Annotated in this window: 46 protein-coding genes (1 of these 46 cut by a window edge); 22 read left to right on the top strand and 24 right to left on the bottom strand. The window is 71.2% G+C overall.

Annotated features, from left to right (window positions below; translation table 11 throughout):
* The 4 genes from Dsi01nite_RS21125 to Dsi01nite_RS21140 all read left to right on the top strand — a co-directional run.
* A protein-coding gene (locus Dsi01nite_RS21125) for a multifunctional oxoglutarate decarboxylase/oxoglutarate dehydrogenase thiamine pyrophosphate-binding subunit/dihydrolipoyllysine-residue succinyltransferase subunit (protein WP_203847936.1) crosses the window boundary here: on the top strand, positions 1-1,256 show its end. It extends 2,530 nt beyond the left edge of the window; only the last 1,256 of its 3,786 coding nucleotides appear in the window; its start codon lies beyond the left edge, outside the window; its stop codon occupies positions 1,254-1,256.
* Between the two features lie 63 nt (positions 1,257-1,319).
* Positions 1,320-1,496 (top strand): DUF6104 family protein, encoded by a 177-nt coding sequence (locus Dsi01nite_RS21130; protein WP_203847937.1) that lies wholly within the window; start codon positions 1,320-1,322, stop codon positions 1,494-1,496.
* 178 nt (positions 1,497-1,674) lie between these two features.
* Positions 1,675-2,679: an alpha/beta hydrolase family protein gene (locus tag Dsi01nite_RS21135; protein WP_203847938.1), complete on the top strand. Its 1,005-nt coding sequence runs from the start codon at positions 1,675-1,677 to the stop codon at positions 2,677-2,679.
* 154 nt (positions 2,680-2,833) lie between these two features.
* Positions 2,834-4,396, top strand: a complete 1,563-nt coding sequence (locus tag Dsi01nite_RS21140; protein ID WP_203847939.1) for an FAD-binding oxidoreductase — start codon at positions 2,834-2,836, stop codon at positions 4,394-4,396.
* Here Dsi01nite_RS21140 and Dsi01nite_RS21145 read toward each other — a convergent pair.
* Entirely contained in the window at positions 4,355-4,981 is a 627-nt protein-coding gene (locus tag Dsi01nite_RS21145; RefSeq protein ID WP_203847940.1) for a Pr6Pr family membrane protein, read from the bottom strand. The two genes, Dsi01nite_RS21140 and Dsi01nite_RS21145, sit on opposite strands and share 42 nt — an antisense overlap.
* Positions 4,982-5,077: 96 nt before the next feature.
* Between Dsi01nite_RS21145 and Dsi01nite_RS21150 the strand changes: the two genes are divergently transcribed.
* Positions 5,078-5,995 carry an alpha/beta hydrolase family protein gene (locus Dsi01nite_RS21150; protein ID WP_203847941.1) on the top strand — a complete coding sequence of 306 codons (918 nt, stop codon included), beginning with the start codon at positions 5,078-5,080 and terminating at the stop codon, positions 5,993-5,995.
* Between the two features lie 10 nt (positions 5,996-6,005).
* On the opposite strand, the gene Dsi01nite_RS21155 is transcribed toward Dsi01nite_RS21150, so the two are convergent.
* The 3 genes from Dsi01nite_RS21155 to Dsi01nite_RS21165 all read right to left on the bottom strand — a co-directional run bounded on the left by Dsi01nite_RS21155 (position 6,006) and on the right by Dsi01nite_RS21165 (position 8,561).
* Positions 6,006-6,950, bottom strand: a complete 945-nt coding sequence (locus Dsi01nite_RS21155; RefSeq protein WP_203847942.1) for a zinc-binding dehydrogenase — start codon at positions 6,948-6,950, stop codon at positions 6,006-6,008.
* A 4-nt stretch (positions 6,951-6,954) separates the two neighbouring features.
* Positions 6,955-8,073, bottom strand: a complete 1,119-nt coding sequence (locus tag Dsi01nite_RS21160; protein WP_203847975.1) for an NAD(P)-dependent malic enzyme — start codon at positions 8,071-8,073, stop codon at positions 6,955-6,957.
* A gap of 173 nt (positions 8,074-8,246) precedes the next feature.
* Positions 8,247-8,561 (bottom strand): S24/S26 family peptidase, encoded by a 315-nt coding sequence (locus Dsi01nite_RS21165; RefSeq protein WP_203847976.1) that lies wholly within the window; start codon positions 8,559-8,561, stop codon positions 8,247-8,249.
* 70 nt (positions 8,562-8,631) lie between these two features.
* Here Dsi01nite_RS21165 and sodN point away from each other — a divergent pair, with 70 nt between their 5' ends.
* The 3 genes from sodN (at position 8,632) to Dsi01nite_RS21180 (ending at position 10,233) form a co-directional block, all read left to right on the top strand.
* The gene (gene sodN, locus Dsi01nite_RS21170; RefSeq protein ID WP_203847943.1) at positions 8,632-9,036 is read left to right on the top strand and encodes a superoxide dismutase, Ni; all 405 of its coding nucleotides are present in this window, start codon (positions 8,632-8,634) and stop codon (positions 9,034-9,036) included.
* Positions 9,037-9,110: 74 nt separating this feature from the next.
* Entirely contained in the window at positions 9,111-9,590 is a 480-nt protein-coding gene (locus Dsi01nite_RS21175) for a GNAT family N-acetyltransferase (protein ID WP_203847944.1), read from the top strand.
* A 223-nt stretch (positions 9,591-9,813) separates the two neighbouring features.
* The gene (locus Dsi01nite_RS21180; RefSeq protein ID WP_203847977.1) at positions 9,814-10,233 is read left to right on the top strand and encodes an ATP-binding protein; all 420 of its coding nucleotides are present in this window, start codon (positions 9,814-9,816) and stop codon (positions 10,231-10,233) included.
* Positions 10,234-10,466: 233 nt separating this feature from the next.
* Here the strand turns inward: Dsi01nite_RS21180 and Dsi01nite_RS21185 are convergent, their stop codons facing one another.
* Both Dsi01nite_RS21185 and Dsi01nite_RS21190 read right to left on the bottom strand, forming a co-directional pair.
* Complete coding sequence (locus tag Dsi01nite_RS21185) at positions 10,467-11,207, bottom strand: FadR/GntR family transcriptional regulator (RefSeq protein ID WP_239136053.1); 741 nt, start codon at positions 11,205-11,207, stop codon at positions 10,467-10,469.
* 177 nt (positions 11,208-11,384) lie between these two features.
* Positions 11,385-11,780 (bottom strand): hypothetical protein, encoded by a 396-nt coding sequence (locus Dsi01nite_RS21190; protein WP_203847945.1) that lies wholly within the window; start codon positions 11,778-11,780, stop codon positions 11,385-11,387.
* 75 nt (positions 11,781-11,855) lie between these two features.
* Here Dsi01nite_RS21190 and Dsi01nite_RS21195 point away from each other — a divergent pair, with 75 nt between their 5' ends.
* Complete coding sequence (locus tag Dsi01nite_RS21195; RefSeq protein WP_203847946.1) at positions 11,856-12,791, top strand: diacylglycerol/lipid kinase family protein; 936 nt, start codon at positions 11,856-11,858, stop codon at positions 12,789-12,791.
* 381 nt (positions 12,792-13,172) lie between these two features.
* Positions 13,173-13,430 (top strand): WhiB family transcriptional regulator, encoded by a 258-nt coding sequence (locus tag Dsi01nite_RS21200; protein WP_033358446.1) that lies wholly within the window; start codon positions 13,173-13,175, stop codon positions 13,428-13,430.
* Positions 13,431-13,574: 144 nt separating this feature from the next.
* Here the strand turns inward: Dsi01nite_RS21200 and Dsi01nite_RS21205 are convergent, their stop codons facing one another.
* The 6 genes from Dsi01nite_RS21205 to Dsi01nite_RS21230 form a co-directional block, all read right to left on the bottom strand.
* The gene (locus Dsi01nite_RS21205; protein WP_203847947.1) at positions 13,575-13,925 is read right to left on the bottom strand and encodes a TFIIB-type zinc ribbon-containing protein; all 351 of its coding nucleotides are present in this window, start codon (positions 13,923-13,925) and stop codon (positions 13,575-13,577) included.
* A gap of 69 nt (positions 13,926-13,994) precedes the next feature.
* A complete protein-coding gene (locus Dsi01nite_RS21210; RefSeq protein WP_203847948.1) occupies positions 13,995-14,462 on the bottom strand; it encodes a TFIIB-type zinc ribbon-containing protein in 468 nt (155 codons plus the stop codon).
* A gap of 35 nt (positions 14,463-14,497) precedes the next feature.
* Entirely contained in the window at positions 14,498-15,220 is a 723-nt protein-coding gene (locus tag Dsi01nite_RS21215) for a sirohydrochlorin chelatase (protein ID WP_239136054.1), read from the bottom strand.
* Positions 15,221-15,315: 95 nt separating this feature from the next.
* Positions 15,316-16,026, bottom strand: a complete 711-nt coding sequence (locus tag Dsi01nite_RS21220) for a phosphoadenylyl-sulfate reductase (protein ID WP_203847950.1) — start codon at positions 16,024-16,026, stop codon at positions 15,316-15,318.
* A gap of 154 nt (positions 16,027-16,180) precedes the next feature.
* Complete coding sequence (locus tag Dsi01nite_RS21225; RefSeq protein ID WP_203847951.1) at positions 16,181-17,914, bottom strand: nitrite/sulfite reductase; 1,734 nt, start codon at positions 17,912-17,914, stop codon at positions 16,181-16,183.
* Positions 17,915-18,308: 394 nt separating this feature from the next.
* Positions 18,309-19,808: a sensor histidine kinase gene (locus tag Dsi01nite_RS21230; RefSeq protein WP_203847952.1), complete on the bottom strand. Its 1,500-nt coding sequence runs from the start codon at positions 19,806-19,808 to the stop codon at positions 18,309-18,311.
* Positions 19,809-19,831: 23 nt separating this feature from the next.
* On the opposite strand from Dsi01nite_RS21230, the gene Dsi01nite_RS21235 reads away from it, so the two are divergent.
* Complete coding sequence (locus Dsi01nite_RS21235) at positions 19,832-20,266, top strand: hypothetical protein (RefSeq protein ID WP_203847953.1); 435 nt, start codon at positions 19,832-19,834, stop codon at positions 20,264-20,266.
* Here the strand turns inward: Dsi01nite_RS21235 and Dsi01nite_RS21240 are convergent.
* Complete coding sequence (locus Dsi01nite_RS21240; RefSeq protein ID WP_203847979.1) at positions 20,241-21,269, bottom strand: SIS domain-containing protein; 1,029 nt, start codon at positions 21,267-21,269, stop codon at positions 20,241-20,243. The genes Dsi01nite_RS21235 and Dsi01nite_RS21240 overlap by 26 nt on opposite strands.
* 130 nt (positions 21,270-21,399) lie before the next feature.
* Complete coding sequence (locus Dsi01nite_RS21245) at positions 21,400-22,932, bottom strand: MDR family MFS transporter (RefSeq protein ID WP_203847954.1); 1,533 nt, start codon at positions 22,930-22,932, stop codon at positions 21,400-21,402.
* A 99-nt stretch (positions 22,933-23,031) separates the two neighbouring features.
* On the opposite strand from Dsi01nite_RS21245, the gene Dsi01nite_RS21250 reads away from it, so the two are divergent.
* Positions 23,032-23,667, top strand: a complete 636-nt coding sequence (locus Dsi01nite_RS21250) for a TetR/AcrR family transcriptional regulator (RefSeq protein ID WP_203847955.1) — start codon at positions 23,032-23,034, stop codon at positions 23,665-23,667.
* Positions 23,668-23,677: 10 nt separating this feature from the next.
* On the opposite strand, the gene Dsi01nite_RS21255 is transcribed toward Dsi01nite_RS21250, so the two are convergent.
* Together Dsi01nite_RS21255 and Dsi01nite_RS21260 are read right to left on the bottom strand one after the other, a co-directional pair.
* Positions 23,678-24,196: a GNAT family N-acetyltransferase gene (locus Dsi01nite_RS21255; RefSeq protein ID WP_203847956.1), complete on the bottom strand. Its 519-nt coding sequence runs from the start codon at positions 24,194-24,196 to the stop codon at positions 23,678-23,680.
* Positions 24,193-24,408, bottom strand: a complete 216-nt coding sequence (locus Dsi01nite_RS21260) for a biotin/lipoyl-binding carrier protein (RefSeq protein WP_203847957.1) — start codon at positions 24,406-24,408, stop codon at positions 24,193-24,195. The genes Dsi01nite_RS21255 and Dsi01nite_RS21260 overlap by 4 nt, the downstream gene beginning before the upstream one ends.
* A 109-nt stretch (positions 24,409-24,517) precedes the next feature.
* Between Dsi01nite_RS21260 and Dsi01nite_RS21265 the strand changes: the two genes are divergently transcribed.
* Together Dsi01nite_RS21265 and Dsi01nite_RS21270 are read left to right on the top strand one after the other, a co-directional pair.
* Positions 24,518-25,561 carry an AAA family ATPase gene (locus Dsi01nite_RS21265; protein WP_203847980.1) on the top strand — a complete coding sequence of 348 codons (1,044 nt, stop codon included), beginning with the start codon at positions 24,518-24,520 and terminating at the stop codon, positions 25,559-25,561.
* A gap of 5 nt (positions 25,562-25,566) precedes the next feature.
* Complete coding sequence (locus Dsi01nite_RS21270) at positions 25,567-27,396, top strand: vWA domain-containing protein (RefSeq protein WP_203847958.1); 1,830 nt, start codon at positions 25,567-25,569, stop codon at positions 27,394-27,396.
* Between the two features lie 486 nt (positions 27,397-27,882).
* On the opposite strand, the gene rsrA is transcribed toward Dsi01nite_RS21270, so the two are convergent.
* The 5 genes from rsrA to Dsi01nite_RS21295 form a co-directional block, all read right to left on the bottom strand.
* Positions 27,883-28,167 carry a mycothiol system anti-sigma-R factor gene (gene rsrA / locus Dsi01nite_RS21275; RefSeq protein WP_203847959.1) on the bottom strand — a complete coding sequence of 95 codons (285 nt, stop codon included), beginning with the start codon at positions 28,165-28,167 and terminating at the stop codon, positions 27,883-27,885.
* Between the two features lie 5 nt (positions 28,168-28,172).
* Positions 28,173-28,973, bottom strand: a complete 801-nt coding sequence (locus tag Dsi01nite_RS21280) for a sigma-70 family RNA polymerase sigma factor (protein WP_373318802.1) — start codon at positions 28,971-28,973, stop codon at positions 28,173-28,175.
* 216 nt (positions 28,974-29,189) lie between these two features.
* Positions 29,190-29,801 (bottom strand): alpha/beta hydrolase family protein, encoded by a 612-nt coding sequence (locus tag Dsi01nite_RS21285; protein ID WP_203847981.1) that lies wholly within the window; start codon positions 29,799-29,801, stop codon positions 29,190-29,192.
* Positions 29,802-29,872: 71 nt separating this feature from the next.
* A complete protein-coding gene (locus Dsi01nite_RS21290) occupies positions 29,873-30,313 on the bottom strand; it encodes a WhiB family transcriptional regulator (protein ID WP_203847961.1) in 441 nt (146 codons plus the stop codon).
* A 167-nt stretch (positions 30,314-30,480) separates the two neighbouring features.
* Positions 30,481-31,200 (bottom strand): SOS response-associated peptidase, encoded by a 720-nt coding sequence (locus Dsi01nite_RS21295; RefSeq protein ID WP_203847962.1) that lies wholly within the window; start codon positions 31,198-31,200, stop codon positions 30,481-30,483.
* A gap of 90 nt (positions 31,201-31,290) precedes the next feature.
* Here Dsi01nite_RS21295 and aroA point away from each other — a divergent pair, with 90 nt between their 5' ends.
* Positions 31,291-32,604 carry a 3-phosphoshikimate 1-carboxyvinyltransferase gene (aroA, locus tag Dsi01nite_RS21300; RefSeq protein WP_203847963.1) on the top strand — a complete coding sequence of 438 codons (1,314 nt, stop codon included), beginning with the start codon at positions 31,291-31,293 and terminating at the stop codon, positions 32,602-32,604.
* Positions 32,556-33,641: a ribosome small subunit-dependent GTPase A gene (gene rsgA, locus Dsi01nite_RS21305; protein WP_203847964.1), complete on the top strand. Its 1,086-nt coding sequence runs from the start codon at positions 32,556-32,558 to the stop codon at positions 33,639-33,641. Before aroA ends, rsgA begins: the two co-directional genes overlap by 49 nt.
* A gap of 12 nt (positions 33,642-33,653) precedes the next feature.
* On the opposite strand, the gene Dsi01nite_RS21310 is transcribed toward rsgA, so the two are convergent.
* A complete protein-coding gene (locus Dsi01nite_RS21310) occupies positions 33,654-34,286 on the bottom strand; it encodes a DUF2087 domain-containing protein (protein WP_239136057.1) in 633 nt (210 codons plus the stop codon).
* A gap of 52 nt (positions 34,287-34,338) precedes the next feature.
* On the opposite strand from Dsi01nite_RS21310, the gene hisN reads away from it, so the two are divergent.
* Together hisN and Dsi01nite_RS21320 are read left to right on the top strand one after the other, a co-directional pair.
* On the top strand, positions 34,339-35,157 hold the full coding sequence (hisN, locus tag Dsi01nite_RS21315; RefSeq protein ID WP_203847966.1) for a histidinol-phosphatase: 819 nt from the start codon (positions 34,339-34,341) through the stop codon (positions 35,155-35,157).
* A gap of 82 nt (positions 35,158-35,239) precedes the next feature.
* Positions 35,240-36,148: a hypothetical protein gene (locus Dsi01nite_RS21320; protein WP_239136060.1), complete on the top strand. Its 909-nt coding sequence runs from the start codon at positions 35,240-35,242 to the stop codon at positions 36,146-36,148.
* Here Dsi01nite_RS21320 and Dsi01nite_RS21325 read toward each other — a convergent pair.
* Positions 36,072-38,204 (bottom strand): LamG domain-containing protein, encoded by a 2,133-nt coding sequence (locus tag Dsi01nite_RS21325; RefSeq protein WP_203847967.1) that lies wholly within the window; start codon positions 38,202-38,204, stop codon positions 36,072-36,074. The genes Dsi01nite_RS21320 and Dsi01nite_RS21325 overlap by 77 nt on opposite strands.
* The gene (locus Dsi01nite_RS21330) at positions 38,204-38,794 is read right to left on the bottom strand and encodes a hypothetical protein (RefSeq protein WP_203847968.1); all 591 of its coding nucleotides are present in this window, start codon (positions 38,792-38,794) and stop codon (positions 38,204-38,206) included. The genes Dsi01nite_RS21325 and Dsi01nite_RS21330 overlap by 1 nt, the downstream gene beginning before the upstream one ends.
* Positions 38,795-38,879: 85 nt before the next feature.
* On the opposite strand from Dsi01nite_RS21330, the gene Dsi01nite_RS21335 reads away from it, so the two are divergent.
* The 4 genes from Dsi01nite_RS21335 to Dsi01nite_RS21350 all read left to right on the top strand — a co-directional run bounded on the left by Dsi01nite_RS21335 (position 38,880) and on the right by Dsi01nite_RS21350 (position 45,227).
* Entirely contained in the window at positions 38,880-39,512 is a 633-nt protein-coding gene (locus tag Dsi01nite_RS21335; RefSeq protein WP_203847969.1) for a signal peptidase I, read from the top strand.
* Positions 39,513-39,538: 26 nt separating this feature from the next.
* A complete protein-coding gene (locus tag Dsi01nite_RS21340; RefSeq protein ID WP_239136058.1) occupies positions 39,539-42,544 on the top strand; it encodes a putative bifunctional diguanylate cyclase/phosphodiesterase in 3,006 nt (1,001 codons plus the stop codon).
* A 176-nt stretch (positions 42,545-42,720) separates the two neighbouring features.
* Positions 42,721-43,965 (top strand): aminotransferase class I/II-fold pyridoxal phosphate-dependent enzyme, encoded by a 1,245-nt coding sequence (locus Dsi01nite_RS21345; RefSeq protein ID WP_239136059.1) that lies wholly within the window; start codon positions 42,721-42,723, stop codon positions 43,963-43,965.
* A complete protein-coding gene (locus Dsi01nite_RS21350) occupies positions 43,965-45,227 on the top strand; it encodes an MFS transporter (RefSeq protein WP_203847972.1) in 1,263 nt (420 codons plus the stop codon). The genes Dsi01nite_RS21345 and Dsi01nite_RS21350 overlap by 1 nt, the downstream gene beginning before the upstream one ends.
* The last annotated feature ends 1 nt before the right edge of the window (position 45,228 follow it).

Here is a 45,228-nt window from a genome sequence, read left to right on the forward strand (position 1 = left end):
TGTTCAAGGCGACCCGCGACGCGTCGTCCAACCCGGCGTCGCGGCTGACCCGCCTCCGCGAGCCGGAGCCGGAGCCGGTGGTCGAGACCGCGATCGACGCCAGCGTCATGCACGCGATCGGCGAGGCGAACGTCAAGCTCCCCGAGGGCTTCACCCCGCACAAGCGCGTGCAGCAGCTGCTGGACCGCCGGGCGAAGATGGCCGCCGAGGGCGACATCGACTGGGGCTTCGCCGAGATCATCACGTTCGGCTCGCTGGTCAACCAGGGCGTCACCGTCCGGCTCTCCGGCCAGGACTCCCGCCGCGGCACGTTCGTGCAGCGCCACGCCGGCATCGTCGACGCGGAGACCGGCAGCGACTACATGCCGATGTCCGCGCTGATCAAGGACAACGCGAAGCTCTTCATCTACGACTCGCTGCTGTCGGAGTTCGCCGCGATGGGCTTCGAGTACGGGTACTCGGTGGAGAACCCCGACGCGCTCGTCATGTGGGAGGCGCAGTTCGGCGACTTCGTCAACGGCGCGCAGTCCATCGTCGACGAGTTCATCTCCTCCGGCGAGGTCAAGTGGGGCCAGCGCACCGCGGTGACGCTGCTCCTGCCGCACTCGCACGAGGGCCAGGGTCCCGACCACACGTCGGGCCGGCTCGAGCGCTACCTGCAGCTGTGCGCCGAGGACAACATGCGGGTCGCGGTGCCGACCACCCCGGCGAACCACTTCCACCTGCTGCGCCGCCAGGCGCTGTCGCCGAAGAAGAAGCCGCTCGTCGTGTTCACGCCCAAGTCGCTGCTGCGGCACCGGCTGTGCGTGTCCCCGGTCGAGGACTTCACCACGGGCACCTTCGCCACCGTGCTGGGCGACCCCGGCATCAAGGGCACCGCCCTGGACACCGCCGGCGTCAAGCGCGTCCTGCTGTGCTCCGGCAAGGTCTTCTACGACCTGCTGCAGGCCCGCACCGAGCGCGACATCACCGACACCGCCATCATCCGGGTCGAGCAGCTCTACCCGATGCCGGTCGAGGAGCTGCGCGAGGCCCTGGCCCAGTTCCCCAACGCGGAGGACTTCGCCTGGGTGCAGGAGGAGCCGGCCAACCAGGGCGCCTGGTCGTTCATCGCCCTCAACCTGCTGGAGCACCTGCAGGGCGTCGGGCTGCGCCGCATCTCCCGCCCCGCCGCGGCCGCCCCGGCGGTCGGCTCGACCAAGCTGCACGACGCCGAGCAGCAGGCCCTGATCGAGGCGGCGCTGCCGAAGCGCTGACCGTCCGTTCGTCGTTTCGCGGGGAGGGCCCACGCCCTCCCCGCAACCTTGCTGGGGGTGCCCATGTACTTCACCGACCGCGGCATCGAGGAACTCGCCCAACGCCGTGGCGAGGAAGAGGTCACGTTCGAGTGGTTGGCCGAGCGTCTCCGCGACTTCGTCGACCAGAATCCCGAGTTCGAAATCCCGGTCGAACGCCTCGCCGTCTACCTGGCCCGCCTGGACGACGACGAAGACTGATGCTTTTGCCCGCTTTTGGGGACATTCACGTCCGATCGCATCCACCAAATGGGTCGTTCAAGGACAACCTGGTGTAGTCCGGCAAGCCAATCGATTGTCCCCAGTCGGGTGATAACGGCGTAGCGCATCTCGCACCTACATTCTGTACGTGCCCCGAAGTCGCAACCGTTCTGCAACCGTGTCGCTCCTGGCCGCCGCCCTGCTCCTCCTGGGCGGCGCTTTTTCGGCCTCAGGCGCCGAGACGACCAGCGAGCCGATCGCGGCCGCGGCGGGTGCCAGCACCGTCGGCCCGATCGACCACGCGGTCGGCGTGCAGCACTTCCAGTTCGCCCGGGGCAAGGACCGCCCGCTGCCCACCACCGTGTGGTACCCGACCCGCGGATCGGCCCGCAGGATCAAGGGCCGCGTCCAGGGCGACGCCGAGCCCCTGCCGGGCCGGCACCCGCTGATCGTGTGGAGCCACGGCTTCTACAGCAACCCGCAGATGCAGGAGGGCATGACCAAGTTCCTGGCCGAGGCCGGTTACGTGGTCGTCGCCGCGGCGTACCCCTTCACGAAGAAGGACACGCCGAAGTTCAACAAGTACGACGTGCCGAACCAGTCGCTGGACGCGTCGTTCGTCATCACGCAGATGCTGCGGCCCGGCAACCCGCTCGCCGACAGCATCGACACCGACCGGATGGCGGCCGTCGGGCACTCCGGCGGCGGCACCACCACCGACGGGCTGTTCACCGTGCACCGCGACCCGCGCCTCAAGGCCGGCATCATCTTCGCGGGCCGGCCGGCCGGGGCCTACCAGGGCAGCCCCGTGCCGCTGCTGTTCATCCACGGTGACAAGGACCCGGTGGTCGCCTACGAGCAGGGCCGCACGTCCTACGGCGCGGCGCCGTGGCCGAAGGCGTTCCTCACCATCATCGGCGGCGAGCACGGCGCCGGCACGAACGACCCGGAACGCGGCCACCACCAGGCGATGGCGACGCTGCTCGACTTCCTCACCTGGGCGCTCGACGGTGACGACACTGCCCGGCTCCGGCTGAGCGGCGACGCCACGCTCGACGGTGTGACCCGGTTCGAATCGGTCGGGATCTACAGCACCAGCAGCACCACGACAACGACGAGCACGACCGCCACCACAGCGCCGGCCACGATGAAGCCGAGCTTGGAACCGGTCGCGGCGGGCTGAGCCGCCTGGTTGTTGTTGTTGTTGTCCACCCACGCCTGGAATGCCTGAGTGTTCTGACTTGGGTCAATGCGCTCATCGGGCATGGCCGACAGAATACCCATGACCTGACCTGCGGACAGTGGCCGAACGTGTCGGATTGTGGCACTCTCCGTCAATGGCCGCTTGGCACTCCCCGTCGGCCGCCTGGCGGGAACGCTCCTGGTGGGGCTGGGGATGGGCCGGCGAGGCCCTCGACGACGACGCGTGCCGCCGGCTCGCGGAGACCGCGCTGCGCCCCTGGATGCCGATCGACGGGTCGGTCCTGCCGGTGCCCTACGACCCGGTCCTCGACCCGCCGCGGCTGATCCCCCCGTCGATCATGGAGGAGGCGTTCACCGCCGACTCGGTGACGCGGGCCGCCCACACCTACGGCAAGGCGTTCCGCGACGTCGTCCGGGCCCTGCACGGCCGCCTCGAGAACCCGCCCGACCTGGTCTGCCACCCGCGCACCGCACACGACGTCGTCGCCACCCTCGACTGGGCCGAGGCGGTCGGCGCGGCGGTCGTGCCGTACGGCGGCGGCACCTCCGTCGTCGGCGGCGTCGAATACCGCGGCGACGCCCCGTGGATCTCCCTCGACCTGAGCCGGCTCAACCGCATCGGCGAGGTCGACGAGGTCAACCACGCGGTCCGGGTCCAGGCCGGCGTGTTCGGCCCCGCCCTCGAACAGGCCCTGGCACCGCACGGGCTGACCCTGCGGCACTACCCGCAGAGCTTCGAGTTCTCCACCGTCGGCGGCTGGCTCGCGACCCGCTCCGCCGGACACTACGCGACCGGCCCGACCCGCATCGACGACTTCGTCGAGGCACTGCGGGTGATCACGCCGCAGGGGCCGGTGGAGTCGTTGCGGGTGCCCGGCAGCGGCGCCGGCCCGTCCACCGACGCGCTGTTCCTGGGCTCGGAGGGCACCCTCGGCGTGATCGTGGAGGCGTGGCTGCGGGTCAGCGCCCGCCCGTCGTCCTCGGAAAGGGCTTCGACGTCGGTGGCGTTCCCGGTGTACGCCGAAGCCGTCGCCGCCGTCCGCGCGATCCTGCAGGCCGGCCTGCGGCCGAGCAACTGCCGCCTGCTCGACCCGGTCGAGGCGATGCTGAACGCCGGGGCGACCGACGGCCAGGCGCGGCTGCTCCTGGGCTTCGAGGGACCGACCACGCCCCTGCTCGCCGACGCCCTCACCATCTGCGCGGACCACGGCGGCACCGCCACGTCGAAGGGTGACCAGGGCACCTGGCGGGACGCGTTCCTGCGCGCGCCGTACACCAGGGACGCCCTGATCAGGCTCGGGCTCGTCGTCGAAACGGTCGAGACCGCCTGCACGTGGAGCAGGTTCGACGCGCTGCACGCGGCCGTGATCGCCGCCGCGCAGGCCGCCGCCCCGGCCCGGGTCGCCGTGGTCACCTGCCGCTTCACCCACGCCTACCCGGACGGCCCCGCGCCCTACTTCACGATCATCACCCCCGCGCGGCGCGGCGCCGAGGTAGCCATCTGGGACGAGATCAAGGCCGCGGTCAGCGAGGCCATCGCCGCCAACGGCGGCACGATCACCCACCATCACGCCGTCGGCCGCGACCACCTGCCGTGGCTGGCCGAGCAGCGCGACCCGCTGTTCACCGACGTGCTGCGGGCCGCGAAACGCACCCTAGACCCCCGCGGCATCCTCAACCCGGGAGCGCTGTTCTGAGGCTTCCGGCCTGACCATCCGCACCAACGCCCCCAGGCCGATCAGGAGCAGGCCGAGCAGGAAGAACGCCACCGTGAACCCCAGCGCCGAGATCGCCACACCGCCGTAGCCGAGCTCGCCCGCGTCCACGAACGGATACGGGTACCTGTGCACGATCGCGCCGCGTACCAGCGCGAACGCCAGGTAGGCGAGCGGGTAGCCCAGCCAGACGGCCGCGTACCACCACCGCACCGGCTCCCGATCGACGATCAGCCAGGTGACCGCCGCCAGGATCGGCGTCACCGTGTGCAGCAGCAGGTTGTGCGGCGCGTGCGCCCCCGAGTCGACCACGTGGAACGGGCTGGACGGGTTGGCCAGCAGCGCGTGATACACCGTGCCGGTGATGCAGCTGTACAACGTGGCCGCGCCCCGCACCCACCCCGGCACCGGCCGCAGCGCCGCCACGGCCGACACGACCGCGATGATCACGCTGCTCTGCACGGTGAAGTAGACGAACACACCCCCGTCACCGTGCGTGTAGTCGAGCAGCAGCACGATCCCGGCCAGCGCAGTCACGGCCGTGAGCACCCGGAAGACGACGGACATGGCGGCAACGTAACCGGAAATCGCCCGCCGGGCCAGCCTTGATCGCGGCGCCGTCCTCGTACGGTTGGTGCCATGCGCCGTCGTCCGGTTGATGCCATGCGCCGCCGTTCTGCCGCCCTGCCGACCCTCCTCCTGGCCCTGGCCCTGGCGCTCGTGTCCGGCGTGTCCGGCTGCACGGGTCAGCCGTCGCCGGCCCGCTGGGTCACGCCGTCGCCCTCCCTGCCCGGGGGCGCCGCGCCCCGGCTCGCCCAGGTCACGCCGCTGTCACCGCTGCCGGTGCCGACGGCGGCCCTCGACGTGTCGCGTCAGGAGATCACGTACCAACGCGAAGGCCGCGTCCTGCGCACCGTCATCTGGATGCCGTCCACGTCCGCGAAGGTCCCCGCGGTCGTGTTCAGCCACGGCCTCAACGGCACCCCGGAGTCCTTCGCGCCGCTGCTCACCGCGTGGGCGGCGGCCGGGTTCGCGGTGATCGCCCCCGCATACCCCAACACCACCCGCAGCGCACCCCGGCTCGACGTTTACGACGTGCTCAACCAGCCGGCCGACGCGAGCTTCGTGCTGAGCCAGGTCCTCGCCGGCCCGCTCGGCAAGCACATCGACAGCGACCGCCTCGCCGCCGCCGGCCACTCCGCCGGCGCGATCACCACCGTCGGCCTGTTCACCGCCGGCCGCGACGCCCGCCTGCACGCGGGCATCATCCTGGCCGGCAGCGGCCTCGGCGTCGGCACCGCGTTCTCCGGCACCCCGGCGTCGCTGCTCTTCGTCCACGGCGACGCCGACCCGCTGGTCTCCTACGCCTCCGGCAAGGCCACCTACGACGTGGTCCCCTGGTCGAAGGCGATGCTCACCGTCCCGGGCGGCAACCACAACGACCCATACCTGCGCCCCGGTGTCAGCTCCTTCACCGAGGTCCAGTCGCTGACCATCGCGTTCCTGCGCCTGGAGCTCTACGGCGACGCGTCCGCGCGGCGGAAACTGCCGCGCGGACCGTCGTTCGACGACCAGCTCTGACCACCGGACCTTAGGCGGTGTGGTCGAGCACCACCTTGCCGAACACGTCGCCGGAGTGGAGCTTCTCGAAGGCGGAACGGACGTCGGAGAACGGGATCACCGAGTCGATGATCGGCCGTACGCCGGTCTTGGCGAGCAGCGCCATCAGGTCGGCGAGCTCGTCCGGGGTGCCCATGCTGGTGCCGAGAATCTCCAGCTGCAGGGCGAACAGGCGCCGCAGGTTGACCTTCGGCAGGTGCCCGCTGGTGGCGCCGGAGACGACGATGCGGGCGCCGGGTTTCGCGCACTTCGTCGAGTGTTCGAAGGTGGCCTCGCCGACGGTCTCGATCACGACGTCGACGCGTTCGGGCAGGCGGGCACCCGAGTCGAGCGCGGTGGCGCCCAGGGCCGCGATGCGGTCGCGTTTCTCGGCGTCGCGGCTCGTGGCGTAGACCCGCGCGCCGAGGGCCCTGGCGAGCAGCACCGCGGCCGTGGCCACCCCTCCCCCGGCCCCCTGCACCAGCACCGCCCCGTCGGCCTCCAGACGCCCCTTGGTGGTCAGCATCCGATACGCGGTCAGCCACGCCGTGGGCAGGCAGGCCGCCTCGGCGAACGTGAGCTCGGCGGGCTTCGGCACCAGGTTGTACGCCGGGACGGTCACCCGCTCGGCCACGGTGCCCTGGTAGTGCTCGGACAGGATCGAGAAGTCACCCTTCTCGGTGAAGACGACCGGGTAGACGACCACCTCGGCGCCGTCGGGGCCGATACCCGCGGCGTCGCAGCCGAGGATCATCGGCAGCTGGTCCTCCCGGAGGCCGACGCCCCGCAGCGACCACAGGTCGTGGTGGTTGAGCGCGCTGGCGCGCACGTCCACCACGGCCCAGCCGTCGAGGGGCGCCGGCTCCGGCGCGTCGCCGACCGTGAGGCCGGCGAGCGGATCGGCATCGTTGAAGCTGGACGCGAAAGCGGCACGCATACGGCTATCTCAACACACTGTCGCGGTGGGCGGCTGCGGCGACCGCGGCCGCGACCGCCGGTGCGACGCGGGGGTCCAGGGCGCTGGGCACGATCGCGCCGATGGACAGCTCCCCTTCGGCCAGGACCTCGGCGATGGCCGTCGCGGCGGCGACCTTCATGCCGTCGGTGATCCGGGTCGCGCCGGCGTCGAGGGCGCCGCGGAAGATGCCGGGGAAGGCGAGCACGTTGTTGATCTGGTTGGGGAAGTCGCTGCGCCCGGTGGCGACCACGGTGGCGTACCGGGACGCGATGTCCGGGTGCACCTCCGGCGTCGGGTTGGCCAGGGCGAAGATCGCCCCGCCGGGTGACATGCCGGCGAGCGCGGACTCGCCGATGGTGCCGCCGGAGACGCCGATGAGGACGTCGGCGCCGCGCAGGGCGTTGGCGATGTCGCCGGTGATGCCGCCGGCGTTGGTGAGGGCGGCGAGCGCGGCCTTCTCCGGGTTGAGGTCGCTGCGGCCGCCGTGCAGGCAGCCACGCGAGTCCAGGACCACGATCTCGCCGGCGTCGGCACCGCCGCTGATCAGCATCTTGGTGACCGCGACGCCCGCCGCGCCGGCGCCGCTGACGACGATGCGCAGGTCGCCCAGCCGGCGTCCGAGCACGCGGGCGGCGTTGCGCAGCGCGGCGAGCACGACGATCGCGGTGCCGTGCTGGTCGTCGTGGAAGACCGGGATCGGCAGGGTCGCCTCCAGCCGGCGCTCGATGTCGAAGCAGCGCGGCGCGGAGATGTCCTCGAGGTTGATCCCGCCGAACGACGGGGCGAGCGCGGTGACGATCGCGACGATCTCGTCCGGGTCCTGGGTGTCGAGGCAGATCGGCACCGCGTCCACCCCGCCGAACTGTTTGAAGAGCACGGCCTTGCCCTCCATCACCGGCATCGCGGCGCGCGGGCCGATGTTGCCCAGGCCGAGGACCGCCGATCCGTCGGTGACCACGGCGACCGCCCGGCCGACCCAGGTCAGCTCGTGCACGAGCGACTCGTCGGCGGCGATGGCCTCGCACACCTGGGCCACGCCCGGGGTGTAGGCGAGGGCGAGGTCTTCCCGGGTGGCGAGCGGGACACTGGACTGGACGGACATCTTGCCGCCCTGATGCAGGTCGAAGACTGGCCCTTCAAGGGCATGATTGGTCACGGGTGCAGACACGGGGGCTCCTTTGCCACGTCTGACAATGCTGGTGTTTCCGCGGAGCGCATAGTGGTGAAAGCGCTCAAGATGCGATTCAGCGGGGGTGACCCGGTATCCGCATCACCTTACGCCCGGGCACGGCGCAACCGCACCGGTTGTGGCCACCAGCGAAATGTCACACGTCCGATGACGTCAGCCGTCCCGTAGTCCGCGGAATCGGACGACGCGAAGGGGTTGTCGCCGGTCAACCACCATCCGTCGCCGTCGGCCCGGGCTACCCGCTTGACCATGAGTTGCCCTGGTCGGCTGCGGAAACACCCGACGACGACGTCCCCCGGCCGAGCGGTGCTCGTGCGGCGCACGAGAATCCGGTCGCCGCGCCTGAGCGTAGGCACCATCGACGGGCCGTCCACGAGTGCCACGAACCACGGTAGCCGCATGAAATCCCCGGGCTTGGATAGGAGTAGGGTCAGGAACTGAGGATCATCGCAAATCACCCTGGAGGGTTCGATGCGACTGTCGCGGCTTTTCACCCCGCGCACCGTGGTGAGCGCCCACTGCGACCTGCCGTGTGGTGTCTACGACCCGGCGCAGGCCCGTATTGAGGCCGAGTCCGTCAAAGCAATCGCCGAGAAATATCAGGCCAGCAGTGACGCCGAGTTTCGCACCCGGGCACTGCTGATCAAGGAACAGCGGGCCGAGCTGGTCAAGCACCACCTGTGGGTGCTGTGGACCGACTACTTCAAGCCGCCGCACTTCGAGAAGTACCCGGAGCTGCACAACCTCTTCAACGAGGCGACGAAGCTCGCGGGCGCGTCCGGCGCCAAGGGTTCGGTCGACCCGGCCGTGGCCGAGAAGCTGCTCGCGAAGATCGACGAGATCGCGAAGATCTTCTGGGAGACGAAGCAGGCCTGACCTGCCAGCTGACAAGTTCGCCCCCCACCTCGCAGACGCGGGTTGGGGGGCGTTTCTTTATCGGAAGGACATAGATGAGCATTGAGATCCGTCCGGCGGCGGACGAGGACGTGCCGGCGATCGTCGAGATGGTGTTCGAGCTGGCCGAGTTCGAGAAGGCGGTCGAGGAGTGCCACCTGACGCCGGAGCAGCTGCGGGTCGCGCTGTTCAACCCTTCCCCGGCGGTGTTCTGCCATGTCGCCCGGGTCGACGGGCGGACGGTCGGGATGGCGCTGTGGTTCCGGACGTTCTCCACCTGGGAGGGCGTGCACGGCGTGTACCTGGAGGATCTGTACGTGCGTCCGGCGGCCCGCGGCACCGGCGCCGGAAAGGCCCTGGTCGCGGCGCTCGCGCGGATCTGCGTGGAGTCCGGCTACCCGCGCCTGGAGTGGTCGGTGCTGGACTGGAACCCGGCGCGGTCGTTCTACGAGGCGTTGGGTGCGCGGCACAAGTCGGACTGGCTGCCGTACCGGCTGTCCGGCGACGCGCTGTCCACGCTCGCCGCGACGGCATGACGTCGTCCGCGATTCCTTCCGCGGCGCTTGCCGTGGCCCCGGTCGTGGCGCTTGCCGTGGCCCCGGTCGTGGCGCTTGCCACGGGCCCCTGTCGTGGCGCTGGTCGTGGCACTCGCCGAGGCGCTTGCCGTGACCTCGGTCGTGGCGGCTTGAGCGTCCGCCGCACCGGTGCGTGCGGGGACGTCGTAGAGTCGCGGGCAAGGGGGTTCATCGCGTGACTCAGGTGGTTCCGAAGAGGTCGGGCTCCGACGGCGACGACGTCGTCCTGCTGGCCGTGCCCGCGTCGCCCGCCTATCTGGGGGTGCTGCGCACCGCGACGGCGGGTCTGGCCGCGCGCCTGCAGTTCACCCTCGACGAGATCGAAGACCTGCGCATCGCTGTCGACGAGGCCTGCGCGATGCTGCTCGCGGTCGCGAGCGAGACGCCGCAGCTCGGCGACACGGTCGAGCTCGCCTGCCGGTTCACCGTCACCGCCGACGCGCTGACGGTCGAGACGACGGTGCCGCTGGGCTCGCCGACGGAGCGGCTGCCCGGTGGCGAGTCGTTCGCGTGGCAGGTGCTCAGCGCCCTGGCCGACGAGGTGTCGGCATCGGTCGACGGTCTGCAGGCCAGCATCCGTCTGACGAAGCGCCGCCCGAAGTAGCGTAGTCAGTCGGTTACCGCTTTGGAGATCGATTAGGTGGTGTGGGGTAGGTTGCAGGAGAAGCGGCGGCCCGGCACCAAGCAGCGCCACGACCCGGCGGACCGCCTGAGGCCGGACGCCTCATCGGCTCACCGGGTGTGACGAGACAGGTCTACGCCGGGCGTTTACCGGTCCACGCCGGGCGCTATCGGTCCACGCCGGGTGTCTACAGGTCTACGCCGGGCGTTGCAGGTCTACGCCGGGCGTTCCTTGAGAGCCGCGACGCCGGGCACCGGTTCACGGGCGTGTTGGGGCGGGACCTCGGACGGCCGGACGTTGTCGATGTGCCCGCGGGCGATCTCCATGGCGAGATCGATGTCCTGGTCGCGGATCGCCGCGAGCAGGTTACGGTGGTCCCGGTCGATGATCCGCCACATCGGCAGTGGCGCGTTGTGGGCCGCGGCTTTGCGGTCGGTGACGGTGTAGAGCGGGCGGACGACCAGGCAGAGCAGGGTGTTTCCGGAGGCGGCCGCGACCGCGAGGTGAAACGCGGCGTGCGCGGCGATGCGTTCGTCGAGGCTCGCCGTCTCGGGGTCGAACATGGCCGCCTCGAGTTCGCGCAGGTGGTGCGCCTCGCGGCGGGCGGCGGCCAGGCCGGCGGCGGGGACCTCGAGCATGCGGCGGACCTCGAGGAAGTCGTCGCCCTTGACCACGCCGTTGGCGAGCAGGAGGCCGACGCCGTCGGTGAGGGATTCACCGAGGGTGCGGGCGTCGGGTTCGGCGACGAAGCTGCCGCCGTTGACGCCCCGGGTGGTGATGATCAGGTGCTGGCTGCTGAGGAGGCGGAGCGCCTCGCGGACGGTGGAGCGGCTCAGGCCGGACTGTTCGCACAACTGCGGCTCGGTCGGCAGCCGGGCACCAGGCAGGAGCTGGCCGGACATGATCTCGACGCGGAGCCGGTCGGCGAGGACCTGGTAAGCGGGTGCGACCGTCACGACAAACGAGCGTAAGCGACACCGGCCACCTGCGGGACCTGCAATGCCGCCGTCTCCTACATTTGGCCGGAGATCGGCGGAAGTCGAGCCGAGATCAGCGGAAGCCGAGCCGGCGACGAGCCGATCAGCGAAAGCCGAGCCGAGATCAGCGGATACCGAGCCGACGACGAGCCGGGATCAGCGGATACCGAGCGCTATGCGGGTGGACGGGGCGAACAGCAGCACCGCGCCGATGAGGCCGAGCGCGAACAGGGGCGCCCCGATCAGGGGCTGGCCGTGGGTGAGCATCGTCCAGCCGATCGGCATCTGCAGCATCTGGGCGACGATGCCGGGGCCGCGGGCCCACCGGCGGCGGCGGTGCAGCGCGACGGCGACGCCGAGGAACAGCGCGGTCATGAGCGCCAGGTAGCCGGTCGAGGAGAGCGCGACCTCGGCGGCGGTCCACTCGGCGGTGACGTCGAAATAGACGAAGAGCAGCGTGAGCAGGGCGAGCCCCACACCTTCCAGGAACAGCAGCCGCACCGCCCACCGCAGGGTCGCCGGCACCTGTTCGGGCGCTGTCGTGCCGCTCACCTGGCATTCCCTTCCAGAAGCGCCGTATCGCGCGCACCAACCTTATCGCGCTGGAGAGCGGGTACAGTGCCGCCCATGCGAGCCCTCCTGGTCGTCAACCCGAACGCGACGACCACCACCGAACGCGGTCGGGACATCCTGGTGCGGGCGCTGCGCAGCCAGGTCGACCTGGAGGTGGCGTATACGCAGCGCAAGGGCCATGGGGTGGAGCTGGCGCGGGACGCCGCCCGGGACGGGTTCGACCTGGTCGTGACGCTCGGCGGGGACGGCACCGTCAATGAGGCGGTCAACGGGCTGATGACGTTCGACGCGGGCACGGCGGAGGGACGGGCGCAGGAGCGGCCGGCGCTGGCGGTGGTGCCGGGTGGCTCCACGAACGTGTTCGCGCGGGCGTTGGGGTTGCCGAGCGACTGGGCCGAGGGCACCGGCGCGATCCTGGAGGCGCTGCGGGACCGGCGGGAGCGGATCGTCGGCCTCGGCCGCGCCGACGACCGCTATTTCACGTTCTGCGCTGGTATGGGGTTGGACGCGGAGGTCGTGCGCCGGGTCGACCAGGCCAGGCACAAGGGTTCGACGTCCACGCCGTGGCTCTATTTCAGGGCGATCGCGCAGCAGTACGCGACGACGAACCGCCGGGTGCCGCTCCTCACGCTCGAGCTTCCGGGCGAACCGGCCCGGTCCGGGCTAACGTGGATGTTGGTGCAGAACACCGCACCGTGGACATACATCGGCGAGCGGCCGGTGGATCCGAATCCGCGGGCCTCGTTCGACACGGGGCTCGACGTGCTGGGCCTGTTGCAGATGCAGGTCGGTAGCACGGCCCGGACGATGGCCCAGCTGGCGCGGGGCAGTGATCCGAAGGGCAAGCAGGTGCTGCGGATGCACGATCTTGCCGGGTTCACGCTCACCGCCGCCAAACCGATCGCTTTCCAGGTTGACGGGGAGTACCTCGGAGAGTGCGACAAGTTGGATTTCGCGTCCGTGCCGGGGGCGTTACGCGTAGTGTGTTGAGTCACCCCCGGCGATCATCCACCGAAGGGGGAGAAAGTTGCAGAGAGTCGCGAGAGAGACACCGCGACCGCATCTCCGAAACCCCTCCGGTCGTTGACCGAACCGTACTACATTGGTAACTGGCTGTTGCGATTCAGGGTCCCTAACCACATTAAAATCGGACAAACAGTGCGTGAGCTTGCTCACCGACTTGGATTTTCTTGGTTTGGACCCCTTGACATCGCGGTAGTTCGTGAAAGCATTCACAAGCGAAACGAACACTGAGCGTTGCCCGCAGGCGCGTTACGGATCTTCAGGCTCCGCCTAGCCGAGACGTTACGCGAGATGCATATAGGGAATCATTAACAACGATCCGCGAAAACAACAAGGAGTGTTGCCGCCATGTCGGACTGGCGCCACCATGCCCTCTGCCGCGACGAGGACCCGGAGCTGTTCTTCCCCATCGGAACATCGGGCCCGGCGTTGCTGCAGGTCGAGCAGGCGAAGGCAGTCTGCCAGCGCTGCTCCGTGACCAGTGACTGCCTGCAATGGGCACTCGATTCCGGTCAGGACGCAGGTGTCTGGGGCGGAATGAGCGAAGACGAGCGTCGCTTGATGAAGCGTCGCGGTGGCCTCCGGGTCCGCGCTCACTCCGCATAGCCTTCCCATAAGCGCACCAAAAACACCTCGGCTCAGGCCCGAAGCGCAGCGAAGACGAAACGCGCCGAAGACCAGAGCCACACCGAAGACGAAAACGCCCCGGCCGATGCGCCGGGGCGTTTCACGTGTGGGCCAACAATGCGGTCACCCACGATACGGGGGGTCGTTGGGGCCGGGCGGCGGGAAGTTCGGCCCGTCGTAGTAGGGCGGTTGCCCGTAACCGGGCTGACCATAGCCGGGCTGACCATAGCCGGGCGGCGGGTAACCGGGCGGCGGATAGCCGGGCTGCCCGTAGCCACCGCCGTAAGGCGCCTGGCCGTAGCCGGGCGGCGGGTACTGGTGACCGCGCATGGCCGCCGACTCGACATCGATCAGTCGCTCCAGCTCACCACGGTCCAGAAACGTCCCCCGGCACTCGTTGCACTGCTCAATGGTGACGCCGCTGCGTTCGTAGGACTGCATCGTGCCGCGGCACTTCGGGCATGTCATCTGCATACCCCTAAGGTAGCCCTCCGCCACCAAGCGCGAGATCAGCCGTTTCCCCAGGCAGCCCGGCCGGTGTGGCTAGTCGAACAATTCCTCGAAGAAGCTGTCCCGGTGGTGCTTCTTCCGCTTCTTGTGATGCCCGTAATGACCGTAGTGGCCGTGCTGGCCGTGCGGCTGCGGGTAGTGCGGCTGGCCGTGCTGCGGCTGGCCGTATGCCGGCTGACCGTACGCCGGCTGACCGTAGGCGGGCTGACCGTGGCCCGGCTGGCCGTGCACCGGCTGGCCGTAGGGCTGCTGACCGTAGGCGGGCTGCTGCGGGTATGCCTGCTGGGCGCCGGGCGGCGGGAAACCCGGGGTGCCGGGCGGGACACCGGGGGCGCCCGGCTGCTGCTGACGCCCACGCCAGGCGTTTTCCGCGTCGGTGAGCTTCTCCAGCTCACCGCGGTCGAGGAAGATGCCCCGGCACTCGAGACACTGATCGATGGTGACGCCGCTGCGCTCGTACTGCCGCATCTCGCCGCGGCACTTCGGGCATGTCATCTGCATGCATCCAAGGTAGCCGCAGCCACCTAGGCGAGCGCTCAGGCCGCGAGATCAGCCGGCGGAGCGGCCACCCGCCCGATCCTGGCGATGACCAGTCGAGCCAGGTCAAGGGACCGGCCCAGCGGTGGCGCGGCCGGAGCGAGCGCCCCCGCCGACACCGCGGACGCGACGGCCGCCTCGTGCAGCCGCCCGGTGGCCAGGAAGTACGAGGAGATCGCCACAACGGCGCATCCCTGGGAACGCAGCGCCGACACCGCGACCGCCCCGGTGATCGGCGACCCGGAGGCGAACGCCGCCCGGCACGGCAACCCGAGCTGCTGGCCGAGCGCGGTGGCCGCCAGATCGACCGTGTGCCGCGCCAGGTCGTCCCTGGTGCCGGCGGCGACCATGACGACCCCGTCCGCGTCGAGCGCGGGCAGCTGGCGGCGCAGCGCGGCAACGAGCAACGGATCGGCCACTCCGCCGACCGGCCCGAGCACGTCCGTGGTGCGCACCCGCATCGACAGCCCGCTGTCATGGGCCCGGTCGATGACCGCCGGCAGGTCGACGCGCCCGTGGAAGGCGGACGTCAGCAGCAGCGGCACCACAACCGCCGACCGGTGCCCGAGCCGCTGCATGTCCAACAGCACCCGGTCCGGCCGCGGCCCCGCGTGATCCAGATAGGACGTCCGCACGTCCAGCCCTGGACGCTGGGCCGCGACCGCGCGGGCGAGGGCCCTCGTCGAGGCCGCCGCCCGCGGGTCGGAGGACCCGTGCGCCACCAGTAGGACAGCTGTTTCCAGCTCCCTCGGCTTCGCCGGCGGTTCCGTGGGGGGCTGCGCCGCCCCACACCCCCCATGCTGCGCACTACGAACGATCACCCGGCGTGCAGCCCGCATTCGGTCTTGTCGAACATCGGCCAGCGCCCGCCGCGCGGGTCACCGCCGGGAGGGGTCCGCCGGGTGCACGGCCAGCAGCCGACCGAGGCGTACCCCTGCCGCATGAGCGCGTTGACCGGCACGTTGTAGCGGGAGATGTACGCGTCGACGTCGGCCTGCGACCACTGGGCGAGCGGCGACACCTTGAACTTGTCGCGGGCCTGCTCGAAGCCGACGATCGGCGTGTTGGCGCGGCTCGGCGACTCGTCGCGGCGCAGGCCGGCGGCCCACGCGTCGTAGTCCGAGAGGGCCCGCTCCAGCGGCTCGATCTTGCGCAGGAAGCAGCACTCGTCGGGGTCGCGGGCGTAGAGGCGCGGCCCGAACTCGGCGTCCTGCTCGGCGACGGTCTGGCGCGGGCGGATCGAGCGGACCGTCACGGGCAGGGTCCGCTGGACGACCTCACGGACCCGCAGCGTCTCGGCGAAGTGCAGGCCGGTGTCGAGGAAGATGACCGGCACGCCCGGCACCACCTTCGACACGACGTGGGCGAGGACGGCGTCGGCGAACGAGCTGGTCACACAGAACCGGTCGCCGAACTCGCCGGCGGCCCACTCCACGATCTTGTCGGCGGTCTTGCCCTCCAGTTGGGCCGACGCCTCCTTGGCCAGGGCGATGGACTCTTCTCGGGTACGTGCAACGGCTGTGCTCATCGCTTCGCCTCCAACATTCGTGCCGCAAGTCCCAGGAATTTCAGTGAGAAGACCCGTGCGCAGCTGCGGCACTCCCATGCGCCGTGGGTCTCTTCGTGTGGCCGTAGGTCCTCGTCCCCGCAGTACGGGCAGTACAGCGGCGCCATGCGTTCGCTCATCGCAGCTCGTCCTCCGGGGCTCGCAGCACCCAGTGCGCGAAGGACTCGCCGGACGACCGGCCGGCCAGGTAGTGGTTGGTGACCCGCTCGACGTAGGCGGGCAGCTCCGCGGCGGTGGTCTTCAGGCCGCGCAGCTTCCGGCCGAAGCCGGCGTTCTGCCCGGCCGCCATGCCGAGGCCGCCGCCGAGGTGGATCTGGAAGCCCTCGACCATGTCGCCGCTGGCGTCGTCGCGCACGAGCATGCCCTTGAGGCCGATGTCGGCGACCTGGGTGCGGGCGCAGGCGTTGGGGCAGCCGTTGAGGTGGATGGAGATGTCGGCGTCGAGCTCGGCGACCTTCGCCTCCAGGTGCTCGACGAGCTCGGCGGCGCGGGCCTTGGTCTCCACGATCGCCAGCTTGCAGAACTCGATGCCGGTGCAGGCCATCGTGCTGCGCCGCCAGCTGGACGGGCGGGCCTCCAGGCCGACGTCGCGCAGGCCCCGGACGACGGCCTCGGTGTCGGCCTCGGCGATGTCGAGCACGATGAGCTTCTGGTACGGGGTGAGCCGCACCCGGTCGCTGCCGTGCCGTTCGGCCAGGTCGGCGACCGCCGTCAGCTGGGTGCCGGAGCTGCGGCCGGCGAGGGGCGCCGCGCCGACGAAGTACTTGCCGTCCCACTGCTTGTGCACGCCGATGTGGTCGATCGGCTTCTCCGGCAGGTCCGGCGACGGGCCGTCGATGAGGGCGCGCTTGAGATACTCGGTCTCGAGGATCTCGCGGAACTTCGCCACGCCCCAGTCGGCGACGAGGAACTTCAGCCGGGCGCGGGTGCGCAGCCGGCGGTACCCGTAGTCGCGGAAGATCTGGATGACGCCGTGCCACACGTCGACGACCTCGTGCAGCGGCACCCACACGCCGAGCCGCTGGGCGAGCATCGGGTTGGTCGACAGCCCGCCGCCGACCCAGAGGTCGAAGCCGGGGCCGTGCTCGGGGTGGATGACGCCGACGAAGGAGACGTCGTTCGCCTCGTACGGGGTGTCCGGCAGCCACGAGATCGAGGTCTTGAACTTCCGCGGCAGGTTGGACAGCGTCGGGTCGCCCACGAACTTGGCGGTGATCTCGGTGATCGCCTCGGTCGGGTCGAGCACCTCGCTCTCCGCGACGCCGGCGATCGGGCTGCCCAGCACGACCCGCGGGGTGTCGCCGCAGGCCTCGGTGGTGGACAGGCCGACGGCCTCGAGCTCCTGCCAGATCTGCGGGACGTCCTCGACGCGGATCCAGTGCAGCTGGATGTTCTGCCGGTCGGTGATGTCGGCGGTGTCCCGGCCGAACCGGGTGGAGATCGACGCGATGGTGCGCAGCTGCGCCAGGTTCAGCTGGCCGCCGTCGCTGCGGATGCGCAGCATGAAGTACTTGTCGTCGAGCTCCTCGGGTTCGAGGATCGCGGTCCGGCCGCCGTCGATGCCGGGGCGGCGCTGGGTGTACAGGCCGAACCAGCGGAACCGGCCGCGCAGGTCGGCGGGGTCGATCGAGTCGAAACCGCGGTGCGCGTAGATCGTCTCGATGCGGGCCCGGACGTTGAGCGGGTTGTCGTCCTTCTTGCTGCGCTCGTTGGGGTTGAGCGGCTCCCGGTGACCGAGCGCCCACTGCCCCTCGCCGCGAGGGCGCCCGCCGGCACCGGCCCGTCCACCGCGGGACGCGGGACGGGGAGCTGGTGCGGCGTTGCCTGCCGGGACGGTGTTCACCGTCATGTCGGCGTCCTCTCAAGGTTGAGAGCACGCGAGCCAGCGCCGGCCTATCGCGGAAGATGCGCGATGGATGACGTCAATGTCATGGAGAATCCGGCGCGAGTCGCGCGCCCGGGAAAAGAAAATTCTGCGGGCGGCGTTTCAGCAAGCCGGACACATGGCGCTGCGCACGCGACCGTAGTCGACGTGTCGGCGGCTGACGAGCCGCAGAGAGGCAGCGTGCATAGGGTGCAGTCTTCCACGTCGACCGGTCCTTACGCCACGTCGGCGTGAGGGTTGTCTCAAACCCACGTCACCCAGACGTAACATAAATAAGACTCAGCCGATAGGAAATGCGGGCGGGAATCACCTGCTGCGGAGCGGCGCGCCGGCGAAAGGTCCCACAGTGCGGTAGGTTTCAGCGTTTCGCCAGGGGGACGACCATCACGGCCTCCGTGCCGCCCTCGGCCCGGGTGCGCAGCTCGATCGTGCCGCGCAGCTCCCCCGTGGCCAGGGTCCGCACGATCTGCAGCCCGAGGCGTTCGCTGCTGTCCAGGTCGAAACCCTCCGGCAGGCCCCGGCCGTTGTCGGCGACGGTGACGTGCAGCTGCTTGCGGAACCGGTGCACGGAGACGACGACCTCCGGGGCGCCCGCCCGGGGTGGCGCGAACGCGTGCTCGACGGCGTTCTGCAGCAGCTCGTTGAGCACCATGACCAGTGGGGTGGCGATCTCCGCGGGCAGCACCCCGAAGTCACCGTCGCGGCGCAACGCCACGGTGAAGTCGGAGGCGCCGACCTCGACGGCCGCGGCGGCGACCCGGTCGACGATGCCGTCGAACTCGACCGCCTCGTCCGCGGTGTCCGACGCCGACATCGACAGCGTCTCGTGGACCAGCGCGATCGAGGCGACCCGGCGGACCGACTCCTCCAGGGCGTGCCGGGCGGCCGGGACGCCGACCCGCCGGGCCTGCAGCCGCAGCAGCGCGGCGACGGTCTGCAGGTTGTTCTTGACCCGGTGGTGGATCTCGCGGATCGTCGCGTCCTTCGTCATGAGCTGCCGGTCCCGGCGGCGGACCTCGGTGATGTCGCGGACCAGGACCAGGGCGCCGATCGGCACCCCCGCCGGCATCAGCGGCAGCGCCCGCATGAGCACCGTGGCGCCGCGGGCCTCCAGCTCCTTGCGCGCGGGGGCGTCGCCGCGCAGCGCGGCGTGGACCCGGTCGGTGGCGTCCTTGCCCTCCAGTGGGTCGTCGACGAGCCGGCCGGTGATCTCGGCGAGGCTCTCCCCCACCAGGTGGGCGGCGAGTCCCAGCCGGCGGTACGCGGACTGTGCGTTCGGGCTGGCGTAGGTGACCTTGCCGGACGCGTCGAGCCGGACCAGGCCGTCGCCGATGCGGGGGGCGCTGGTGGTCTCCCCCGGGTGCCGGGGCGGTGGGAACGTGCCGTCGGCGATCATCTGGGCCAGGTCGTCGGCGGTGGTCAGGTAGTTGAGCTCCAGCTGCGCCGGGGTCCGGGCGGTGCTGAGGTTGGTGTCGCGGCCGACGACGGCGATGACCTTGGCCTCGCCCCGCCGGCGGACCGGGACCGCCTCGTGGCGGGCGGGCATGTCGCCGTACCAGACGGGATCCCCCTCCCGCCAGATCCGCCCCTGCGACCGGACGATGGTCAGGTGCGCGACCTCGGGGCCGCCGGAGATCCGCCCGACCTGGTCGTCCTGGTAGGCCGTCGGCGCGGTGGTCGGGCGCACCTGCGCGACGCACAGGAACTCGCCGCGGTCCGCGATCGGCACCCACATGAGCAGGTCGGCGAAGGACAGGTCGGACACGATCTGCCAGTCGCCGGCGAGGCGGTGCAGGTGCTCGATGTCCTCAGGGGCGAGGGAGGTGTGCTCCTCGACGAGGTCACGCAGGGTCGACACGGGTACCAGACTATGGTGAGCCGGTGCGCCACCTGTTGCCTGCCCTTGGACTCGTGCTCACGCTCGGCGGATGCGGATGGGTGGGCCGCGCGGACGAGACGAGCAAGCCCGACGGCTTCCAGCTGCACGGCTACGTGAGCGTCGCGGGCGCGGCGACCGGCATCCCGGGCACCCCGTGCCTGGCCCCGGCCGCCGACATCGTCTCCGGCGGCACGGTGAAGGTGGCCGACCAGGACGGCAAGGTGGTGGCCGTGACGACGCTGGCCGCCGGTGTACTGGCGAGCTCCCCCGACGGTTACCACTGCAACTTCGCCTTCGAGCTGCTGAACCTGTCCGGGGCGCGGCCGACCTACCAGATCCTGGTGGCCGACCGCCCCTCGGTGTCCTTCGAGACCCGGCCGCTGCGCGAAGGGCGGCCCGCGGTGGTCCCGATTACAGCGTCGCCGTCACCTTCTTGAGGCCGCGCGGCGCGTCGGGGTTCTCGCCGCGGTGCAGGGCGAGGGACAGCGCCAGCCGCTGCAACGGCAGGATGTCCAGCAGCGGCGCGTAGCGCTCGTCGACCGCGGGGGTCTCGACCCAGCCGGCGGCACCGTCGACCGCGGACGGCCCGAACACGACCACGTCGGCGCGGCGCTCACCGAGCCGGCCGACGACGTCGCGCATCGAGGTGCCGGCCGGGCCGCCGCCGACGACGGCCAGGACGGGAACATCCGGGTCGGCCATGGCGAGGGGGCCGTGCAGCAGGTCGGCGCCCGAGAACGCGAGTCCCGCCACGTAGGAGGTCTCCATGAGCTTGAGCGCGGTCTCGCGGGCGGTCGGATACGCGTAGCCCCGGCCGGTGGTGACGATCCGGTCGGCGAAGCGGTAGCGGGCGGCGAGGTCGGCCGCGGTGTCGTCGGCGAGGAGCCGCTCGGCGTGGCCGGGCAGCTCGCGCAGCGCGGCGAGCTCCTCGGCGGGCAGCGCGCCGCCGCCCTTGACGCTCTCGACCAGCATGAGCAGCGCGAGCAGCTCCGCGGTGTAGGTCTTGGTGGCCGCGACGGCGACCTCGTGCCCGGCGACGACGTCGACGTGCAGCTCGGCGACCTGCGCGAGCGGCGATTCGGCGTTGTTGGTGACGGCGAGGGTGTGCGCGCCCTGCTCGCCGGCGACCCTCAGGACCTCGTGCAGGTCGGGTGAGCCGCCGCTCTGGCTGACCCCGACGACGAGCGTGTCGCGCAGGTCGGGGCGGGCGCCGTAGAGCGTCATCGCCGACGGCGACGCGAGGCCGACGGGGATGCCGAGTCGGATCTCGGTGAGGTACGCCGCGTACAGCGCGGCATGGTCGGACGTGCCACGCGCCGTGAAGATCACGTTGCGCGGCTGCCACGACACGATCTGCGCGGCGACGGCGGCGATCTTCTCGGCCTGCTCGTCGACGAGCCTCGCGAACACCGCCGGCTGCTCGGCGATGTCCGCCCGCATTCCGGCACCGGGCTGCTCCGTCACGGCTCTCTCCCTAAGGTCATCTGGTGCGCGTTACTGCTCAAAGTTTCGCAGCTTCGCGCACCAGATGCCAACTTTCTCGGCAATTTCGCGCATTGAGTGCGCGAAACTACCCTTCTTGCGCAACGAGCGTGCGTTCCTCGCGCTTTTCGTCGTTCCCCCGCAGCGCCACGTCCCGGATGAACACCGCGAGCAGCGGCACGAACACCGTCGCCGCGATCGCCCACAGGAACACGCTGGACGTCGCGCCGGCGATCGCGTCGATGACCGCCGAGCGCACCGGCGCGGGCAGCTGGCCGAGCGTCGCCGGGCCGATCGTGTTGCCGCCGCCACCGCCGCCGGACAGCTGCGCCGCCGCCTGCGGGCCGACCTTCTCCGTGAGCAGGTCGTGGAGCCGGTGGTTGAAGATCGCGCCGAACGCGGCGACACCGAACGCACCGCCGATCGAGCGGGCGAAGGTCGAGGTGCTGCTCGCCACGCCGAGATCCTTGAGCTCGACGCTGTTCTGTGCGATGAGCATCGAGGTCTGCATCAGGAAGCCCATACCCAGACCGAGGACGGCCATGTAGATGCCGGATGTCAGCTTCGAGGTGTCCGAGTCCAGCCGGGACAGCAGCACCATCGCGAGAATCATGACGAACCCGCCGATCACCGGGTAGATCCGGTACTTGCCGGTCTTGGTGATCATCCGGCCGGCGAGCATCGACGTCACCAGCAGGCCGCCCATCATGGGCAGCAGGAGCAGGCCCGAGTTGGTCGCCGACGCGCCCTGCACGATCTGCTGATACAGCGGCAGGAAGGTGATCGCGCCGAACATCGCGAAGCCGACCAGGAAGCCGACGCCCGCGACCAGGCTGAAGTTGCGGTTGCGGAAGATGCCCAGCGGCACGATCGGCTCCGGGTGGCGCCGCTCGACGACGATGAACGCGGTCAGCGTGACCACCGCGAGCGCGGCCAGGCCGAGGATCTGCGCGGAGCCCCAGGCGTACTGGTTGCCGCCCCACGTGGTGATCAGCACCAGCGCGGTCACGCCGACCGAGAGCAGCGCGGCGCCGACCCAGTCGATGCGGTGCTCGGTGCGCTTCTTCGGCAGGTCCAGCTTCAGCGCGAGCAGCGTGAGGGCCGCGCCGCCGAGCGGCAGGTTGACGAAGAACGCCCAGCGCCAGTCGGCGTGGTCGGTGATGAACCCGCCGACGAGCGGGCCGCCGACCATCGCGACCGCCATGACGGCGGCGAACTGGCCCTGGTACTTGCCGCGCTCGCGGGGCGGGACGAGGTCGCCCATGACGGCCATCGCGCCGACCATCAGGCCACCGGCGCCGAGGCCCTGGAAGGCCCGGAAGCCGATCAGCTGCGGCATGTCCTGCGCGAAGCCGCACAGCACCGAACCGAGCAGGAACAGCACGATCGAGGTCATGAAGACCGTCTTGCGCCCGTACAGGTCGCCGAGCTTGCCCCAGATCGGGGTGGAGATGGTGGTGCCGAGGACGTACGCGGTGACGACCCAGGAGAGATGGTCGACACCGCCGAGGTCACCGACGATGCGGGGCATCGCGGTGCCGACGATGACGTTGTCGAGCATCGCCAGGAGCATCGCCATGAGGAGCCCCGGCAGGACGACGCGGATCTTCTTGTCAGGCATCGTGCCCCACCTTACTTGTCGGCCGGCTAGTTAACTTACTAGCCGTACGGTAAGTTGGTTACTAGCCGCTCGTCAAGTTGGTTCAGTAGGATGGTCGCGATGGAGCAGAACCAGGCAGCAACAGCGCCCCGCGTGGTGCGTGGCCGCAACCGGATCCGGACCTCCGAGTCCGATGCCGACGACGTGCGCGCGCACATCCAGCGGGTCGCCCTGGAGCTGTTCATCGAGGAGGGCTACGACAAGACCTCGCTGCGGGAGATCGCGGAGAAGCTCGGCGTCACCAAGGCCGCGCTGTACTACCACTTCCCGACCAAGGACGACATCGTCAACAGCCTCATCGAGCACCGCATCGCCGCCATCGACGCGCTGATGGAGTGGGCGGAGGCGCAGCCGCGCACCGAGCAGACCCGCGTCGAGTTCGTGCAGCGCTACTTCGTCCTGCACGACGTGGCCAAGCACGAGCACGTGATCCGGTTCTTCGAGCGCAACCAGACGCTCATCAACACGCTGCCGGCCGGAAAGCTCATGAAGGGGCAGATGGAGCGGGTCTTCGGCTTCCTGATGGACCCCGCGGAGTCCACCGTCCAGCAGATGCGCCGCGCGATGGCGATCTTCACGATCCACGCGGGCCACTTCCTGTTCCGCGGCCGCGACGACCTCTCCGCGCAGGACCGCCGCGACGCGACCCTGGTGGTCGCCGAGGACCTGATGCGCCTGGCCGCCGAGCAGCCCTAGCGCTTGCCGGTCAGCTCGCGGCGGTCGGGAGTTTCAGGCGCAGGCCGAGCAGGTTGACGCCGGGCACCGGCGCCCAGTCCAGGGCCGGCTCGCGCACGAAGCCGAAGGTGTCATACAGCGCGAAGGCCGCGGCGTTGCGGTCCCGGGTGGAGATGACGAGGGACCCGCAGCCGAGGACCGTCGCCCGCTCGACGCAGGCGCGGACCAGCGCCTGCGCGACGCCGCGCCGCTGCGCGGCCGGGTCGACGGCGAGCATGCGGAACTCGGCCTCACCCAGCTTGGACAGCTCCGCATACCGGGTGCCGGGCAGCACGAACGCCACCGCGCCCAGCAGCCGGCCACCGCCGTCGTCGACCGCGACCAGCACCTCGCTGTGGGCCGCGCGGGTCGCCACGTCGGCGAGCAGCTCGCCGTAGCCGTGGTCCTCCTCGAGCTGGCCGTCGGCGCGATACGCCTCGACGGTCAGCCGGGCCACCTCGTCGAAGTCGCCGGGCTCCGCCCGCCGGACCGTCACCGCCGTCGGCGTCACCCGATCACGGCGATCAGATCGCCCTCCTGCACCACGTCGCCCTCACTGACGGCAATCTGACTGACCGTGCCCTCGGACTCGGCGATGACGGGGATCTCCATCTTCATCGACTCGAGAATCACCAGGGTGTCGCCCTCGTTGACCTCGGCACCGACCTCGGTGGTGATCTTCCAGACGTTGGCCACCATCTCGGCACGGATCTCGTCGGACATCCTGGTCTCCTTTGACGTCGGAAGCTGATCCGCAGCATATCCGCGCGAAACCCGGTCGCGCTCGGCGCTGCACCGAACGCATCATGACGGCGTGGAATCGACCGTCACGGTGACCCCGGCGACCCTGCCCGGCGTGCTCCTGCACGTCGCGGTGGTCCGTCCCGTCTTCGTGTGGGGCCAGCCCGGCATCGGCAAGAGCTCCCTGGTCAAGGAGTTCGCGGCGGCCCTCGGCCTGGAGTGCGTCACCCTGATCGGCACCCAGCTGGCCCCCGAGGACCTCATCGGCGTGCCCGAGCTGCGCGACGGGCGCAGCCGCTTCGCCCCACCGGAGTCGATCGCCCGCGACCGGCCCTACTGCCTGTTCCTCGACGAGCTCAACTCCGCCTCACCCGAGGTGCAGAAGGCGTTCTACTCGCTCATCCTCGACCGGCGCATCGGCGCGTACGAGCTGCCCGCCGGCTCGATCGTGATCGGCGCCGGCAACCGCGCCTCCGACAACGCGCTCGCCCGCCCGATGGCCTCCGCCCTGCTCAACCGGCTCATCCACGTCCACCTGCGGGCCAGCGCCGACGACTGGCTGCTGTGGGCGATGGGCGCCGGCCTGCACGCACTCGTCACCGACTATCTCACCGCCCGGCCCGACCACCTGTGGTCGAAGCCGCCGAAGACCGAGGAGCCGTTCTCCACGCCGCGGTCGTGGCACATGCTGTCCGACGCGCTGCTGTCCTTCGGCGACGATCTCGACGAGGACGTCCTGCGGGTCCTCACCACTGGCACGTTGACGCCGTCGCACGCGTCGGCGTTCTGCGCATACGTCAAGACCGTCCGGCACCGCTACGGCCTCGACGCCATCGTCCGCGGCGACGCGCCGTGGCCCCGCGACCCGACCGACCGCGACCTGCTGTACTTCTTCGCCGAGGCGTTCCGGGCCAGGCTGGTCAAGGACCTGCCGGCCGGTCGCGAGCACGCCTCCCCGTCCGTGCGCCGCTTCGCGGTCCGGGCGAAGGGCCTGCTCGTCGAGCTCGCCGAGATCTCCCTCGAGTGCGCGCAGCTGGTCGTCGCCGCCGACGAGAACGGCATGCCGGCGTTGCCGGCCTGGTTCCTGGTCGAGGTGACCCGCGACCTGCCGCGCCTCGTCGCCGCCCGGGCCTGAGCACGATGCCCCCGAAGAAGAAGGTCGACCCGCGGCTCGAACGGGCGGAGCACGCCTGGGCCGCGGTCGCGGGCAACCCGATGTTCGCGTTCCTCGCCCGCGACCCCACCGGCGTCGACCCGCGCAAGCTGTGGATGTCGTGGGCGGAGGACACCACGCTGATCCGCGCCCGCGGCCACGCCCGGGTCCACGCCAACGGCGTCGTGGTCGCCAACAAGCACGCACCCCTCGAACCGGACGAGTGGATCTGGGTGTTCGCGCACTGCGCCCTGCACCTCGGCTTCGGCCACCTCGACGACCCCGCGACCCGGGTCGACGCCGAGCTGGCGGTCGCCCGCTGTGTCGTCGTCGCCCGCTTCCAGGCGGAGCTGCGGCTCGGGCGGCCACCCGTACACCTGCCGCCGGAGCTGCCGACAGCACCGGAGGAACGCCTCGCCGAACGCTGGCGGGTCTCCGGGATCCCGGACGGCATGGCGAACTGCGGCGCCGGTGGTGCCGGCGGCGACACCGACCTCACCGTCGACCCGCCCGTCCGGCCCCGCTGGCAGCCGTCGGGCACCACGGCCACGCCGATGACCTGGCCCGACCGGTTCGCCCTGGGGCTCGGGCAGGCGGCGGCCGCCGCCGTCGACGAGGCCGGGACGCCACGGCTGGTCGAGCGCGCCGGCCGCAAGCCCGACGAGAAGTGGGAGTCGGCGCGCCGGTGGTTCGTGTCGTCGTATCCGCTGCTGGCCGCCCTGGCCGCCGGATTCACCATCGTCAGCGACGTCACCGTGTCCCGCGACCTGGCGATCAGCGTCGCCGCCGTCGACCCGTCCGCGGCCGAGATCTACGTGAACCCCTTCGCCCCGCTCACCCCTCCCGAGCGGCGCTTCGTCATCGCGCACGAGATGCTGCACGCCGCCCTGCGCCACGGCGACCGCGTCGCGCACCGCGACCCGTACCTGTGGAACGTCGCCACCGACTACGTCATCAACGGCTGGCTCGTCGAGATGGCCGTCGGCGACCTGCCCGAGGGTGTCCTGTACGACCCCCAGTTCAAGGACGCCGGCGCCGAGGAGGTGTACGACCGCATCGCCACCGACCTGCGCCGGCTCCGGCGGCTCGGCACCCTGCGCGGCCGTGGCCTCGGCGACATCCTCTGCGACCCCCACCACCCCCACCGCGGCGGATCGCTGGACGACTACTACCGCCGCGCCCTCGCCACCGGCCTGGCCTTCCACGAGTCGAACGGCCGCGGCCGGCTGCCCGCCGGCCTGGTCCAGGAGATCCGGGCCCTCGACCACCCGCCGCTGCCGTGGGACGCCCAGCTCGCCCGCTGGTTCGAGGAGCACGTGCGCGGCCCGGCGCCCCGGCGTTCCTACGCGCGCCCGTCCCGCCGGCAGAGCTCCACCCCGAACATCCCCCGGCCCGGGTGGCTCTGGCCGGAGGAGGAGGTCGAGCGGGCCACGTTCGGCGTCGTGCTGGACACCTCCGGCTCGATGGACCGCACCCTGCTCGGCAAGGCCCTGGGCGCGATCGCCTCCTACGCCACCGCCCGCGACGTCCCGGCCGCCCGGGTCGTGTTCTGCGACGCGGCAGCGTACGACGCCGGCTACCTCCCGGTCGCCGACATCGCCAGCCGGGTCCGCGTCAAGGGCCGCGGCGGCACGATCCTCCAGCCCGGCGTCCGTCTGCTGGAACGCGCCCCCGACTTCCCCGCCGACGCCCCGATCCTGGTCATCACCGACGGCTACTGCGACCACGTCCGGGTCCGCCGCGAGCACGCCTTCCTGGTCCCGGACGCCGCCCGCCTCCCGTTCACCCCGCGCGGCCCCGTCTTCCGCCTCCGCTGACCACCACAACTTCGATCAACGCCACCACCCGGCCACCCAGGCGACCACGACACGTGTCAATCACGGCCGCCGCGTATGAACGGGCCCACGCGAAGGTCTTCGTAGTGCTGGGAGCGCCCCACCCGGCGCGCGCGAAGTCTGCCCCGAGTCGCCGGCGTGGAATGACGCGCACCCACGTCCGCGACCCGGGCGGCCAGCCGCCACGCCGCTCGTGATCGAGCCGCCACCCCGGCCGCTCAAGCGACCACGGGACGACTCCAATCACGAGCGACGCCCGCCACGCGAACCACGTCGGCGTATCCCGGGACGTAACCGTTGACCACCACAGGGCCGACGTCACGGCGGCGGGTGACCACTGGAGATCCCACGCGCCAGCGTGCGAACCTGCCGCGCGCCAGCGCAGGCAGTGCGAGCGCAGCGAGCATGGGGGGTACGGGGTGGGAACCCCCCGGGCTCCACCGCTTGCGGTGGAGGAATCTCAGCGGATTATTCCGTCCGCAGCTCGCGCGCCTCCGCGTTGACGACCAGCTCGGAGAGCTTCAGCCGGAGGCGGTTCTTGAGCTCGGCCGGGGCCAGCTCGGAGCCGCAGCACCGGGCGACCAGGGCCTTGACCTCCTGCTCGATGCCGAACTCGCGCAGACACGGCGAGCACTCGTCGAGATGGTCGCGGATGAGCGACCGGCGGTCGTCGGCGCACTCCAGGTCGAGATACAGGTACACCTCGGCGAGGACGTCGCCGCAGTCAGTCTCGTGCGGGTCTCCACAGCTCATCGATCTCAGACCTCGCTCGGCTCAGCGGACGGGGTGCGGGTGAATCCCCGGTCGGCAGCATAAGTCTCGAGCGAGCGGCGGAGGTTGCGCCGGCCGCGGTGCAGGCGGGACATCACAGTGCCGATGGGCGTGTTCATGATGTCGGCGATCTCCTTGTAGGAGAAGCCCTCGACGTCGGCGAGGTAGACCGCGAGCCGGAACTCCTCCGGCAGCGACTGCAGCGCCTCCTTGACGTCGGAGTCGGGCAGCCGGTCGAGGGCCTCGGTCTCGGCGGAGCGCAGCCCGCTGGACGTGTGCGACTCGGCCTCGGCGAGCTGCCAGTCGGTGATCTCCTCGGTCGGTGCCTGGACGGGCTGGCGCTGGCGGCGACGGTAGGAGTTGATGTAGGTGTTGGTCAGGATGCGGTAGAGCCAGGCCTTGAGGTTCGTGCCCGTCTCGAACTGGTGGAACGCCGCATACGCCTTGAGGAACGTCTCCTGGACGAGGTCCTCCGCGTCGGCCGGGTTGCGCGTCATGCGCAGGGCCGCCGCATACAGCTGATCGATGAAGGGCAACGCGTCGTGCTCGAACCGGTTGCGCTGCTGCACCGCGCTCTCGCTGCTGACCACTCGTGCGACTCCAACCCTCGACCGTCCTGCCGAGGATACGCCGAGTTGCTGAGCGACTTCTGAGTTTGTGGCGCCCGTCAACCGCTCGCGGACGATCGGCTGCCAGGACGGATCGGGCTCCGCGTCCGTCGCCGCCGGCCACGCCGGGCTGAACAGCAGCTCGCGGATGCGTCGATCCTCGCGCTCAAGGATGGCCACGAGAAAACTTCCCTCCACCGGCGACGCCTCGGCAGCGTCGCACGGTCCGTGTAACGCCCGCGACCCGCCGGCCATTCCTACCCGCCTGCCCCGGCGGCCGGCCTTTTTGGATTGGGACCGGTCGGCCGCCGGGAACAGGAAGGGCCTGGGAGGTTGCGGAACGACATCGGTCCGCGGTGTGGAGAGTGTGTCCGATTTGCACCGGTCACACGCTGTTCAACGACTGATCGCGGCGGTGGTGACGAACGCCACGGCCAGCTGTGCGAGCAGGTGTGGCGCCTTCGACAGGGCGTGGGTCTCACCGGGGAGCACCTCGACGTGGACCGTCGGCAGGGGCTCCGGCACGCCGAAGGCGTCCCGGTCGCCGTTGAGCACCAGGGTCGGCACGCCGGTGCGCAGTTCATCCGCCCGGGTGACCTCCGGCCGGCCGGGCGGGTGCAGCGGAAACGCGAGCGCCAGGATCCGGTCGGCGCCGGCCTCGACCGCGGTGCGGCAGGCGACCCTGGCGCCGCTGGACCGGCCGCCGACGACGAGCGAGTCGACGGCCACCTTGCGGCGCAACTCGGCGACGACGGCGAGCCAGGCGGCGTCGAGCTGCCTGGCCGGCGCCGGTGGGCGGCGGGCACCGGCGACCCGGTAGGGCTGGGTCACCATCGCCACCCCGGCGCCGGCGTCGAGCACGGCGGCACGCACCGCGACCAGGTCCACGGCGTCGACGTCTCCGCCGGCGCCGTGGCCCAGGACGAGCAGTGTCCCCGTGTATCCCGCGGGCACGTCGAGGGAGTAGCGAGCCACCCCGGATGGGGTGTCGAGCTCCTGCCCCCGCAGCGACCGCCGGGCCCTCGAACGACTGGGCCGGCCCGAAAGCCGGCCCGGAGGCCGGCTCGAGGGCCGGTCGGTCAGCTGGCCGCTCCCACCGGATCCCTCTTGTCGGTGCGTCCCACGCGCTGGATCGGCAGCAGCGGCAGGCACACCGCTGGGCCCATCCGATGCTCCGGGGTCGGGCCGGTCAGGCCCGGGTTGGGCACGTCGCTGCGCCATGCGACGAGCATCGCACGCCGCTCACGCGGCGTGGTGGCTCCCCACACCCCGTGGCAGTCGCCGACCTCCAGCGCCCAGGCCAGACACGCGCCTTGGACGTCACAGGTGCGGCACAGCGCGACGGCAGCGTCGGCGGGCTCGCTCGGGGCCGGAAAGAACGTTTCCGGATCAACGGTTTGGCACGCGCCGCGTGTCCGCCAGGCATCATCGCCCTGTTGTTCGCGAACCGCGCGCAACAGACGCGGATCACGCTTGGCGGCAGCGACCTCATGCGGGCGTGGCATCCTCGCCCGGGTCATACACCCACCTCCCCCGTGGGTCAAACGAACACTAGGCAGGAAAACGTCGGGATGCCCCCATCCGACATTGACCTACCGGCGCTGTGTTCTATCGCACAAACACCTGCAAATACAAGAGTTTTCACGCTGTTCGACAAATTCTGCCGGGGAGGAAGTGGACGTACAGCCTAAAAGAGGGTCAGATCGATCGGCTCCACATCGCCTGGCCGCAAGGCGGGCGCGGGCACCCGGTCGAGCAAATCACGGCCGTCGTTGCGTACGTCACCCACTCGCGCGCCGACCGGTCGCAGCTCCAGCCGCGCGACGTGCTCGGACGGCGTCGGCGCCAGGAGCCGCTCATCGACGGGGGCCTCCAGCCACTCCTCCCACCGCGACGCCGGCAGGACCAGCGGCATCCGATCGTGAATGAGCGCCAGGTCGTCGACGGCGGGTGTGGTGATGATGCTGCACGTGAGCACCCGACCCTCGCCTTTACCCCACACTGTCCAGATTCCAGCGAACACGCACGGTTCGTCGTCACCGAGCGTCATGAAATACGCCTGTTTCGTCTTGCCGTCACCGCGGACCCATTCGAACCAGCCGTCGGCGGGGACGAGGCAGCGCCGCTTCGCGAACGACTGGGCGAACGCCTTGGAGTCCGCGACCGTCTCGGACCGGGCGTTGATCATCCGGGCGCCGCCCTTCAGGTCGGGCGCCCACGACGGCACCAGGCCCCAGCGCGCCGAGCTGAGCACCCGGCCGCCGGCGGACTGGGAGACGCGCACCACGGGCACCTGGTCCGTCGGCGCGACGTTGTAGTCCGGCTCGAGCCCGTCCGTCTCGTCGGCGGCCTCGAACAGCGCGCTCAGGTCAACGTTGCTGCGGGATGTCGCATACCGACCACACATGCCCATTACGGTACCGAGCCCGGATGTGACCCCGCGAACCCTGCATCGTCAGCGGTCGCTACCCAGCGGAACGACCCGCACACTGAACGCGTGCCGAACCTGACCGCCCCCGCGTACCTCCCCTGGACCGCACCGACCGCGTCGGGGCCGGTCACGGCCACCGTGCGGCTCCCGGGCTCCAAGTCGATGACGGCAAGAGCCCTGGTCCTCGGTGCCCTGTCGCTCGGCGCCAGCACCCTGCGCTCGCCGCTGCGGGCCCGCGACACCGAACTCATGGCCGCCGGCCTGCGCGCCATGGGCTGCCACGTGTCCACCGTCGATGACAACCTGTGGCTGTTGCGGCCCCGCCCCCTCGGCGGCCCCGCCCGGGTCGATGTCGGCGCCGCCGGCTCGGTGCTGCGCTTCCTGCCGCCGGTGGCCGGCCTGGCCGACGGCGCGGTCACGTTCGACGGCGACGAGCGCAGCCGCGGCCGGCCGATGGCGCCGCTGATCGGCGCGCTGCGCAGCCTCGGCGCCCGGGTCGACTACGGCACCCGCCTGCCGCTGACGGTGCACGGCATCGGCCGCGTCGCCGGCGGTGCGGTGACCATCGACGCGTCGGCCTCCAGCCAGCTCGTGTCGGGGCTGCTGCTCGCCGCGCCCGAGTTCGACCGGGGCGTCACCGTGCGGCACTCCGGGCCGCCCGTGCCCCGCGCCCCTCATCTGCGGATGACCGTCCAGATGCTGCGGGCCGCCGGCGCCGGCATCGACGACAGCCGGCCGGACGTCTGGGTCGTCGAACCGGGCCGGCTCAACGGCCGCGCCTGGGACATCGAACCCGACCTGCTGGGCGCGGCGCCGTTCCTGGCCGTGGCCCTGGTCACCGGCGGCACGGTGACCGTCGCCGGCTGGCCGCCGCGCTCCAGCGTCCAGCCCGGCGGGCGACTGCTGGACCTGATGCGGCAGATGGGCGGCGCGCCCACGCTCACCCGGCAGGGTCTGGTCATGCGCGGCACCGGCACCGTCCACGGCCTCACCGCGGACCTGACCGACGTCGCGGAGCTGGCCCCGGTGCTCGCCGCGCTCGCCGCCGTCGCGGACTCCCCCTCTCACCTGCACGGCATGGCCCACCTGAGCGCGCACGAGACCGACCGGATCGCCGCGCTGGTCACGGGCCTGACCCAGCTCGGCGCCGACGTCACCAAGGACCACGACGGCCTGCGGATCCGGCCCCGGCCGCTGCGCGGCACGACGTTCGCCACCCACGGCGACCACCGCCTCGCGCACGCCGCCGCCGTCGTCGGCCTCGCCGTCGACGGGATCCGCCTCGACGACGTGACATGCACCGCGAAGACACTGCCGGAGTTCCCCCGGCTATGGTCAACGATGGTGGACGGCACGGGAGCGTTTGGGGGGCAGGACTGACGCGCAAGCGCGAGTACGACGAGGATGACGTCCGGGTCCGCCCGAGCCGGTCCTCGCGACCTCGCACGCGCACCCGCCCGAAGCACAGCGACGCCGTGGAAGGGTTCGTCGTCGCGGTCGACCGTGGCCGCTACACCTGCCACGTCGCCGACACCGACGCCGTCGTCACCGCCATGCGGGCCCGCGAGCTCGGCCGGCGCGGGGTCGTCGTCGGCGACAACGTCCAGATCGTCGGCGACGTCACCGGCCGCCCCGACACCCTCGCCCGCATCGTGCGCATCGACGAGCGCAGGTCGGTCCTGATGCGCACCGCGGACGACGAGGAGGGCACGACCGAGGGCCGCTTCGAGCGCGTGGTCGTCGCCAACGCCGAGCAACTCGTCATCGTCAACTCGCTGCACGACCCGCCGCCGCGGACCGGTTTCATCGACCGGTGCCTGGTCGCCGCGTACGACGCCGAGATCGAGCCGCTGCTGTGCCTCACCAAGGGTGACCTCGCCGGCCCCGCCGCCGTGCTGGACTACTACTCCGAGCTCGACCTGCCGTATGTCCTGTGCCGTCCCGACGCGCCGCTCGACGACCTGGTCGCCGCGTTGAGCGGCCGGGTCTCGGTGATGATCGGGCACTCCGGCGTCGGCAAGTCCACGCTCGTCAACCGCCTGGTCCCCGGCACCGACCGCGCGGTCGGCGTGGTCAGCGCCGTCGGCAAGGGCCGGCACACGTCCACCAGCGCCGTGGCGCTGCGCCTGCCGTCCAGGGACGAACCCGGCTGGATCATCGACACGCCCGGCATCCGGTCGTTCGGCCTGGCGCACGTGTCGGCGGACAGCCTGCTGCACGGGTTCCCCGACCTGGTCGAGGCGTCGACCCGGTGCGCGCCCAACTGCGACCACACCGGCGCCGGCGGCGACTGCGGCCTGGACAAGCTGGTCGCCGAGGGCGGCGCGGACCCGCGGCGGCTCGCCTCGTTCCGCCGCCTCCTCGCCTCCAAGGAAGGCACCCTCGACCCGCAGGACGCCGGCGCCGACTTCTCGTGATCCGGAGCAGGGTCAGACAGTGACCGGGCCGCCGGTGCGCCAGTAGGTGCCGTCGGCGCGCGAGAGCAGGTCGCTGTCGACCAGGTAGCGGCGCAGCGCCGCGTAGTCGTCGAACCAGGCCCGCAGCACCGCGTTGACCTCACGCTCCGGGTAGCGCACCCCCGGCTCGAACGACGCGGCGATGTGCTCCAGGACCACCATGCGCTTGCCGTGCGCGGCGGGCATCTGGGTCAGCCGGCCGTCAACCACGAACGTGCGCAGGATCTGGTCGCGCTGGCGGTCCGGGTCCATCGGCTCGACCTGCGCCGGGGCCGCGGCGTGGGCGCGCACCGAGTCCTTGAAGACCTCGATGTCGGCGCGCAGGCCCCCGTCGGCGACGCCGAGCAGGCCACCCTGCTGGAGGCGGCGGACGGCGGCGGCGACGGTGCGGGCCGGCAGCCCGGTCGCGGACTCGACGGCGGCGAGACCTGACGCGCCGAGCACCACGGCGGCATAGACGCGGAGCCGGTCCTCTTCGGCGAGAAGGCCGCAGAGCGCGGCGGGCGACGTCGCGGTGTGTGCCGCGCGCGGCGCATCGGGGGTCCGGGGTGAGAATCCCCCGGCGGGACCCGCCGCGGAGCGGTGGGGCGGCTGGTGACTGCTCACAAACGGCGACAGTACTGCCAGAAGATGGCGATCGTCGGCTAAGTTTCCGCGCATGGCGCGCTACGCGGACGACCTGGCCCTCGCTCACCTGCTTGCCGACACCGCGGATGCGATCGCCGTTCCCCGGTTCCGGGCCCAGGATCTGCACGTGTCGACGAAGCCGGATCTGACGCCGGTGACGGAGGCGGACACGGCGGTGGAGAAGGCGTTGCGGGCCACGTTGCAGCGGGCCAGGCCGCGCGACGGGGTGCTGGGCGAGGAGTTCGGGGCGACCGAGGCCGCCGCCGGACCCGGGACCCGGCAGTGGGTTATCGACCCGATCGACGGCACGAAGAACTATGTCCGCGGGGTGCCGATCTGGGCGACGCTCATCGCCCTGATGGAGGGCGCCCAGCCGGTGGTCGGCCTGGTGTCGGCGCCGGCCCTGGGGCGGCGGTGGTGGGGCGCGCTCGGTCACGGTGCGTATGCGGGACGGCACACGGCAGCGGCCACGCCGATCCGGGTGAGCGACGTGGACCGGCTCGCGGACGCCAGCTTCTGCTACTCGGACCTGAGCGGCTGGGAGGAGGCGGGGCGGCTCAACGCGGTCCTCGACCTGACCCGCCGCACCTGGCGGCAGCGGGCGTACGGCGACTTCTACGGCTACATGCTGCTCGCCGAGGGTGCCGTGGACATCATGGTGGAGCCGGAGCTGTCGCTGTGGGATCTGGCCGCGCTGGTGCCGATCGTCACGGAGGCCGGTGGCACGTTCACGGACCTGCAGGGCCAGCCGGGGCCCGGCGGTGGGAGCGCGATCGCTACGAACGGTCACCTTCACGAGGACGTTCTCACCCGTTTGGGCAGCCCCCGATTGTCCGGTTTGTCGGGCTAAACCGAATAGTCCGCATGCCGCTCCCCCGAACCGGGTCTATCCTCTCCGGGTGGCATCTTGGAGTTGGTTCTTCCTCGGCGCGATGATCGCTGCCTACGGGGTGGCCAACCTGCTGCAGTCCGTGGCCGCCGCCCGCACCGATCTGCACCACGGGTTCCACCCGATGCTGCTGCTGCGGCTGGGGCGGCACAAGTCCTACCTGATCGGGGTCGCCTGCCAGTTCGGCGGCTTCGCCCTGGCCTTCTTCGCCCGCCGGGACCTGCCGCTGTTCCTGGTGCAGTCCGCGATGGCCGCCGGGCTCGGCGTCACCGCCCTGCTCGGCGTGCTGATCCTGAAGTGGAAGCTGCCCAGGACCGAGCTCGCGCTGCTGGTGCTGCTCGCCTTCGGCATCGCCGCGCTGGTCCTCGCCGCGAAGCCGGCACCCTCCCGGCAGATCGGCACGGCCGGCGTCGTGGGGCTCGTCGTGGCGCTCGGTGTCCTGGCCGTCGTGGGGTTCTTCGCGGTGCGGCTGCACGGCGCGCCCGGCTCGGTGGCGCTCGGCGCGTTGTCGGGCGTGGCGTTCGGCGCGGCGGCGGTCGCGTCGCGGCCCCTCGCCTCCGCCGACAACCTCGGCCAGTTCTTCACCGACCCGCTGTCCTACCTGCTGATCGCCCATTCGCTGGTCGGCCAGCTGCTGCTGGGCCTGGCGATGCAGCGCGGCTCGACCACCGCCGCGGTGGCCGCCATGGACGCGGCCGGCGCGGTGCCCGCCGCCCTGGTCGGCCTGCTGTTCCTCGGCGACGGGGTGTGGCCCGGCAAGGAGTGGCTGGTGGCGGCCGGATTCGTGGTCACCCTGGGCAGCGTCATCGGGCTCAGCTTCTACGCCGAGCCGCAGCACCACCACCCGATCAGCCGCGAGGCCAAGACGCTGGTGCTCAGTGGTTCGCATGGAAGTGCCAGGCGACCTGCTGGTCGGTCAGTTGTGCGGCATACACCGCCGGTTCGTCGATGACGCCGACGAAGTAGTCGTTGGCCGGGCGGTTCGTCCAGCCGGCCAGGCTGATCCCGCCGACCCGCCAGTAACCGGTCGAGCTCTCCGCGGCGGTGACGGCGGCGTTGGACGCCACCAGGGCCCCGTCGGCGTAGAGCTTGATCCCGTCGGCGCCCACGCTCGCGGCCACGTGGTGCCAGGCGCCGTCGGCGTAGGACGTCCCGGCTGGCGAGCGCACCGCGACGGAGGAGCCCGGGTAGACGGCGAACGACAGCCGGTTGCCGCTGTCGACGAAGAGCATCCGGTCCCGGGTCCCGCTGTAGCCGGTCTGGGTGGTGCCGAACCCGATGACCGCGCCGCCGGCCCAGGTACGGATCCAGGCCTCGACCGTGAACGGACCCGGGTTGCTGACGGTCGTGTTCGACGACAGGTTCGTGACGCCGCGGAAGCCGGTCGCGGTGGCCGCCGACTGCCCCTGCTGAGTGCCCTGCAACGCGCCCGGCAGGCCGACGGAGATCGGGTTCGGCACCACGCCGGGGCCCGGATCGACCGTGCCGTTGGCGAACAGCTGCGCGATGTCTGAGGCGTTCAGCGCCCGGGCGTAGAGCCGCACGTCGTCGACCGCGCCGCTGAACGCCCCGCCGTAGGCGCCCGTGGTGGTGCGCAGCCGGCCCGCCTGCAGCCCGCCGGCGGCGTTCCAGCGGGTGGTGTGGGTGGCGCTGCCGGCCAGGACGTTGTCGACGTAGAGCTTCATCGCCGACAGCCCGTCGTAGACGCCGACCAGGTGGACCCACACCCCGGTGCTCACCGCGGCGGTGGCGGACGCGGCGTCGACGGCCGGCCCCACGGTGTCGGTCTGGGTCAGCGCGAACGTCCACCTGCCCGCGGCGTTGATGCCGAGTGTCGCGCCGACCGCGTTGGTGCCGCTGATGCTGACCACGCCGGTGTTCGCGGTGGCGGCGGACGCCTTCGCCCAGGCGGAGAAGCTGACCGCGGTGTCGGTGCGCACGCCGGGCGCGGTGCTCGAGACGTAGCCGTTGGCGGTGCCGTCGAGGGCGACCGCGTTGCCGTGGCCGGTGGGGCCGGTGGTCCAGGACGCGCCGGTGCCCAGGGTGCCGGGGTTGCTGGTGGTGCCGGCGTCGGCGGTGGTGGTGCCGGTGCCCTCGTCCAGGTTCCAGTGGGTCGTCTCGCCGTTGCCGTACACCGCGGCGACCTGGCCGGCGTTGAGCGCCCGCCGGTAGGTCCGAACCTCGTCGATCCGCCCGTCGAACGCGTCGGTCCAGCCGCTGTTCCACTGGCTGCGGCCCACCTGGAGGGCGCCGGTCGCGTCGAACAGCGTGGTGTGCGAGCCGGTGTTCTCCAGCACGCCGTTGACGTACAGCTGCAGCGGGCCGCCGACGGTGAAGACGACCGCCAGGTGCACCCAGGTGTCCAGCGCCGCGGCGGTGGTGGAGGTGGCGCTGTCGCTCGTCGGGTTGACGGTGTCGGTACGCGACATGATCACCCGCCACTTCGCGACGCTGTGCTCGTACTTGAGAATGAAGCCGCTGGTGATCGTGCCGGGCTGGCTGAGCACGGCCCGATGCTGGGTGAAGGCATGAGGGTAGACCCACGCCATGACCGTGAAGCTCTGGTCGGTGCGCACCGCGGGCAGGCCGCCGGCGGCGTAGCTGGTGGCCGCGTTGCCGCTGAACGACATCGCCGAGTGCACCCCGTCCCGGCCGGTCGCCCAGCCGGCCGCGGCGCCGAGCGTGGCCCGGTTCGCCGAGCCGGACAGGTCCTCGGCCACGGTGCCGGCGTTCTCGTCCGCGGGCCACCAGGTGGAGGCACCCTGCACCGGGCCCTGATAGGTGCCGGGGTGGGCCGAGCCGGACGAGTCCGCGGCGGTGGTCGTGGTGTCCTCGCCGCGCCAGTACGCCCACGGCGTGTCCCCCGTGACCGCCGCCGGATAGGTCGGGAACGTCGCCGCCGAGCCGAGGGTGCTCCCGGTGTTCTGCGTGGCCGCCGTGAACGCCGCGTTGGCGCCGACCGGAACGATCAGCGCCAGCGCGGCGAGCAGCAGGACCACCCTCGTCATCAGGTGTTCTGGGCTTCCCAGGTGAACGTGGCCGACGCCGTCGTGCCGTTGGCGGCGTTGTTGTCCTGCACCTGCCACTTGAACTGGTAGGTCTTCGTGGTGTTCGCGGTGGCCGCCCAGCCGCTGACACCGGTGGCGTAGGAGTTGCTGGCGGTGTTGAAGGCGGCCAGGGTCTTGGTGGTGTCGCCCATGCCGACGGCGTTGTAGTCGTTGGCCGAGGACACGAAGTCGGAGCAGTCCGCGGCGCTGCCGGTGCCCTCGTTGACCTGGAAGGTCAGGTAGCCGGCCAGGCCGGTGCCGCCGAGGTCCGCGTTCTTCAGGTAGAGGCGCACGGAGGCGGCGAGGCTGCCGGTGTACGTGATCTTCACGCACGCGGTGCCGTTGCTGCCCGGTTTCAGCCCCGATGCGGTGAACATCGCGGTCGCGGGGGCGTTGGCGCCGAAGGAGACGGACCCGGCCGCCCAGTTGTCGACCCCATCGGTCGTGGTCGCGGAGAAGGCCGCGAAGGACGCCTGCCACACGAAGACCCCGGCGGCGGTGAGGCCGACCGGCACACCGACCAGCGGCGTCAATCTGGACAGAATTCCCATGGCCATGACACTGCGCCCGCACGGTTGCCGTTCAAGCTCGCGAACGGGTTCAGTGCGGTGATCGGCTGCCGATCAGGACTCTGACGTGTTCGAGCTGCTGAGGGTCGCCGTGCGCGGCGCCGCCGCCGCCACGCTGGCCTGCGCCGGCGCGATGCTGGCCGCCACCCTCCTGCCGGTCGCCTTCGGCTGGGAAACCCAGGTCGTGCTGACCGGCTCGATGCGCCCCGGGATCGCCCCGGGCGACCTCGTGGTCTCCGCGCCGGTGCGGGCCGCGCAGGTGCGGGCCGGACAGGTGGTCGTGGTCGAGGACCCGGCCCGGCCCGGCACCCTGCTGGTGCACCGGGTCGTGCGGCGCAACGCCGACGGCAGCCTCACCACCAAGGGCGACGCCAACCCGTCGGTGGATCAGGCCGCGGTGCCGGCCGCGAACGTGCGCGGCCTGGCCCGGCTGCGGGTGCCGAAGGTCGGCCTGCCGGCGCTGTGGCTGCGGCAGGGTCGCTGGGCGCCGGTCACGGCCGCATTCGTGGTGCTGATCGCCCTGGGCCACCTGGCCAGGGAACGGACCCGGCGCGGCCGGCACGCGTACGACCCCCGCCGGACCGATCAGTGTCGGCCGGTCGGGCGCACCTCCCGGCAACTCAGCCGACCCGACCCGCACCCCGGTATTCGTTCAGACCACCACCGCGCGACCGATCTGGTCAGACGCGGAGTTCTCTGACGGCGAGCAGGATGGAGGCGGACGGCTTGCTGACACGCACGCTCAGCACCTGGTTCGCGGCCTGGATGGCGCTGCTCACCGTGGCGTTCTACCTCTGGCCCGGCCAGCACATGCTCTGGTGGGGCGCGATCGGCCTGTCCAGCACGACCGGGGTCCTCGTCGGGGTGGTCGTGCACCGCCCGCGGCGGCGCTGGCCGTGGTTGCTGCTGGCGTCGGCGCTGTTCGCCTTCGGCGCCGGTGACTTCCTCTACAACCTGCTCACCGACGTGTTCGGGATGACGAACCCGTTCCCGTCGTTCTCCGACGTGCTGTACCTGGCGATGTACCCCCTCGTCGCCGGCGGCCTGCTCGGTTTCATCCGGTCCAGGACCGGCCGCAACGACCGCGACAGCCTGCTCGACGCGACGACGCTCACCATCGGCCTGGCGCTGCTGGCGTGGATCTTCCTGATCGACCCGTACGTGCGCAGCACCGAACTGACGCTCGTGCAGAAGCTGGTCTCGATCGCGTACCCCCTCGGCGACGTGCTCACCCTCGCCGTGTTCGCGCGGCTGATCACCGGCGGCACGCGCCGGAGCCCGTCCATCATGATCCTGGGCCTCGGCACCGCGGGCCTGCTGGCCGCCGATGTCGTCTACGGCCTCATCCAGCTCAACGGCGACTGGCACGTCGGCGGCCCCACCGACCTCGGCTGGGTGCTCTGCTACGCGGCGTGGGCGGCGGCCGCGCTGCACCCGTCGATGGTGGAGCTCACCGAGCCGGCCAGGTCGCAGTCCAGCGACGTCGGGGTGCGCCGCATCGCGCTGCTCGGCGCGGCCTCGCTGATCGCGCCCGGTGTGCTGCTGGTCGAGGCGAGCCTCGGCACCGTCCGCGACGCGGCGGTCATCGCCGTCATGTCCGGCGTCATGTTCGTGCTGGTGCTCGCCCGCCTCGCCGGGGTGATGGGCAACCACCGCCAGTCGATGGCCCGCGAGCGGGAGCTGCGGGAGGCCACCACCACCCTGGTGTCGGCCGCCGACACCGCCGAGACGCTGGCCGCGGTGCGGCACGCGGTGGACCGGCTGCTGCCGGACGGGCTCGCGCACACGGTGGTGCTGGTGCGCGCCGAGCGCGTCGACGAGCCGGGGCTGGTCCGGGTGTCCGGGCTCGACCCGGATGTCCGGGACCTGCTGCGCGGGTACAGCTCGGCGCTGCGCCACCCCCTCGGCATCGAGCGCGACATGCTCTACGTCGGCGCCCCGACGGAGGCGCTGCAGGCGCTGCAGCCGACGTTCGAGGTGCTCGCCTCGCAGGCGGCGATGGCCCTGGAGCGCATGACGCTGACCGCCGAGGTCAACCGGCGCAGCAGCGAGGCCTACTTCCGGACGCTGATCCACAACACCTCCGACGTGATCCTCATCGTCGACGAGCACGACCTCATCCAGTACGCGAGCCCGTCGGCGGGGGCCGTGTTCGGCGACGAGCGGCTGGCCGGCTTCGAGCTGTGGGAGTTCGTCGCCGCCGACGAGCGCCCCCGCCTCGCCGAGCTGCTCACCCAGGTCCGTGGCGGGCTGCACGCGCACAACCAGATCGACCTGCGCGCCGAACGCGTCGACGGGGTCGGGCTGATGGTCGAGGTCGACTGCCGCGACCTGCGCGACGACCAGACGGTCGGCGGCCTGGTGCTCACCGTGCGGGACGTGACGGAGCGCCGGCAGCTGGAGGAGCAGCTGATCCGCCAGGCGTTCCACGACGCGTTGACGGGCCTGGCCAACCGGGTGCTGTTCCAGGACCGGGTCGAGCAGTCGGTGGCCCGCGTCAAGCGCGACCCGCACGGCCCGGGCCTGGTCGGGGTCCTGTTCATCGACCTCGACGACTTCAAGATAGTCAACGACACGCTCGGCCACGCGGTCGGCGACGCGCTGCTGATCGCGGTCGGCGAGCGGATCAGGGGCGCGCTGCGCGACACCGACACGGTCGCCCGGCTCGGCGGCGACGAGTTCGCCGCCCTGATCGAGGCCGGCTCGATGCCGGACCTGGAGCTCGCGGCGGAGCGGGTCCTGCTCGCGCTCGCCGAGCCGTTCGAGATCGCCGGCCAGGACGTCAACGGCATCTCCAGCGTCGGGCTGTCCACCACCGTCGACGCGAGCTCCGCCGAGGAGCTCATGCGCCAGGCCGACCTCGCGCTGTACGTCGCGAAGGGCGCCGGCAAGGGCCAGTGGCGGCGCTACCAGTCGGACCTGCACACGGCGGTGCTCGAGCGCCTGGAGCTGCGGGCCGCGCTCGACCAGGCGGTCAAGGAGCAGCAGTTCGTCCTGCAGTACCAGCCGATCGTGGACCTGGAGACCGGCTCGCCGCTGGGCTTCGAGGCGCTCGTGCGGTGGAACCACCCGACCCGGGGCATGATCGCGCCCGGCCACTTCATCGAGGTGGCCGAGGAGAGCGGCCTGATCGTGCCGATGGGGCGGATGGTGCTGCAACAGGCGCTGAACACGGTCGGGCGCTGGCAACGCTCCACGGCGCCGGGCGCGCTGCGGTACATCAGCGTCAACGTCTCCGTCCGGCAGTTCCGCACCCCGGGCTTCGTGGAGGAGGTCCGGCAGCTGCTGCGGGCCTCCGGGGTGGAGCCCGGCACGCTGTTGCTGGAGATCACCGAGAGCCTCCTGCTGCGCAACGACGAGCAGGTCAAGGCCGACTTCGACGCGCTCAGAGCGATGGGGGTACGGCTGGCGATCGACGACTTCGGCACCGGGTACTCGTCGCTGTCGTACCTGCAACACATGCCGATCGACGTCCTCAAGATCGACAAGTCGTTCATCGACGACATGCTGGAGTCCAAACAGCAGCGGGCGGTCGTCACCGCCATCGTCACCCTCGCCCAGACGCTCGACCTGGCGGTCGTCGCCGAGGGCGTGGAGCAGTCCGCGCAGGCGCTCGCCCTGCGCGACATGGGGTGCCCCTACGGCCAGGGCTACCTCTTCGCGCGACCGCTGTCCGAGCCGGACGCGTTCGCCCTGATCCCCAAAGCGGCCCCCTTCGCCGCGATGGCCTGAACCACCGAACGGCCGGACCACCGAACGGCCGGACCACCAACCGGCCCCGCGTCACCAATGGCGTGTGTCACCCAACCGGACAGCAACCTGACCGGACCGGACGACGCACCCGTGGCCCGATGCAATGGATTGCGTCACCCCTTCTACGAAAGGCAGCTGGAATGACCGTCAGCCCGATGCACAGCACCAAGGCCAGCTACATCCGCCGCGACGGACGGTGGGCCGACCTGGAGCGCCTGCGCACGAGCAGCCCGATGTACGACGCCACGATCGAGGAGATCTCCGGCCGCCGTATCCGGGTCGGCCAGCACTGGCTGTCTGACTTCGCCTCGTGCAACTACCTCGGCTTCGACCTCGAGCCGGAGATCATGGACGCGGTCGACCCGTACATCCGCACCTGGGGCACCCACCCCAGCTGGTCGCGGCTGCTGGGCAACCCGAAGCCGTACGTCGAGATCGAGGAGCGCCTCACCGAGCTGCTCGGCGCCCCCGACACCCTGCTGCTGCCGACGATCACCCACATCCACATGTCGGTGATCCCGATCCTGGCCGGCCAGGGCATGATCTTCCTGGACTCGCAGTCGCACAAGACGATCTACGACGGCTGCATGTACGCCAAGGGCCTCGGCGCGACCGTCACCCGCTTCCGCGCCAACGACCCCGAGCACCTCGAGGAGCTGCTGAAGGCCGCCCCCGCCGGGGTCACCCGCCTGGTCGCCATGGACGGCGTCAACTCGATGACCGGCCTCGCCCCGGACCTCGCCCGCTTCGCCCAGGTCTGCCGCGAGAACGACGCGCTGCTCTACGTCGACGAGGCGCACGGCTTCGGCGTCATCGGCGAGCGCACCCCGGACGAGACCTCGCCCTACGGCTCCCGCGGCAACGCGATCGTCAAGTACGCCGGCGAGACCTACGACAACATCGTGCTGGTCGGCGGCTTCTCCAAGTCGTACTCGTCGCTGATGGCGTTCCTGGCGCTGCCGACGTGGCTGAAGAACCACCTGAAGGTCGCCGCCCCGCCGTACCTGTACTCGGGCCCGTCGCCGACGGCGTCCCTGGCGACCGTCATGGCCGGCCTGGACGTGAACGAGAAGCGCGGCGACGAGATCCGCGCCGACCTGTACCGCAAGACGATGCACGTGCTCGACCACGTGCGCGCGCTCGGCCTGTACACGCCGAACACCGGCACCACGCCCATCATCGAGCTGCCCCTCGCGGCCGGCCAGGACATCCAGCAGGTCGGCCAGTTCCTGTGGGACCGGGAGATCTACGTGACCCTGGCCGCCTACCCGCTGGTCCCCCGCGACCAGGTCGGCTTCCGGGTGCAGGTGACCGCCGCGAACACGTACGAGGAACTGGACCAGCTCAACGCGGTGCTCACCGAGCTGGCGGGTCTGCAGCAGCTGCGAAACGCCGCCTGATGGCCAGGCACCGCGCTCCGAGGGAGCTCCCCGGGCTGCTCATCCCACTGAAGCGGCGGGAGTTCCGCCTGCTGTGGACGGGGATGAGCACCTCCCTGATCGGCGACGGCATCCTGCTCGTCGCGCTGGCCTGGCAGGTGTACGCGCTGTCCGGCGCACCCGCGGCGATGTCGGTCGTCGGGTTCGCCCTCTCGCTGCCCCAGGTCGCCACGCTGCTGTTCGGCGGGGTGATCAGCGACCGGTTCGACCGGCGGAAGATCATGCTGTGCACCGACCTGGTGCGGGGCGCGGTGCTCACTGTCCTGACCGTGCTGAGCCTGACCGGCGTCGTTCAGGTCTGGCACATCGTCGCCCTGGTGGCGGTCTACGGGGCCGCCTCGGGCTTCTTCGGCCCGGCCTTCGACTCGATCGTGCCGCAGCTGGTGCCGGAGGAGGACCTGGTCAAGGCCAACGCCCTGGACCAGTTCGTCCGGCCGGCGGCACTGCAGATGGCCGGGCCCTCGATCGGCGGCATCCTGATCGCGATCGGGGGTAGCGGACTGGCGTTCGCGCTGGACGCGGCCACCTTCGCGGTCTCCGCGACCTGCCTGTGGCTGATGCGGCCGGTGGTGAACGAGGCGGCCGGCGAGGCGGCCGGTTCGGTCTGGGAGGAGTTCAAGGAGGGGATGAACTACGTGCGCCGCAACGTGTGGCTGTGGGGCACCTTCCTCGCCGCGACATTCACCTACCTGCTCTTCATCGGCCCCACCGAGGTGCTGCTGCCGTTCGTGGTGAAGAACGAGCTGCACGGCACCGCCGGCGACCTCGGCCTGGTGCTCGCCAGCGGCGGCATCGGTGCCATCGCCGCCGCGTTGGTCGTCAGTCAGCGTGGTGTACCGCGCGGCTACATGCCCTTCATCTACGTCACGTGGACCCTCGCCACCCTCGCGGTCGCGGGATATGGCATGGCCACCGCCTCGTGGCACCTGGCCATCGCGTGTGCCCTGGTCAACGGCCTGGAGGCGGCCGGCACCATCGCCTGGGCGACGGCGAAGCAGCGGCTCGTGCCCGAGGAACTGCTCGGCCGGGTGTCGAGCGTCGACTGGTTCATCTCGATCGCCCTGGTGCCGCTGTCCTACGCGATGGCCGCGCCGGTGGCCTCCGCGATCGGCGTGCAGAACACCCTCATCGGCGCGGGCGTGCTCGGCGCGATCGTCACGTTCGCCTTCCTCTACCTGCCGGGCATGCGATCGCCCCGGCAACTGGTGGTGAGCACCTCATGAG

Source organism: Dactylosporangium siamense (assembly GCF_016862795.1).
Lineage (GTDB): Bacteria > Actinomycetota > Actinomycetes > Mycobacteriales > Micromonosporaceae > Dactylosporangium > Dactylosporangium siamense.

Coding starts and splice junctions, on each gene's coding strand:
- Dsi01nite_RS21130 (WP_203847937.1), top strand. CDS start 1,320: ATGTACTTCACCGACCGCGGCATCGAGGAACTCGCCCAACGCCGTGGC.
- Dsi01nite_RS21140 (WP_203847939.1), top strand. CDS start 2,834: ATGGCCGCTTGGCACTCCCCGTCGGCCGCCTGGCGGGAACGCTCCTGG.
- Dsi01nite_RS21145 (WP_203847940.1), bottom strand. CDS start 4,981: ATGTCCGTCGTCTTCCGGGTGCTCACGGCCGTGACTGCGCTGGCCGGG.
- Dsi01nite_RS21150 (WP_203847941.1), top strand. CDS start 5,078: ATGCGCCGCCGTTCTGCCGCCCTGCCGACCCTCCTCCTGGCCCTGGCC.
- Dsi01nite_RS21155 (WP_203847942.1), bottom strand. CDS start 6,950: ATGCGTGCCGCTTTCGCGTCCAGCTTCAACGATGCCGATCCGCTCGCC.
- Dsi01nite_RS21160 (WP_203847975.1), bottom strand. CDS start 8,073: ATGTCCGTCCAGTCCAGTGTCCCGCTCGCCACCCGGGAAGACCTCGCC.
- Dsi01nite_RS21165 (WP_203847976.1), bottom strand. CDS start 8,561: ATGCGGCTACCGTGGTTCGTGGCACTCGTGGACGGCCCGTCGATGGTG.
- sodN (WP_203847943.1), top strand. CDS start 8,632: ATGCGACTGTCGCGGCTTTTCACCCCGCGCACCGTGGTGAGCGCCCAC.
- Dsi01nite_RS21175 (WP_203847944.1), top strand. CDS start 9,111: ATGAGCATTGAGATCCGTCCGGCGGCGGACGAGGACGTGCCGGCGATC.
- Dsi01nite_RS21195 (WP_203847946.1), top strand. CDS start 11,856: ATGCGAGCCCTCCTGGTCGTCAACCCGAACGCGACGACCACCACCGAA.
- Dsi01nite_RS21200 (WP_033358446.1), top strand. CDS start 13,173: ATGTCGGACTGGCGCCACCATGCCCTCTGCCGCGACGAGGACCCGGAG.
- Dsi01nite_RS21205 (WP_203847947.1), bottom strand. CDS start 13,925: ATGCAGATGACATGCCCGAAGTGCCGCGGCACGATGCAGTCCTACGAA.
- Dsi01nite_RS21210 (WP_203847948.1), bottom strand. CDS start 14,462: ATGCAGATGACATGCCCGAAGTGCCGCGGCGAGATGCGGCAGTACGAG.
- Dsi01nite_RS21220 (WP_203847950.1), bottom strand. CDS start 16,026: ATGAGCACAGCCGTTGCACGTACCCGAGAAGAGTCCATCGCCCTGGCC.
- Dsi01nite_RS21225 (WP_203847951.1), bottom strand. CDS start 17,914: ATGACGGTGAACACCGTCCCGGCAGGCAACGCCGCACCAGCTCCCCGT.
- Dsi01nite_RS21240 (WP_203847979.1), bottom strand. CDS start 21,269: ATGCGGGCGGACATCGCCGAGCAGCCGGCGGTGTTCGCGAGGCTCGTC.
- Dsi01nite_RS21245 (WP_203847954.1), bottom strand. CDS start 22,932: ATGCCTGACAAGAAGATCCGCGTCGTCCTGCCGGGGCTCCTCATGGCG.
- Dsi01nite_RS21250 (WP_203847955.1), top strand. CDS start 23,032: ATGGAGCAGAACCAGGCAGCAACAGCGCCCCGCGTGGTGCGTGGCCGC.
- Dsi01nite_RS21260 (WP_203847957.1), bottom strand. CDS start 24,408: ATGTCCGACGAGATCCGTGCCGAGATGGTGGCCAACGTCTGGAAGATC.
- Dsi01nite_RS21270 (WP_203847958.1), top strand. CDS start 25,567: ATGCCCCCGAAGAAGAAGGTCGACCCGCGGCTCGAACGGGCGGAGCAC.
- rsrA (WP_203847959.1), bottom strand. CDS start 28,167: ATGAGCTGTGGAGACCCGCACGAGACTGACTGCGGCGACGTCCTCGCC.
- Dsi01nite_RS21290 (WP_203847961.1), bottom strand. CDS start 30,313: ATGACCCGGGCGAGGATGCCACGCCCGCATGAGGTCGCTGCCGCCAAG.
- Dsi01nite_RS21295 (WP_203847962.1), bottom strand. CDS start 31,200: ATGTGTGGTCGGTATGCGACATCCCGCAGCAACGTTGACCTGAGCGCG.
- rsgA (WP_203847964.1), top strand. CDS start 32,556: ATGGTCAACGATGGTGGACGGCACGGGAGCGTTTGGGGGGCAGGACTG.
- hisN (WP_203847966.1), top strand. CDS start 34,339: ATGGCGCGCTACGCGGACGACCTGGCCCTCGCTCACCTGCTTGCCGAC.
- Dsi01nite_RS21320 (WP_239136060.1), top strand. CDS start 35,240: ATGATCGCTGCCTACGGGGTGGCCAACCTGCTGCAGTCCGTGGCCGCC.
- Dsi01nite_RS21325 (WP_203847967.1), bottom strand. CDS start 38,204: ATGACGAGGGTGGTCCTGCTGCTCGCCGCGCTGGCGCTGATCGTTCCG.
- Dsi01nite_RS21330 (WP_203847968.1), bottom strand. CDS start 38,794: ATGGGAATTCTGTCCAGATTGACGCCGCTGGTCGGTGTGCCGGTCGGC.
- Dsi01nite_RS21345 (WP_239136059.1), top strand. CDS start 42,721: ATGCACAGCACCAAGGCCAGCTACATCCGCCGCGACGGACGGTGGGCC.
- Dsi01nite_RS21350 (WP_203847972.1), top strand. CDS start 43,965: ATGGCCAGGCACCGCGCTCCGAGGGAGCTCCCCGGGCTGCTCATCCCA.